Source organism: Algoriphagus algorifonticola (assembly GCF_007655305.1).
In the GTDB taxonomy this organism is placed as follows: Bacteria; Bacteroidota; Bacteroidia; order Cytophagales; family Cyclobacteriaceae; genus Algoriphagus; species Algoriphagus algorifonticola.
In genome coordinates this window covers 43005-100675 of the sequence record NZ_VLOG01000017.1, presented here as the reverse complement: position 1 = coordinate 100675, position 57671 = coordinate 43005, and the positions used below count along the sequence as shown (strand labels likewise).

The following is a 57671-nucleotide window of genomic DNA, read 5'->3' as shown; positions in this document are numbered from 1 at the left end:
CATAGCCTTGCTTGAAAAAAACATTAGAAAGATTATTGACTGTTCAAGCATTACCAATGATACTTGGATAAGAGCTGTCACAGAAATTGAGAATGGAAAATTATTAATCGGTACGGATGCTGGAGAAATTCACCAATGGGAAAACGGATCTTTCACTGAACTTGAAATTTGGAAATCTGAATTTCCATTAGAAATATATAGTTTTTTCCAAATTGATTCATACAAACTCCTTGTCGGAACTACTAGGGGGCTATACGAGCTAAACATGAAATCTAATACAAAAAAATTGATTTCAGCAGACAGCTTTGAAGCCTTTAAAATTTTTGGTACTCCCAAAGAAATCTACATCTTTTCGCCTGACCAAGGTATTTTTCGAATGAACAAAGGCTATGAAATGGAAAACATAATTCCAATTAGCCAAATTAAAGACATAAACCTTAGCAGCCTGATAGTTGACTCAGATAATAGAATTTGGGCAGGATCTTTAGAGCAGGGATTACTGGTTATCGAACAGGGGCAAGTAAGCAGATTCACGTATCCAGAGCTTAGAAACTACACAGTTAGAAAAATTATTAAGGAAGAAAACAAGCTTTTTCTAGGCACTTTGGGCAAAGGACTGCTATTGATTAAACCGGCAAAGGTAAACCAGCCAGACTATAATGAATTAAAAAACAAAAATATCAAGGCCATCTATCAAAGTGAGGACAGTAGTGTTTGGATTGGAACAAAGGCAAATGGACTCCATCAAATTGATAGAAATAAAGTTAAAATCTGGAGTCAAAAAGACGGCTTGATTCAAGACAATAATACCAGCCTTGCATCCAGAAATGGTATCCTTTACTATGGTTCTTCTTCTGGAATCTCTCTGTTGGACCTGAAGAGAGGAGAAATCATAGGTCAAATAACCGAGGAGGATGGGCTTAGCAGCAATTACGTCCACGCGCTATTTAGAGATTCCCAAAATCGTTTATGGATCCTGACAAGAAAAGGAGGTATTCATTACTTGGAAGAAAATGGTAAGCTTCAAAAGGTACTATTACCGGAGAAATTTGATGCAACTAGATTTGTAAGTGCTTTAGAACTCAAAAATGGTCAATTATTAATTGGTTCTATGAATGAAGGTATTCTTCGATTAGAAGATACCGTCTTCGTTGAAAATAAAAGACTTCCTTTGGCTCCTGGTGAAGATGTGATATACAGCATGTATGAGGATGCTGAAAATGACCTTTGGTTCGGTACACACGGAGGGCTTGTATTACTGAAAGAAGATCAAATCAAAATTTTAGGAAAGATCAATGGTTTGAAGTCTAAAACTGTATACAGCATTACGGACGATGGACAGCGTGGAATTTGGATCAGTAATAATTTTGGGGTTCAATATTTTTCTTACTCTGAAATAAAAAAGTTCAAAGAAAGTGAGAATGAAAATGTATTGATAAGTTCAACTTTATACGATAAAAGATTGGGCTTGCCTAACTCTGAAACTAATGGTTTGATTTTTCCTGCTGCCATACAAGATTTTAAAGGAAAAATCTGGATCCCAACAGTTGAGGGAGTTGGGATAATCAACCCAAATACCATTTCAAACAGTCCTAATGATTCAATTAGTTTTTTTTGGGATGAACTCAGAATAGGAGAGCAAAAATCTGACATTCATAGCCAAATCCTAATTCCTGAAGGAGTTAGGATGTTTCAGGTTTCTTTTAATCTCATTGATTTTGAGAATCCTGCCCAATATTCCTTATTTTATAGAATAGACGATGAAAATGACAATTGGCTACCTATTAAGGATCATAGGCAGTTATATTTTAATGGACTAAAACCAGGGGACTATACTTTAGAAATTAAAGTCCTCAGATACGGTGAAGAAGATCAAGTTTATTCTCTTCCCATTAAGGTTTCGGCTTTGTTTTTCGAAACTTTAACCTTTAAAATAATAATTGGAATTGTCGCAATTCTTCTTCTTTATTTCATTCTACAATCTTATTTCAATAAGAAATTAAAGAAAGATTTGGAAGAGAAAGTCATTCAGAGAACTTCTGATCTTAGCCAAGCAAATGAAAAATTAACGGAGGCCCTAGAAGAAATAGAAAACCAAAATATAATCATGAAACAGCTTACTTGGAATCATTCACATCTGCTAAGGGCTCCGCTGACTAGGGCGATGGGGATCAATCACCTATTGATCAATTATTCCAAGTATGAGGGGATAGAAAAAAGCAAAGAAGAATTAGAAAAAGAACTTCTGGAATCATTGAAACAAGTAGATGAGATTATTAAGGACACTCATACAAAATCTGAAAATCTCACAAAGTAATGAATACCTTTCTTCCAAATGTGTTGGTAATAGATGATGATCCGGGAATACTTTTCTTACATAAAATTATCATAAAGGGAGAGGGATTACATCCAAACCCAATTACTTTTTTTGATCCTGAAGAAGCATTAAATCACATTCTGGAAAATGACATACCTGATAAAGGCATTTTAATCTTTTTGGATATAAATATGCCTAGAATGAGCGGATGGGAATTACTCAATCATTTAGAAAAGAAACTTCGCCATGTGAAAGTCAAAGTGGTGATGGTCACCTCCTCTTTAGATCGATCCGATAAAGAAAAAGCCCAAAAAAGTCCTTTTGTTATGGATTTTTGGGAAAAACCACTCAATGAAAATCAAATTGCTTTTGTTGCCAAACAAATCCCTATCTGGTTTGAATTGTAAAATACTTTAATCTTACAATGCCTTTCTTGCATCCTAAATTGAATCAAAGACTTTCAATCTTTTAATTAATTATTTTTCAGGAATACACACTTTTTTTCAAGGAATAGACAGCCTCTTTCCAAACAATCACTTGATTACCATAAACTTCTATTTGATTTTTATAAGGATACTTGGTCAGAAAATAGCTAAATTGAACTTTAAAATTAACAGTTATGGCTCAATATAATCTCAATATTAACGGAAAGAACCTTCAAGTCGATGTAGACGCTAATACCCCTATGCTTTGGGTTTTAAGAGATCATCTGGATATGGTGGGCACCAAGTTCGGGTGTGGTATCGCTCAATGTGGAGCCTGCACTATTCATTTAGACGGAAATGCAGTGAGATCTTGTCAACTTCCTATATCGGCAGTAGAAGATTCAAAAATCACAACCATTGAAGGGCTTTCCGAAAAAGGAGACCATCCTGTTCAGCAGGCTTGGATGGAACATGACGTACCTCAATGCGGCTATTGCCAAGCAGGTCAAATAATGACTGCTGCAGCTCTCTTACAGCAAAACCCTAGTCCGAGTGATGAGGAAATTGAAAATGCCATGAATGGGAATATTTGCCGTTGTGGAACTTACCTGCGAATAAAGGCTGCAGTCAAAACAGCATCTCAAAAACTTTAAAATCCTGAAATTATGACCATTGTAAATACAAAATTGAACAGAAGATCATTTTTGAAAGTATCCGCCCTTGCGGGAGGCGGCATGGTATTAAGTTTCAGTTGGCTAGCAGGCTGTAAGCCTACATCCAAAGAAATGCTGGAGATGCCCAAAGAGTGGTTTGAACTCAATAACTTCATCAAAATTGGTGAAAATGGAGCAGTCACTCTTTATTCTCCAAACCCAGAATTCGGTTCAAATGTAAAAACATCCATGCCGATGATCTTGGCAGAGGAATTGGACACAGACTGGAAAAATGTTTTTGTAGAGCAGGCTGATTTTTATCCAGAGAGATTTGACCGACAATTCACAGGAGGAAGCCAGGGAATTAGACAGGGTTGGACTCCTTTAAGAACTGCCGGTGCCACAGCTAGAGCCATGCTTGTGGCAGCAGCAGCTCAAGGCTGGAATGTACCTGCTTCCGAAATCACTACAGCTGCAGGTCAAATAGAACACAAATCCAGTGGAAAAAAAGCACATTATGGAGAAATGGCTTCCTTGGCCGCTACAATGGAAGTGCCGGAAGAAGTTCAGTTAAAAGAAATAAAGGATTTTAAGATCATAGGAAACTCGAAAAAGAACGTAGACGGGGTCAAAATCCTAACCGGTAAACCACTTTTTTCCTTAGATCATAAAGTGGAGGGGATGAAGTATGCGGCAATTGTCCACCCTCCTGCCTTTGGAATGAAATTGAAATCATTTGATAAAAATTCAGTTTCTGATATGCCGGGCATTCTGGACGTCTTTTCTATTTCTTTATTCAAAGATGACTACCAGAGAAATTTCTTTGATACCACGACTTTCCCTGAGATCATTGCAATTGTGGGTAATTCCACTTGGGAAGTCATGCAGGCGAAAAAGACTTTGAAGGTGGAATGGGAAAAAGCCCCTGAATCCACTTTCCCAATGGCCGGAAGAGGTGGTGTTACTGTGACTGCCACAGTTCCGGCAGGATTGGAGAATACCAGCAGTCATAAAGAAAGAATGGCTGAATTCACGGCAAAACAAGGAAACATCCTGAGAAAAGACGGGGATCCCGAAGGTGAGTTTAATAAAGCTGCTAAAATTATTGAAAGAACCTACACCGCTCCTTTTTTGGCTCATAATACCATGGAGCCGATGAATTGTTTTGCAGATGTGAAAGGGGATAAGGCTGTAATCTATGGCCCCACTCAGGCTCCTGAATTTATCATGGGAACTTTGGCTCAAGCCTTAGAAATACCTAGAGAAAATATCCAAATCAATCTTTCAAGAATGGGTGGAGGATTTGGCAGGCGGGCTTATAGTCACCATATGGTAGAAGCTGCTCTCATTTCCCAGAAAGTTCAAGCCCCTGTAAAGATGGTCTATACCAGGGAAGATGATATGACTGCAGGTGTGTATAGACCCACTTATACAGCAACCTATAGAGCTGCGCTGGATGAAAACAACAATTTGACAGCCTTACATGTCAAAGCAGGAGGAATCCCGGAGACCCCTATTCATCCCAATAGATTCCCGGCTGGAGCCCTGGACAATTATCTGGCAGAAGGATGGGACATTCCTTCCAACATTACTATTGGCGCATTTCGTGCACCGAGATCCAACTTTATCGCCGGAGCAGAACAAAGCTTCCTAGATGAATTAGCCGAAGAGATGGGTAAAGACCCAATTGATTTCCGTTTGGAATTATTAAAAAGAGCGGAAACCAACCCTGTAGGAAGCAACAACGACTACGACCCTAAGCGCTATGCAGGTGTTTTGGAACTGGTCAAAGAAAAGTCAAATTGGAACAGCCCTAAAGACAATGTGCATCGTGGCGTATCTGCTTATTTCTGTCATAACTCTTATGTTGCAGAAGTAGTGGATACCGTCATCAAAGACAACAAACCGGTAGTAGAGAATGTCTATGCAGCCGTTGACTGCGGAGTAGTCGTCAATCCTGATGCCGCAGCCAATATGGGAGAAGGGGCAATTGTAGATGGTATTGGAAATGCCTTCTTTGGAGAATTAGCCTTTGAAAATGGGGTTCCCACCAAAAGCAATTTTGATAAGTACAGAATGATCAGGCAAAAAGAGTCTCCTAAAAAAATCGAGGTTCATTTTGTTCAGAATAACGAAGACCCAACAGGCTTGGGAGAACCACTCTTCCCACCTGTCTTTGCAGCTTTGGCCAATTCCTTATATAAAGCAACTGGAAAACGTTATTACGAACAACCATTTGCACCACAGCTCGAAATGCAAAATTTGAAGATGTAAATAACTTTAAATCAAGATTATGGCCTGAATCAATTATTTTCAGGCCATTTTTTTTGTGCTAAATGAAGCGAATTGATAAATGGAATCGTCTAGAGAAGGAATTTAAAAACATTCAAACACTATGATTAAAAGTTTCATTTCTTCACCCAGGTTCAAATCTAAATGGTCGTTGGTTGCCACTTTAATTGGTTTACCCCTACTGGTCAGTGGATGTCTTAATAATTTTGACACTCCGCCCGTTCAGCCGGCAGCATACATTTCCATTTATCAGGGATCACCTGATGCACCTGCAATGGATATTTTTGCAAATCAAAACCGGGTGAATAACCAGCCCTTAAATTTCGCAGAGGTTCTTGCTTATAGCCCATTTTATGTGGGAGAAAGATCCTTCCGATTTTCCTCTTTTAATTCTACTACTACTCTGCTTCAAAAAGATTTCACAATAGAGCAAGATGCGATTTACTCTATGTTCCTTTTGGATAGAGTTGCTGATTTGGATGCTATCCTGATTGAAGACGAATGGACCTTGCCAACAGCGGATTCTGCACAGGTAAGGATGGTGCATTTGTCACCTGACACGGGAGAAGTTTTTCTACAATTTTCTAATCTGAGCACTCCTGTAACCAATAATATGAGCTTCGGAGATGACTCCAATTTCACCATGGTGAAGAAAAACACCTATAATGTTCAGATCAAATCTGTAGCCACCGGGGATGTACTCCTAACCGCCAATGATGTACAAATCAATGGAAACCGTGTCTATACTTTTGTATTGAGAGGATTAGCTGAAACTACCAATCAAAACCAAAAAATGGATTTGCAACTCATTACCAACTATGTAAATTTTTAACTACCTCAAGATGTAAAATCCCGGGCCTTTCGGTTCGGGATTTTTTTTTGCATATTCTAGTACTTTTTAACCCGAAATATGCAGTAGACTTCTTATTACGAGTCCAAACCGCTTCAAAATCAATCGCTTTGCTGTATTTAGCTCAATCACCGTAGCGGTGCTATGCTTCATTTGCTAAATACTTGATTTTATTGCGGTTTGACCTCTCACTACAGATTCTAATGCATAATCCGGGTTTAAAGAATATAGACCTCAATCCTAAGACTAACTATCCATTGTTTGGTCACTTTAGGTCTCCATTTGTTAAGATGATATCCACTACCCCTTAAGCTCAAGCAAATAAAAAGTACCCTTCCTTACTATCCATCAAATCACTTCTAGCCAAGCTAGAGTTTAATATTCACCCTTTTAAACCCCTCATTTAATCCTTAATAAATAGACATCCATTTAAGCCTAAATCTTCAATTCTAGCATCATAGCTTTCAAATTATCTTAACGAGATCTAGCAAAGTCTTTGGATCAAAAAAAACCAACTCAATTAGAGTTGGCCTTTCTGATGTAATCAAACCCCTAAATTATTATTCTTTTCCTCCTCCGAAATTCACTTTGAAAGAAGCGCCAAAAAAGCCCGGATTATCTCCAAATCCTGTAAACTGTCGTAAAGGATAATTGTAAAATGGCATCAATACATAGCTGCTTTTTTCAGCCTGTAGCAGCCTGATATTCAATCCAAAATTCATTGTGGCTAAAGGGTAAAATCTACTATCTACCGATTCCAATGTTCTGGTCTGAACCACATCTTCATTCAAAGTGCGGAATGAATTTACTGCTGAAGCATCTGCCACAGTTACTTGTCTGGTAAATGAAGTCTCTAACTCTGCCTGCTGATTGAATGCGTAGAAATTGGAGAATCCTGCTTGAACAGACAGGGAGTTAGACCTAGTAATGGGATACTTCAGATAAATTGGAATTTCAACCTGAGTCTGTCTTACAATTATTGTTTCTGTACTTGGAGCTATATTCATAGCTAAGCCAACAGTTGGCCTATTGGAAACATCGCTTTGCTGATTCAGCAAGTTCAAGCCTAAGCCTGATCCCAAAGTCAATTTCCCGGGAAGATCCAAATTCACCATTACCCCCATAGCTAAAGTATTTCCTGAAATTGATTCTCCATTTTGCCTAGCAGAACCAAAACCTGGTGCCACCCCTAATCCATAGGATATTGAAGATTTTTCTTTAGGAATAGGATCAAATTCAGGCTCTTCTTTGATAGCTATTAGCGGCTTGCCTTGTTCAACTTTACTTTCAGACATCAAAGACTCTTTAGCAATCAGGCCACTTGTAGTAGAAATCTCTGATTGGTTCTCTGACTTAATTTCCTCAATATTTTCAGCTTGGGCTATCACTTTTTGAGTGACTTGGGTTTCTTTTGATTTCAAATCACTGATTAGCTCCTTGGATTCTTCTTCCTCTTTAATTGGCTGTTTTGCAGGGGTTTTGGATGCAATGAGAGATTGATTGCTTTGCTTTTCTTTTAGGCCATTTGACTGTTTGGTATTCTTAGATTTTCCTTCTGGGATAACTTCTTGAATACCCTGCAGTTCTCTCTCCGTCTCCACTGAGGAAGGGGTTTTAGAGCCTTCTACACGAGCTTCTTCAATTCTGTTTTCTTCTACGACTTTTTCCGTTCCCTGAGAATCTTCTGCTAATAGGGGACTTTCCAGTTCTGAGTTTGGAAGCAAGAAATAAAAAGTCGCTATCAATAGTAAGCTTGCTGCCACCCCTCCGATCCACCAGAAGAATGGTTTAATTTTAGAAGCTCCCCGCATTTTCTCAAAGCTCTCCCAGGCTCCTATTTCGTAGGGCTGATTGCCTTTTTCCTGATACTTTTTCAGGGAGTCAGCTATCTGTTTGCTCAGCTTATCTTCCTGCATATTCTTTTAGATGTGTGTGAACTAGCTCCCGTAGTTTGGCTTTGGCACGAGCTAGATATACCCTGGAAGAACTTTCGGTGATTTGGAGTCTCCCAGCTATTTCTTTATGACTATATCCCTCCACTTCGTAAAGGTTGAATACCAACTTCTGATCATCCGGAAGTTGATTTAATAAGGCAATCAGGTCTTCATAGGCCAAATTACCAATGGCATTTACTTCGTGAAAAACCTCCGTCTGTTCATTGATTTCCAGTTGCTCTCGTATTTTTTTGTTTTTTCTATAGAAATCAATCGAGGTATTCACGGTGATTCGTCTCAGCCAGGATTTCACAGACTGAAACTCATCAAAATTTTTAATCGAACCGAAAAACTTCAGAAAAGAGTCATTGACTATCTCCTTAGCCAAATCCCGATCTTTGGCATAGGAAAGACTTATACCCATGACATAGCCATAGTATTTCTTAAAAAAAAATTCCTCATGTTTTGCTGAGCGCCGTTTGCAACCGGCAATCAACTCCTCGTCAGACCAATTCAATACAAAAGACTTAAAATCCGGGCTTGTCCTTATTCAAACGCTTCTTGTCCTGAAGCAGGTTTCGGTTTATTTTCCTTTTCTGTTATGAGATTGTTTCTAATAGCAGAAGTTTCAATTTCTGGCTTGATAGCAATTTCTTTGATTTCCAATTGATCCGAACCAACTGGAAAAGAAAAGCTACAAAAGAGTAGAAAGACCCCTACTTTCAAAAACAATTTCATATCCTTTTTTTTAGGATACGAATACTAATTATCCAACGCTACACTGATACCATCAAAATGATAAAAAAACTCATTCTCATCAAAAAATATCGCTAATTTCCTACCTGTTTCAGCGTCATAATAAACTGATTTAGAGGACTGAATACCATTTTTATTTTCCTTCATGATCTGAGTAAAAACCCATACAAAAGAATTAGATCTAGCAAAGTATTGAAAATCTGAGTTAGATTTTTCAAGATCAATTTCTCCATCCAATTCGACTTTTTTCTTTAATTCTGAAAAATCAAGAAGATCTATACCTTTTGAAAAAGATGGCCGCAAGTTAATATTTGGAAAGTTGGGTAGCTTTGAAATATGCCCACTAGAGTTAACATAAAAATCAGAGGAGTATTGAGATATTCCTGCTTTTGGATTAGAGTAAGAAAGACAGATTCTATATCCTACTTCACCAGGCTGATAAACTATCCTTCCCTCGGCTTGATTCATTTCATCCGCAACAAATCTATAAATAGAAGAAAGGTACAGCTGCTTTAATAAACCCGGCCCAAATGCATCAAGTAGTTTTGTCTCTACTTTTTCAAGCAGTTCTTTTGGGAGATCCTCCCACTCGCGAAAGGGTCTTGGGTAATATTTTTTATAGATTGGCTCACCACAATTCTGGTAGATGGCTTCTTTACCAAGTCCATTTTGTTTTGAATCAGGCCTGAGTAATACTGTCAGCGTGTCAGATTTCATTAAATCGACCTCTATCCATTCTGGAAGATATTTTGAATGATTGATGCTTAAGAAAAACTGATGATTGGACTTCTCTAAAGGTTGGTCAGACCAGGGTGTATAAGAAAACACCTCTTTTGAACTACGTAAAGAGATGCCAGCAAAGTTGATAAATCCATCTTGTACTAATTCTGCATTGGGATAATTGATGGTCGCACCACTTTCTTTATCCAATATTTTAAAAAATGATTGAGCCTCGACAGAGTTGGAAATTATCATTAGCCAAGCCAATGAAACGAAGATTCTAACATTTTGCATAAGGAAAATTAACTAATCATATTTTCCACTCCAACTAATGGGTTTTGAAAATGGGTCCAGAATTTCATCTAAAATAACTGAAACCTCTCTCCTATTGAGGATTTTATCTGTCCGAAAATCACCTTCCAAGCCCTTCCTTTTCCAAACCTGAGCGATCTCAAGAAAGGGAGTATTCTCTTTTATCATTTCCAAAAAGGCTTGAAACCTTTCTCCCGTCAAGTAATCCCCGGATGCTCCCCAATATTCATTCAAGTGTGGATATACCTCTTTTAATCCTGACATCAATTCGTATTCCGCAACAGGCCTTTCCGGATAAAACCAAGTTTGATTAGCCCATAAATATGGAACCCCTACTCCTTTAAAAATTCCTGTTGCACCTATTTTCTGCATCGCCCTAAAGTGTGGGTCTCTTGGATTCATATCCAAAAACGGCATGATATAGGCACCTTGATTCAATAGCCCCCACTGTACTTGCCTAATAGATGTTTCGTCTAACTTTTTTGAGTTTGTAGAAGCAATACTTGCCAAGACTCCAGCCGCATGCCCTATCCCCAATACCACCGGCTGAAGCCTGGATGCGCCATTGACAATATTGGAAACAGAAATACTTTTTTCTGCTAAAATTAGAGCGGGATGATTTTTAGGAATCAGAGCACCTAATGGTACATTATAGCTTGGAACTCTAATTTTGATAAAATCGATCTCTGGAGCATTCAAATTCTTTTTATGATGGTGATCTATCGTATAGTCTCCTACTGCCACGCCTGTTCTGTACAAGGCATTAGGAGCAGCATAAGGACTTTTTAGATAGGGCAGGGTAAAATCTACCAAGCCATAATATCTTCTAGACTCCCTGTGATAAGGAATCATTGGCAAGTTATCCTCTGTTGGATACTCATCCTCCACAATTCCCAAATGCTTATATCCGAGTTCATTTTGGATATAATAAACAAATCGTAAACTTGTCTGTTTGGCTTTTTCCAGTTCCATTTTTCGTTCCTCGTCACTCAACTCCACTAAATTCACATAGTGATCATTTCCGCAATTCGGCCAATTGATCATGTACTTTCCATTCGGAAGTTTTCCATAAGCCAGCATTTTATCACAGTCTAAAGTTGGGGCGTTATCTGTGATGGGATCAGCATGGGCACAGGCGCAGGCGAACTCATCCGGATCATAATTGTTTGGCTTAGGAATAGTTTGATCACTTCCTTTCCCATAGTCCTGAAGCGTCACTACATAGGTCAGGTCCTGAACAATATCATTCCCATTCTCGGGCGCAAACTCCTCTCCTATTTCAGCCCTGGAATCCATGCCCAATCGGTAAGGTAATCCTAAAGATGCTGCCACATCCCCCAGCTCCGTTGCATCTATCAAAATGGGAGCATTAGCCTTTCGAGTTTGACCATCCCTTTCGTAAACCAAAGTCCATCGATTGTCTTCATATTGGGCTGACTTCCATTCGCTTTGAAATGAAACTCTAAGATTTGGTTCCGAAGCTGCAATTCGTTGAAAAATCTCATTCCCCACTTTAGGCTCAAAAAGTGTATTGGAAACCCAGCCCGTGGAAAGGGCTTGTTGAGAACCATAATAAGCAATTAAACTATCTCTAAATTCACCCCAAATGCCTGAAGGCAGCCTGTGATTCCCGTCAATTGCTGAAACACCCGCAGATGTGAGCATTCCTCCTAACCAAGTGGTAGGCTCCACGATTAGAGTTTTACTTCCCATTCTTGCTGCAGCAATACCAGCAGCTGTCCCACTTGCTCCCCCTCCCACAATCAATACATCATATTTTTCCTGAGCAAAAAGAAGGTTTAAAAAGCCAAAAAACAGAAGGCTCAAACAAGTTATCTTTTTCATAATTCAGTTACTATTCATCTGTTTATATTTTGATTTTTAGAGGTCAGATGGAATCTTCGCATTGATTCCCCGATACATCGGGGCGTCTCTCTGTGTGTCGCTTACGTCGTGCTCGATTTCATCTGTTTATAAATTGTTTTTTAGATATCAGATAGCTTGTCCCGAACTTGATTCGGGAGAATCTCACTCATTTTCCCATATACATCGGGGCGTCTCTCTGTGTGTCGCTTGCGTCGTGCTCGATTTCATGTTAGATTCATAAAAATGGTTGAGCGGCACCAATCAGGGTCGCATTTTCGCCTAATTCCGATTTTTGACAAGACACTTCCAACCCCATTCTTTGCAAATAGGATTGGGTAAAAGGCAGGAAAAATTTCGATGCATTGGATATTTTTCCTCCAACTATGACGGATTCAGTATGTAATCGAGAAACATAAGGGAATAAAAACTCTCCCAATGAATTCCCAAATTTTTGAAAAATAGATCCTGAAATTTCAGAATTCACCTCGGGCATCAACAAGTCCTTTACTCCTTCTATTTCCAATCCATATTGTTTTTTTACTTCTCCAATGAACCAAGCCGTTCCCAAATAGTCTTCTGCTATTCCATCCCTAAAAGGAGCTGTCCAAAGCTTTGCATCCTTTACTACCTCTTCCACTTGAATAGCTGAGCCTAGGCCGGTTCCTAATGTTAGCCCCATTAAATTATTATACTTTTTCCCCGCGCCTACCATACTTTCCCCTCTCAGAAAAGCCTCTGCATCATTCATAAATAAGATGAATTCCGAGTCAATGGAAATGGATTGAGCTAATAAGTCTTTCACAGACATTCCAAAAAGACTTTTCAACTTACCTTGGTCCTGAATCAAAGAAATTCCTTGCTCATAATCAAAAGGCCCTGGCATGGCGATACCTAGTTGAATTACCTGTTTCCCATTAGCTGCTTTCTTAATCACTTTAGACCAAGAATCAATTATTTCATCAACTGAGCCAGAAGTATCTACATCTGCTTCAAAGAAGTTGGAAACTTGTGTGTTCCCTGAATTCCAGTTTATCTGCGCAGCAGAAATATGACTCCCTCCAATATCGACTCCGATTATTGTCCTCATTCCAAGATTGATTAATTAGTATCGGCAGGATTCAAAGATTTATAAAGAGTAGTAAGTAAAGTTCCTGTGTTATCCTCAGAAAGTTCCCAAAACATGGCCCCTGCCAGTTGATTTTCTTTGACAAATTTCATTTTTGCTTTGATTGATTCTTCATCCTCGAAAGTAATCCAGGTAGAATCCAATGGTGAAAACAGGTAGGGAGCAGAGGCTTTCGTATCCCAAAATCTGCTGTAAGAGGAGTTTTTTGAAAGTGCGTTGATTTGATGATAAGGAAGCCCCATTTCAAAATTTCCAGCTTGAAAAAGACCATTTTCAGCAGAATCTACCCCTTTCCACATCCGTCCATAAAATGGAACTCCCAAAACTAGTTTTTCAGCAGGTATTCCAAATTCGATATGCTCCTTTACTGCTGTTTGGGCTGACCTTTCTTTACTTCCATTGGGATATAGATTTGCATGATGCCCCGTAGTTTGATCTCCGGCAGTATAAAAATCATAAGCCATTATGTTGATGAAATCCAAATACTGTTGAGCTTCTGCCATATTATTGACTTCCAGATATTTTCTAAATCCTCCCGAAGCAATAGTCATCAAATAGTGTCTATTGTCCAATGCTCCAAGAGAGTCCAAAGCTGAACGAAAACTCTTGAGCATGGCTACAAAATTGTCTCTATCTTCTGCTCGGTAAGGGTTATTATCACCGGGCAAACCTGGATATTCCCAGTCGAAATCTAATCCATCCAATTGGTATTTTTTTAAAAATTCAACTCCTGAATCTGTCAATTTCTCTATTCCTTCTGCAGTCAAAACCGCATCAGAAAAGCCTTTGGATCTTGTCCAACCTCCAATTGAAATAAGAATTTTTAAATCAGGATTAATAAGTTTAAGGGATTGTAAAGCAGCTAAATTGGTGCTGTCTTTAGTCTTTCTGTCATCAATATGGGTGACTATCCCATCTTTCACATCTGCAAATGCATAGTTGATATGTGTTAACTTATCTGCAGGGATTTTTTTTGGATTGATATTTTTCCATCCTGCCACATAGCCTACTATGTGGTAATCTTTTTCCGGATAGTCTTGTACTTCTTCTTTGGGAGCACAACTGAAAATCAAAATAGCTAGGAAGATGAAAGATAGTCTCATAGAGATTCAATTTAGGATTAAAAAAACAGAGGCTTTGAAATTCATCAAAACCTCTGTCAAAATTAAGAAAGATGAGGATTAATTTCCTCCGTCCCACCAAACTCTGGTAGCAAATAAATCACCACCCATTCTTGAAGTGGCCGCTTGATAGTTTTCAGGATTAGAGCCGATCTCTGATTCCCAATATCTCAACCTTCTTGGGATAAAATTCCCTTCAAATGCATTAGGATCTTGTGTAGGCGTCAAAGTTGGATAACCCGTCCTTCTCCAGTTAGACCAAGACTCAATGTCGTTCAAAAAGGTAGCTGCCCAATATTCTTCACCTATCAAACGTAACTTATCCTGATTTGATGCCGCTGCAAATCCTCTTCCAGCGATATAGGCAGAAACTTCATTAGCAGGCACTGAGAAGTCAGGATCAAAATATACCCATGAATTGATTGCTGCTGCCACTCCTGCTGAGAAATGAGATTCAGCGCTGGTATTGATCCAGCCTTTTAATGCTGCTTCAGCTTTCATCAGCTCAACTTCAGCATAAGAAATCAAGTAATAAGGGTCTTCCCAATCCAAATATTTCAAATTCAACATAGAGAAGTTTTGCTGAACAATCGTAAAACGATCCAAAGTTCCAGGAGCAACAACATCTCTAATATTAGTAGAATTGTATCCGTTTGGCATCCCTATCTGTTCTTCAGGAGCAGTTATCCAAGTGGATGCATTTTCCGGATTCCCTATTCCACCTGTAATGATCATTTTTCTTGGATCATTATTGGCATTCATCCAGTCCATGAATGTTTTGGAAATCTTACAGTCTCTAGAGTACTTGTAGGTATTCCAATACCCGTCATTTAAACCGTTTCTATTAACCCCTTGAGGCCCTGGTGCATAATGGATAAAAGCAATATCGTCATTGCTGGTAAATGCACCGCTACTATTTGCTTCAGTGAAAACTTCCTGAGCTTTAGTTGGATCTACATTGCTCATTCTCATTGCCATTCTCATCAATAGAGAATTAGCAAACTTTTTCCACTTGGTGATATCTCCACCATAAATAAAATCCTGAACTCCTAAAGGTCTTGCAGAAGAAGAAAATTTATCCCTAGCGGCCTTAAGGTCATCGATCATTTTGTAATAAACTTCCTTTTGTGGCTCATACGCTGGAAACCAGTTTTGCTCACCTTCCAAACCATAACCTGCCTGCGTGTAAGGAATATCTCCATACATATCGGTCATTCTTAATAGGTCAAAAGTTCGAAGTATAGTTGCCGCAGCATTTACATTTGCCTCATTTGGCTTATCCTTGGTTTTTCGGATTACTTCGGAAAAGAGACGGATCACATCGGTGAAATGTCTTTCCATATATGCACCGGAATACTGGGCAGAATAGAAATACTTATCTCCGCTGAAATAGCCCGCAGTAGAAGCTGTATGCTGTATCATAGTCGCTGCATACAACATATTGGCACGGGTATTTTCATATTCCCCTCCGATTCTCAAAGTCGCCAAAGAAAAGAGGTATTGCATGTCGATATCCTCGACTGCATTTTGATTCACGTTTAGGTCAAGTAAGTCCTGTTCGCTACAAGAAGTAGCAAAAAGCAAGGAAGCCAACACCAGACCGGTCATTTTATTTAAAATTCTCATTGTTTCAATAGTTTAGGGTTGAACCGACTTAGAAGTTAGCAGATAGATTAAATCCAAAGCTTCTGTTTGCTGGTACAGAGAAAAACTCCAAACCTTGGGCATTTCCAGAAGTAGTGTAAGCTGCTTCAGGGTCTATGTTAGGAGTGTTTTTCCAAAGAATAGCCAAGTTTCTTCCCACCAAAGACAGTGACAATGACTGAAATGGAGTGCGTTCGATGAATGCTCTCGGGAAGGTATATCCAAAAGAGAATTCTCTCAGTTTGGCAAATGAAGCATCATAGACAATATTCTCAGTCACCTGGGCATATCGCTGCCAATAATTGTCAATCAGGTACTTGGTAGGATCGGAAGGGTCTGCAGGAATTGTCCAGCTTTTAGGAGTTCCTTCAGGAGTCACTCCGGTCACTGTCAAGTTTCCATCACGCCCATTCAGTGTATTTTGATGTAATCCATATTGATAGGCGAAATAGTCTGTTCCTGACATAATTGAACCGCCTTGTCTAAAGTCAATCAAGGCCATTAATCGGAATCCTTTATAAGAGAAAGTATTGGTAATACCTCCGGAAATTGGATGACGACCCTCAGCAATAGTTTCATAGCCATTAGTTGTTACGGGGAATCCATTAGCATCGTAAACTTTTTGCCCGTTGATTTCCAAATGCTTAAAACCCGATATCATACCCAAAGGCTGACCAACAATGTGTCTGATTCTTTCTCTTCTCGTTCTGGCTTCATCCAAGTTGATAAACTCGATTGGGTCTCCAGCTGCATTCGTTCCCAAACTCAATACTTCAGATTGATTATTGGCAAAGTTGAATGAGATATCCCATCTAAATGCTCCCATAACTGGAGTCGCATTAACCAAGAGTTCAATACCTCTATTCTCCAGCTCACCAATATTAACAGTGGTGGATCCAAAGCCGGAAGTAGCCGAGATTCCAGTGGCAAGGATATCGTCAGAGGTTCTCCTTTTGTAGTAAGCGACATCGATACCCAAACGATTATCCATAAATCGGATATCAGCTCCAATTTCGTATTCAGTAGACGTATATGGTGCTAGGTTTGCGTTTGGAATTGAGCCATTGTTAATCTGCCCTAAATTAGCCCCCAAGTGTCCTGCTCCAACTAGTCCATAAGTCAAGTTCAATGCATAAGGATTCGGGGCTCCACCACCAACTTGTCCCCAGTTACCTCTCAATTTTGCGAAAGTGACAAAATTTGGCATTTCAAGCATGTCAGAAATTACTGCGGAAAGGCCTACTGAAGGGTAAAACAACTTACTATTTGCCGGAGAAAGAGTAGAAAACTGATCCTGTCGTCCTGTTAAATTCAAGAAGATCATGTTTTTATAGCCCACATTTGCTGCAGCGAAATATGAATTGATTCCCAATTCAGAAAAACCGTACCCGAAAGTCGGAGCAGCTACGTTCGTCACAGAGTGGAAGAAAGGAACAACAAGATCATTCCCACCACCTCTTTGATTTTCTATGGTTCTTCTCATGATGTTAGAACCTACAAAACCATCTACATCAAAATCTCCAAAAGATTTATCGAAACCAATTAATAGGTCTGCATTATTTTCTCGAATAGTAGTCATGGTAGTGTTATAACTACCTCTTGGTTTAAATGCGGTCCCATATGCTTCAAAAGCATATTCATCTCTAACTTGGAAGTCCGTACCAAATCTACCCTGAGCATACAACCAATCCGTGAAATCATATTTCAAAGACATATTGCCCAATACTCGATCAGTTACGTCTTCTCTTCCCCATTGGTAAACAGCCCAATATGGGTTGGTTTGGAAAACATTGGACTGATATCTCAATTCAGTTCCGTCAGGCAAAGCTCCAGGCTTATTTGGATCCCCTTTGATCACGTCCAAAGGAATATTACCCGGCTTTACAACCATTGAGAAGTTGGCATTTCCTGGCGAATCAGAAAGTCTAGGTCTATTTTCAGCATTTTGCTTAGAGTATTGTCCAGTTACGGCCAATGTGAATTTTCCCTGCTTGCTATTCACATTGATATTGGCAACATTTCTGGTGAAGCCAGCATTTGGAACTACATCTCTGTTGTCCAAATTGGAAAATGAGAAACGATAAGTGGTATTTTCATTTCCACCAAAAAGAGCAATGGAGTTATTCCAAGTTTTACCCATGTTGTAGAAATCAGTAAAATCTTCACCTAAATAAGAATAAGGTCTTTGCTGTCCATCAAATTGAATTGTCTGGGAACCATCGTATCTGCTTCCCCAGCCATTATTTGCAGTATTGATTGCTTCATCCTGAGTCAATGGCTTTCTGCCATCCTGACCAGGGCCATAAATTCTCTGGAAATTGGTTTGGTCCACTACACTTTCTACAGTGAAATTGGAGTTGAAAGAGACCCCCACACCTTTTCTGGCGCGACCAGCCTTGGTTGTAATCAAGATTACACCATTAGCAGCTCTGGCACCATACAATGCAGCGGCTGTATTCCCTTTTAATACAGAAAGACTCTCAATATCATCTGGATTAATCGCTGCTAATCCATCACCTGCATCATTTCCACCCCAAAGGCCTGCTGAGCCTAAGTTGCCTGATTCAATAGGAACGCCATTCACTACATATAAAGGCTGATCATTTCCTGTTAGAGAAGATCCACCCCGAATTACAACACGAGTTGAACCTGCCGCTCCTGTTGCCGGAGGAGTAACATTTACCCCTGCTACTTTTCCTGTAAGAGCATTTCCTAAGTTGATAGCCCTAGATTCTGTGAACTTGTCTCCAGATAATTGAGTGACTGAGTATCCTAATGCTTTTTTGTCACGCTCCATACCAAATGAAGTCACAACAAATTCACTTAGGTCAGAAACGTCCTCAGAAAGTGTAACATTTAAAACAGACTGATTGCCAACAGTAAATTCCTTAGTCGCATAACCTATAAAAGAAAAGACTAAAACTGAATTCGAATTGACACTGATAGAGTACTTGCCGTCCACATCTGTGGTCGTCCCGGTCTGGTTAGTCTTATCTAAGACTGTCACCCCAGGGATGGGCAAACCATCCGTCTCACCCACGACAGTGCCTGTCAGGATGCGATTCTGGGCATATGCCTGCAAACTCAAAAAGAGCAAAAAGGCTAGCCCATACGAGATCGATAAAATTTTTCTCATAGCTGGTAATAAAGGGTTAGAAATAAATTGAATTGGAATTCCGGTTCCCCGGGTTTTTGTGAAATAAAATTGGCAGCCTACCGATTTTCATAAAATTTGGCTTTTATAAATTTTTACAATCAAAACATTTGATAAAAAACTGATACACCATGCCTTATCTTGTATATCAGACCTTAAACGCAACTCTATTGGGTAAAGCTAAAAATTAATAAAAATATTAAAAACAATTCTATGATTTTTTTTATCAAAATTGTATTTCTTCTTTAATTTTTTTTTAAAAGTGTCCGTTTTTGAAATTTTATTTTTCTTTAAGAGTAGATTCTTATTAAACAAATAAATCCCTAGTAGGGATCAGTATTAAAATTATCTGCTCAGTATTCAAACTTCATTAATTTAAATTTAAAAATTCAAAAAATAGTTTAATGAAAAATTAGAAAAGTGAAAATTATAACTAAGAATTTTTTTTAACGCCTTTCAGAATGGGATTTAAAAGTTCCATAAACAAAAAAAGCCACCCAGAAGGTGGCTTTCTTAAATTATATTTCTCTCTTATCTGATAAAGAGCATTTCTCTATACTTCACTAATGGCCAAGACTCATCGTCTACCAAAAGCTCCAGTTTATCGACAGCGTATCGGATTTTCTCGAAGTATGCTTCTTTTACGTCTGTTTGATATCCTTTGGCTCTCTTTACGATATCATCTTCCTTATTCAGCTGCTTTCTAGCCTCAGTCATTGCAGTCACATTAGACTTCAATGATTCGATGTGCTTGGAAACCTCTTTGATTGTTTCTACAGCTGCTGAATGATCTAAGCCTAGACCTTTCAAACCGTTTGCATTTTCTATCAATTTGTTTTGATAAAGAATAGCAGTTGGGATCACATGATTCAAAGCAAGATCACCCATTACACGGCTTTCAATTTGAACCTTCTTGATGAAGTTTTCCAACATGATTTCATGACGGGCATGAACTTCCAGGTCATTCATCACATTGTGTTTTGCAAATAGCTCCTTGGTGGATTTTTTGCTATAAACATCCAAAGCTTCAGGAGTAGACTTCAAGTTAGAAAGACCTCTCCTAGCAGCTTCTTTCTCCCATTCTTCAGAGTATCCATCTCCTTCAAATCTTACTTTCTTGGATTCCTTGATGTATTTTCTCAATACATTAACAATCGCCAATTTCTTCTCTTTGCCAGACTCGATTTCTTTTTCGATGTCCTTGGCCATTGTCTTCAATGCTTCAGCCACGATGACATTCAAAGTAGCCATTGGTCCTGCACAGTTTGCACTTGACCCTACAGCACGGAATTCAAATTTATTTCCGGTGAATGCAAATGGAGAAGTTCTGTTTCTATCAGTGTTATCCAAGATGATTTCAGGAATCTTAGAGATACCCAATTTCATATACATGTTATCACCTTTTTCAATCTTGATATTTCCGTTTTTCTCCAACTCATCCAAGATAGCTGTCAAGGTTTCCCCTAGGAATACAGAGATAATTGCCGGAGGAGCTTCGTTTGCACCCAATCGGAAATCATTTCCTGCAGAAGCAATACTAGCTCTCAAAAGATCTGAATTGTCATAAACAGCTTTCACTGTAGCTACCAAGAAAGTCAAGAACTGCAAGTTTTCACGGGCAGAGTTGCTTGGCTGGAACAAGTTGATTCCAGTATCTGTAATCAAAGACCAGTTGTTATGCTTGCCTGATCCATTTACACCAGCAAATGGCTTTTCGTGGAATAGAACTTTCAAACCATGCTTCTCAGCTACTTTCTCCATCATATCCATCAATAATTGGTTGTGATCAACCGCCTTATTGATTTCTTCGAATACCGGCGCAACTTCAAATTGACCTGGAGCTACTTCATTGTGACGGGTAGAAACCGGAATACCCAGCTTATGAGCTTCGATTTCAAAATCCATCATGAAATCTTTCACTCTGGTAGGAATAGAACCAAAGTAATGATCTTCTAATTGCTGACCTCTGGCAGGATTGTGTCCAAATACAGAACGTCCAGCCATGACCAAGTCAGGTCTAGCAGAGTAAAGTGCTTTATCGATCACAAAATACTCCTGCTCAACACCTAGAGATGGAGATACTTTGCGAACGTTTCTATCAAACAACTGACAAATCTGTACAGCTGCATCATTGATTGCTTCTAATGACTTCAACAAAGGTGTTTTGTAATCCAATGCCTCTCCTGTGTAAGAAACGAAGATGGTAGGAATACAAAGCGTCTTGTCGAAAATGAAAATTGGAGAAGAAGGATCCCAAGCAGTGTATCCTCTAGCCTCGAAAGTAGATCTAATACCTCCGTTAGGGAAAGAAGATGCATCCGGCTCTTGCTGAACTAGAGCAGAACCTTTGAACTTTTCCAAACCTGCATGAGCATCGAAAAATGAATCGTGCTTTTCAGCAGTTGAGCCAGTAAGTGGCTGAAACCAGTGAGTGTAGTGTGTAACACCTTTGGACAATGCCCAAGTTTTAACAGCAGATGCTACTTCTTCTGCGGTTGCTACATCGATTTTGCTTCCTTTGTCTACAGCTTCCATTACTTTTTTGAAAACTGAAGGAGCTAAAGACTGCTTCATTTGGCTAATGCCGAAGACATTTGTACCGAAGAAGTCTGAAATTTTTGGGGCCGGCGGGGTTACTTGTACCCGCGGTCTGCCTTGAACCATTGTCAAGGCCTGCTGTCTTAGTGTTGCCATATCTACATTTGTGGTTTAAAATTGTACCAGCAAAAATAGAAAAATATGTGTTCCAAAATGCTTTTGCCTCATTTTTGAATCATTTTTTTCAAAAATTTACACTTTTTTCAATAAAACATGGTGTTTTAGGAGGCATCCACCCGATTTTAACCACTTTTTAGTCTCATTATTGGAAAATTGAAAACAAGACAAGAATGTTTACCTTTGCAAACTCATAATCAGGAGGAAATTTGTGAAAAAGGTAGCCTTTTATACTTTGGGATGTAAACTGAATTTCTCAGAAACGTCCACTATCAGTAGACAATTCGAAGACAAGGGATTCGAAAAAGTGGAATTTCAGGATTCTCCTGATATTTTCATCATCAATACCTGCTCTGTCACCGAGAATGCCGACAAGAAGTGTAAAAAGATAGTAAAGGAGGCTAAAAAGATATCTCCTAATTCTTATGTAGCCATTATCGGATGCTATGCTCAATTAAAACCCAGAGAAATTTCTGAAATCCAAGGAGTGGATGCCGTATTGGGCGCAGCTGAAAAATTCCGATTAATCGAACTTTTAGGTGATTTCGCCAAAGAACAGGAAGCGAAAGTCCTAGCGAGTGAAATTACAGAAGCAAAATCTTTCAATAATGCTTACTCTATCAATGACCGTACGAGAACCTTTCTAAAAGTTCAGGACGGATGTAATTATGGTTGTGCTTTCTGTACCATTCCCTTAGCAAGAGGAAAAAGCCGAAGTAATACTATTGCCTCTGTTTTAGAAGCGGCTGGAGAAATAGCAGCAACTGATGTGAAAGAGGTGGTACTTACAGGTGTGAATATCGGCGATTTTGGAATCGTTGATGGCAAAAGAAATGAGCGTTTCGGCGACTTAGTAGAGGCTTTGGATGAAGTAGAAGGAATAGACAGATTTCGAATTTCATCCATTGAGCCCAATTTGTTGACAAACGAGATCATTTCATTTGTCTCTCAGTCCCAGCGCTTCGTTCCTCACTTCCATATTCCGCTTCAATCCGGTTCTAACACCATATTGCGAAGTATGGGAAGGAGATATTTGAGGGAATTATATGAGGACCGCGTTTCAAAAATCAAAAGTTTGATGCCTCAGGCATGCATTGGGGTAGATGTGATTGTAGGATTCCCTGGAGAAACAGATGAGCTGTTTTTGGAAACTTATAATTTCCTAAACGAGCTGGATATTTCTTACCTACATGTTTTCACTTATTCTGAAAGAGCCAATACCCGGGCAGCTGAAATGGATGGAGTGGTTCCTATGAAAAAGCGGAATGAGCGCTCTAAGATGCTGAGAATTTTATCTGAGAAAAAAAGAAGGAAATTTTACGAGGAGAATTTAGGGAAATCCTTCACGGTATTATTTGAAGAGGATATCGAAGATGGAAAAATGCATGGATTTACAGAGAACTATATCCGTGTGGCCGCAAAATATGATCCTATGCTGATCAATGAAACGAAACTCGTGACTTTAGATCACATCAATGAATCAGGAAATGTGGAGGTGCTAGAACCTGAGTTTGTTTACGAAAAGCATTAATTCTAAAAGCTGCCCTTGAGCAGCTTTTTTTATTTGAGCTGGGGGAAAGTTTCATTCCTCCTATTTTTTCCTAAATTCAGCTCAGGTAAATCTAATTTTTCGTGAATTCAAACAATACACCACAGCTTATTCAGGATGAACCTTGGTTGGAAACTTTTGAAACGCAAGTTCAAAAGAGAATAGACCGGTTTAACAGTGCAAAATTCCATATTGAAAATGAGTTTGGAAGCATTTTGGAATTTGCCAATTTACATCAGTATTACGGAATACATTTTGAACCCATCCGAAAGGGATGGATTTACAGGGAATGGGCTCCTGCCGCCAAGCAACTTTTCTTAATGGGGGATTTTAACAACTGGGATAGGTATAATCATCCTATGCGTAGAAATCACAGAGGAGATTGGGAAATTTTCCTACCCTATCAAGAATATAAAGACAAATTTGTTCACGAGAGTAAAATCAAAACACATGTCATTGGAGCAAATGACGTGGCCCTAGATAGAATTCCTGCCTTTATAAGAAGAGTGGTGCAGGATGAAAGAAGCCATGACTTTGCCGGTCAATTATGGTTTCCTGAGAAATCCTTCGAATGGACTGATTCAGCATTTCAACTTCAAGCGATTCACCAGATGCCCCTCATCTATGAATGTCATGTGGGAATGGCCCAGGAAAAATTAGGAGTAGGCACTTACAAGGAATTTGAAGAAAATATTTTGCCCCGAATTAAAGCGGGTGGTTACAATGCCATTCAAATGATGGCTGTCATGGAACACCCCTACTACGGCTCTTTTGGTTATCATGTATCCAACTTTTTTGCGCCATCCTCCAGATTCGGCACACCTGAAGAATTAAAATCCCTGATCAATACAGCCCACAATATGGGTATAGCAGTGATTATGGATATTGTACATTCACATGCAGTTAAGAATGTGAATGAAGGATTAAATGAATTTGACGGCACGGATCATCAATACTTTCATCCCGGAATGAGAGGCTATCACGAAGGCTGGGATTCCAAGCTATTTGATTATGGAAAATGGGAGGTTCAGCAGTTTTTGCTTTCCAACATTCGATACTGGATGGAGGAATTTCACTTCGACGGTTTCCGATTCGACGGTGCTACATCCATGCTTTATCATCACCATGGTCATACCTCATTTGACTCTGCAGACAAATATTTTGACTTGGGGGTAGATGAGGATGCCTTGCTGTATTTCCAATTGGCAAATGAAGTAATCCATCAACTCAACCCTCATGCTATAGCGATTGCTGAGGAGGTTAGCGGAATGCCCGGATTATGCAGGCAGGTGGCAGATGGAGGAATAGGTTTTGACTTCAGGTTAGCGATGGGAATTCCTGATTTTTGGATCAAAACGCTGAAGCACAAGCAAGATGAGCAATGGGATATGTTTGAGCTTTGGCATGAACTAACTAACAGACCCAAGAAGGAAAAATCCATCGCTTATGCAGAAAGCCATGATCAGGCTCTGGTAGGTGATAAATCTATTGCCTTTTGGCTTATGGATAAGGAAATGTACTTTTCCATGTCGGTTTTAAATCAAAATCTGGTTATTGACCGAGGTATTGCTCTCCATAAAATGATCCGAATGATCACGCTTTCATTGGGAGGAGAAGGTTATCTCAACTTCATTGGTAATGAATTCGGGCATCCTGAATGGGTAGATTTTCCAAGAGAAGGCAATAATTGGAGCTATCAATATGCCCGAAGACAATGGTCATTAGTAGACACTGAGCATCTTCGATACTCTCAGTTGGATGCTTGGGATAAATCCATGATTCAATTGGCAAAAAACCATGACTTATTGTCCTCTGGCAGTGCAGAGCAACTCTATCTGGATCCTGACAAGAAAATCATTGCCTACCATAGAGGACAATTAATATTTGTTTTCTCTTTTCATCCTACAGAATCCTATTTTGGATACCCTGTCCCAATGCCCGAAAAAGGAAAATATCAAATAGCTCTCCATTCAGATGAAAAGAAATATGGAGGCTTCGAAAGAGTGGATAAGTCAGTGAAGTATGAGACAGACAAGGACCAAATGGTGCATTTATATGTTCCCAACAGGACTGTACTAATTATTAAAAAGCTCTAAACCGAAATTAAAACTGCTACACTACAATTTTTAATTCTCAGGTAATCTGTCTGGATTTTGGTAACTTATACTTGATCAACACTCAAGTTATGAAGGTTCCAAAAACGATTGACCTTAAATCATGGATCCGGTTTCATGCAAAAATTGGAGTAATACTCGGCTTCTTTTGTGGGATTATTTACTCCATTGGAGGGTTAGTGGTTGACTCTTTAGTTACCTTAGGGCTTGCATCAGGTGAGGTTTGGGAAACTCCTGGACTTTCTTTAGGAACATTACTTGCAATGGGAGCTTTGATTGGAATGCCTGTTATTTTCGGCTTCTTACTAATCTGTGCAGCATGCCTAGAAGCATTGATCTGTTATATTTTCCCGAATTGGTTTTCTGATTTCAATTTCAATAAAAATTCGTAAAACCTTATTTTTAAACTCCATTTACAATATGAAATCAAATCATTTTAAGCCAATTATTGTATCTGAAACTTTTCATCAGGACGTAAAGACCCTATGGAAATATTTGGTAGAAATCCAGCATATGCATCAATGGTATTTTGAAAATCTTCCAGATTTCAAAGCTGAAGAAGGGTTTGAAACCTCATTCTCCGTAAGTTCGGAGCAGAGGACTTTTACCCATATTTGGAAAGTTTTTGAGGTAATCCCTTTTGAAAAAATCAAATTGAGTTGGACTTATAAAGAATATTCAGGTGAGGGGTTTGTTACTTTTCAATTGGAGGAAAAAAACGGCGGAACAAAACTTACAGTCATTACAGAGGGCTTAGAAACCTTCCCTCAGAATATCCCTGAATTCCAAAGAGAAAGCTGCGAGGGAGGTTGGCATTATTTTATCAAAGACAGATTAAAAAGTTACGCCACCAAATAATGATTGGATCCAATCAAAGATTTTAAGGGTTTCAAAGGCATAATTTCCAATTCTTACTGATATTTGGATAGAATAAATTCAACAATATGCCCCGTTGCGCTTTTCTTTCCATTTCCAATACCGAAGGCTGGTTTATTGACGATGATTTGGTTCATCCGTTCCTGCATGAATTAGGCTGGGAAGTAAAAAATATTCCTTGGAATGAGAAAACCGATTGGAATAAATGGGATTTGGTCATCATCAGAAGCCCTTGGGATTATCAACAGCATTTGGAAGAGTTCATGGAAGTCCTTCAAAAAATAGAGGATTCCACGGCAATTCTTTTAAATCCTTTAGATATCGTAAAACAGAACATTCACAAAGGATACCTTTTTGAATTGGCAGAAAAAGGAATTGAACTGGTTCCTACTCAGAAATTTTCAAGCTTGGATGAAAGCCTCATCACCGAATCTTTTGAAAAATTTAAAAGTAATCAGTTAGTAATCAAACCTCTTGTAGGTGCAAATGCAGACGATACTTTTTGGATCAATATTTCCCATCCGCTAGACTGGGAGAAGCCTCTGGAAGTCTTTCAGGAAAAAGAAGGTATGATACAGCCTTTCATGAGTGGCATTGTCAAAGAGGGTGAGTTCTCTTTGATTTACTTGAATGGGGAGCTTAGCCACACCATTCTAAAGACCGTAGGAATCGGAGACTTTAGAGTTCAGGAAGAACATGGAGGCGGGGTAATAGCTATTCCAAACCCAGAACCAGAACTTGTGAAAGCAGCAGGTAAAGCAATGAAGGCTTTATCATCAACTCCTTTCTATGCCAGAGTTGATCTGGTTCGAACCCGTCAGGGAAGCTTTGCCTTGATGGAATTGGAATTGATTGAGCCTTGCCTTTATTTCCGATTTGATCCGAATTCGCCAAAGAAATTTGCAGCCTTGATCCATGATTATTATTCAAATCTTTCCAACTAAGAAAAGGTAAGGCCATTAATAATTATCCAAAATTCAGCGAATAGTTCCCCCCTTTCCTGAAGGCCTGAAGATTGAATTTTGGCATGGTGCGATTGGAGAAATATTTCTTTTTAGAGGTGTAAAAAAGTTGGTGAATCATTTCAGCGAGTATTCCTTCTCCTTTCATTCTTCTTCCAAATTCTACATCTTTAACGGATCCCCCATGAAGCTCGGCGATTTGACCCATGACTTTTTGAAATCTATCCGGATAATTTCTCTTTAACCAATCACTAAAAATCTCCTCCAATTTTCCATTCAAACGAACCACGGTCATCCCTGCAGACCTAGCTCCTTTTTCAGCGCTTGCTTTCAAAATTTCTGGAATTTCTTGGTCATTCAATCCCGGAATAATGGGGGCATTCATTACTGCGACCGGAACACCAACATTGCTCAACTTTTCAATTATTTGAAGCCGCTTAGAAGCACTGGCAGTTCTGGGTTCCATTTTCCTTCTCAATTCTTCATTCAAAGAGGTAATCGATATATAGACTTGCACCAAATCCTCCTTCGCTAAGTCTTGCAAAATATCAATATCCCTTTCTATCAGTGAATTTTTGGTGATAATCCCTACCGGATGCCGATAGCGGGCAAATACTTCTAACAATTGCCTGGTAATTCCCATTTTCTTCTCAATAGGCTGATAACAATCCGTATTTCCTGAAAGTGAAATTGGAGCTACCTTCCAGTTTGAACTCAGGATCTGCTTTTCCAACAATCTTGGAGCATCTGGTTTTGCCATCAATTGGGTTTCAAAATCTAAACCTGCCGAAAAGCCATAATATTCATGGGAATTTCTTGCATAGCAATAGCTACATCCATGTTCACATCCTTGATAAGGATTCAATGAAAAGCTCAAACCTATATCTGGGCTTTTGACTGGATTGATGATAGTTTTTGGATGCTCCAATCGGATATTGGTTTTTGGAGACAAAATCAACTCCTCATCCAAACCTTCCGAATGCTCAGTCACTAAATGCTGTGAGGAAAATCGGTTACCCGTTTGTAGCTGGGCTCCCCTACCTTTCCAATGATCTTTTTCCATGTCAATATTTTTGTCAAAGGCCTAGTTACAGTTTAAGCAAGCAAAAGGAGATTTAAAATTTATTGGCAATAATTGACAGAACTAGAATTGAATAAATTTTTTATCAATAATTATTTATTGTTTTTCAATAAATTTTTATTGTATATTTCGAAAAAATAAAAAACATACCATGAGGGCATCACAATCACTTTCCATCCTACAGGTGATCTTTTGGATCATCTTTATTGGCTTAGCAATAAAAACTGGAACCCTAATCATTTCTTATGGAGTAAGCATTTTTGTCAATCCAGAAGGAGCAAATGATCTTTATCTGGGATTATCACTTAAAAGTCTGATGGTTCAAAGTCCCATTTCCTATCATTTATTAGTGATCGGATTGATTACGATTTTCATTATCAAAACCAACCTTCTCTATCAGGTAGTTCAGCTATTTCAGAAGCTAAAACTCGTTGAGCCTTTTACAAATGAAGTTTATCATCACCTGACCAAAATGACAGGCATCACATTTCTAATAGGTATTTTAACTTATGTAGTTTTTGCCTATGCTAAATTTTTGAATGGCAAAAATTACGAGGTATCAGAAGCTTGGGAGCATTTGGAAGGAAGGCTGGAATTTATTTTCATGGGCATGTTACTCCTAGTGGTTTCTCAGATTTTTAAAAGAGGAATTGAAATTCAACAAGATAACGAACTAACCATCTAAGCTATGCCTATACAAGTCAATTTGGATGTCATGATGGCTAAAAGAAAAATTTCTTTGAATGAGCTTTCAGAAAAAGTTGAATTAACCTTATCCAATCTTTCCATTCTTAAAACAGGGAAAGCAAAAGCAATCAGATTCAGTACCTTGGAAGCAATTTGTAAAGCCTTGGATTGTCAACCTGGCGATATACTAGAATACATTGAATAGGCTTCCTAGCGCGAAAGGATCTGTTGAAACAAAACAATTAGCTATTTAATGTGTTAATTAGGTATGAAATCTATTTTAAAACCTACTGGACGAATTACACGAAGAAAGTATTTAACACTCTTCATGTTTTTTTATTTCGTCAACATTTTATGCTTAATGAAAGCTTGGGAAGCCTACCAAATCGAAGCTTGGCCTGCCTTTTTCTCTTTCAGCATTATCTTGATTGCCTCGATAGTTTTATTGCTGATACAGGCGATAAGACGTTTACACGATATTGGGATGGATTGGAAATATGCCCTTTACCTATTAATTCCGCCACCCATTAATTTTATTGGATTTGTATGGCTAGCATATAAAGAAGGTCAAGATGGTCCAAACAAATATGGACCTGATCCCAGAAAAACAGATATTGTATAAAAAAAGGAGCTCGAGGCTCCTTTTCTTATTTTTTGGCCTGGGCAGCCATCCATTCCATGATGGTAACAGGCCTTCCTCCCACTAAAACAGGAGATCCATCCAAACCTGTCCTAGCTTGATTGGCATGAACATAAATCCAAGACCAATGTCCATTGTAATGATAATTATCTCCCCCATAGAATCCGGTAATATCAGTTACATGATCATAAAATGTAAAATGTACATTTTTAGCTCCAGCCTTCTTTAATCTATCATAAAGTGGAACCACGGTAGATTCTGGTTTGGTTACTCCATCATCTTTGGAATGAACAAACCACATGGGAACCTGCTTGATTTTTTGAATATCCTGTTCAGTCACGTACTGAGCGTCATAAGCAAGAGCGCTGATATAACCCGCAGCAAAATAGTCAGGGTGCTCAAGGATCAACTTTAGAGACATGTATCCTCCATTTGAGCAACCTCCAACGTAAATCCTTTTGGGGTCAATTCCAGGATTGGACTTTACGTAATCTTGAATTAAGGCAAACAATGCCTCATTATAAATATCATTCGTTTGACCACGGGTCATACCCTCGGCAGCCTGCATCCAGAATGTTGGACTTTGAGGCACCAAAACATAAGCACCGGCATCACCAAACAAAGTTTGAATTTCAGGGGAGGCATAATTGGCCGCTCGGTTTCCCAAAAGAGCTATGGTAGGATCCATCCCTCCTTCACCTCCGCCATGCAGCCAAATTATCAAAGGAGCTTTTTTCCCTTTTGTTTCAGGGCTAAATGAGGCATAGGACATGGTCAAATTACCGTACTGAAATTTCCCCTTCAAATCGTATTCATCTACTAAAGGCATGATTTTTCCAGCTGCCTGATTCCAAACTTGATTGGTCTTCGAATTAATAATTGTCAGTGAATAATCAATCCAAAAGTTACCACCTCGGTTTCCAACTCTCATATATTGGATTGGAGAGCCTATAGGTTGAGTTGGGCTCACCTCCAATACCAAAGTGATATGTTTCCCAGATGCTACCCGATTCCCATTTTCATCGGAAACAAAGGCAAAAACCACATCTCTTTCTCCTGATTTTTGGGATTCCGGAATATCACCCTGAGAGCTTTCTCTTTTTGCAAAAACTTTAAATTCTGCAGGATTTGCATCAGACACTTCATTCTCTAAAGTGATAATCACCTGATTGACGGCAGGTCCCCAATCGAACCCTTCAACTACTAGCTTGTAGCTGCCCTCAGAGGACTTTATTTCAGAATTAGGATTGCCATAAATCCAATTGCTGAAGAGTAAACAAATAATTAAAAGGCTATTTTTCATGGTTTATATAGGTTTTGGGTGTAATACTCCCAACTATTTAACCAATTCCTGAAAAACTTCCCTTTAAAATTATATCAGTGGAAAATTTGAATGCAATATCAATTCTTGGCTGATAGCTTACAGATAAGGAAAAGGAATTAAGATAAATTTCCTTTCTTCAGTTCTTTTACAGCATAATCTACTGCTCGGGCTGTGAGTGCCATATAGGTTATGGAAGGATTTTGAGTGCCTGTGGAGGTCATACAGGCTCCATCAGTTACGAAGACGTTAGGCGCATGGTGCATTTGATTAAATCCATTGAGCAAAGAAGTTTGGGGGTCTCGTCCCATTCGCACTCCTCCCATCTCATGTATATCCAAACCAGGAGCTTGCTTGCTATCAGATTTTCTAATATTCACACAGCCTGCCTTTTCCAGCATTTCCTCTCCCTGCTGATGAAAATCCTGTAGAATTTTCTCATCATTTTCATCATAATCCACACTAACCTGTAGCAATGGTATACCCCATTCGTCTTTTTGATCCTTACTCAAGCTCACTTGATTACTTTCCTTTGGAATAGTTTCTCCCTGCATCATCATAAAAACATTCCAAGGACCAGGTTGAGTATTGGCTTTTTTAAATTCGGTGCCAAATCCTCCCACATCTGCATGACCAAAACCAGAACGGCCGGCAGAGTAAAAAGTCATATATCCTCTAAGGAAATCCATTTCCTGCTTTTTCACATTTCTAAAATTAGGCATCATGACCGCGGTTGGTCTTCTACCAAAATAGTATTGATCTTCAAAGCCTTCATACTTAGCTGAGATGGTTCCTCTATAGTTATGAAACGCAATGTATTTCCCCAAAACCCCATTTTCATTGCCCAATCCTTCTGGAAACCTTCTGGAAGTGCTATTCAATAAAATCAAATTGGTATTCAAAGCCGATGCATTCAAAAAAATGATTTTGGCAAAATAATCTTTCTCCTCCTTTGTTATCCTGTCAATCACTTTGACTCCAACCGCTTTTCCTTTTTCCTCATCCCAAATCACAGAATGAACCACTGAGTCAGGTCTTAAAGTCAAATTACCGGTTTTTGCTGCCCAAGGTAAAGTAGAAGAATTACTGCTAAAATATCCTCCAAAAGGACAGCCTCTGTAGCACTGATTTCTTGCCATACATTGCCCCCTCCCTTGAGCTAGGTGTTGGTCTTTGGGTTGTGTCAGATGCGCGCACCTACCTTTGATGAATTTTCTATCTTGATAGGATTGATTAACCCGCTGTTGAATCTCTTTTTCCACACAATTCATCTCCCAAGCTGGCAAAAACTCTCCATCCGGTAAGGTATCTAATCCTTCATAACTTCCGGAAATACCGACAAATCGCTCCACATAGCTGTACCAAGGTGCCACATCTTCGTAACGAATGGGCCAATCAACTGCAAAACCATCCCTGCCTGGCCCTTCAAAGTCATATGCACTCCAACGTTGAGTCTGTCTAGCCCAAATCAAAGATTTACCACCCACTTGATAGCCTCGAATCCAATCGAAGGGCTTTTCCTGGACATAAGGATGATCTGAATCTTTGACAAAAAAGTGCTCCGTATCCTCTTTGTAAGCATAGCAACGGTTCACCACAGGATTTTTCATCTTATCCTCCCTGGGAATCTGATTTCTGTGAGGCATGTCCCACACTGATGCTGTCATGGTCGGATAGTCCTTTAGGTGCTGAACATCCCTTCCTCTTTCCAAGACCAAGGTTTTCAATCCCTTTTCGCAAAGTTCTTTAGCTGCCCATCCTCCGGATATCCCAGAACCAACTACTATAGCATCAAATTCATTACTTTTCATAATCGAAAAATAATGATTTCTATTTCATCTTTTATAAATTTTTTAAAAAACTATACTTATGATTGGAGATTCAAAAAATAAAAAAGTCCCATCTCCTAAGGCTTAGGAAATGGGACTTGAAAGAACAAATTCGACTATTCGTATCTCAAGGATTCGATAGGGTCAAGTTTACTTGCTTTGAAAGCTGGGAAGTAACCAGACAATAAGCCAACGATGATACAAATAATAAAAGCGATAAACATCCACAGCCAAGGAACCAAGAAACCTCCAGGTCCAATCGCATTAGCAATGACATTTCCGATTGCTATTCCGAGAATTACCCCGAAAATTCCACCTAGCACGCAAATCATAATTGCTTCTATCAAAAATTGCTGACGGATCCTCAGTGGAGTAGCTCCTAAAGCTTTTCTAATACCTATCTCACGGGTCCTCTCTGTAACAGAAACCAGCATGATATTCATCAGTCCGATGGAGGCTCCCAAAAGAGTAATGAACCCAATACCAAAACCTCCTATTCTCAGATACCCGGCAACTTCCTCTAGACTTTCCGCTACCGATTGACTTTTTGTAAGATCAAAGGAGTTCTCAGCAGTTACTCTATCCTGACGGATTTTTCTCATCATCCCAATTGCCTGACCCATTTCGTAATCGATACGCTCAGGGCCGGAAGCAACAGCTGTAACATTGTAATTGAAAACACCTCTTTGGTCAAGTCTTGCAGCATTCTCTATAGGAATTAAAACCTGTCTGTCTGCTCCTTGATCCTGCCCTACTCCACCTTGCTTTTCCAATACTCCTACAATGGTGTAAGGCTTTCCGAAAAAGCTGATTTTTTGATTGATAGGATCTTCATTGGATTCAAAAAGAGTTTCCTGAATTTCTTTTCCTATGATGCATACGTTATTTCCGTATCGTATTTCAAGATTGGAAAAATTTCTACCTTCTTCGAGTTTGATTGCTTTTATGCTCAGGTAATTTTCATCCACGCCTCTAATTCTCGAATTTGGATTGGTGGTTTCGGAACCTCTTTTTATCTCAGCGGCTCGACTGACTGTAGTTTCCACCGTAGATATTCCGATAGAACTATATTCCTGCTTGAAATCCTGCACTTCTCGGAAAGACAATTTAGGATAGGTCTTCTCCTCTTTTCCATCTTGAATAGCTCGTCCCCCACTGAAACCTTTGTTTCTTACATCAAAAGTATTAGCTCCCAAACCAGAAAAGCTTTCTGCAATTTGAGACTTTATTCCATCGATGGCAGTCAACATCCCTACAAGAGAGGAAATACCAATTGCTATAATTGCACCGGTCAGGATAGTCCTTAGAATATTAACTTGAACAGACTTTAGGGCTTCCCTTATATTTTCGATCAAATTCATGTATTGTTCGAATTAGAACAGATTTTTAGAAAAAACTCATTTATGATTCTTAATAATAAGCAATTCGCTTTTAAAAAAAATTTGAGACTCAAATTATTGAATTTCAACTTTCAGTTACACTTTAATTCAATGCATCCTATCCCCTCTCAACTCCATTTCTTTTAGGATACTTGCTTCATAATCCAGCCATTCTTGCCATCGCTGATTGACATATTCGGGATCATGAAATTTTCTGGCTAATTCAATAAAAGTGACATAATGCCCAGCCTCAGAAATCATCAACTCGTAGTAAAACTTTTTGAGCTCCTCATCCTGAATATGTTTGGATAAAAGTTTGAAGCGCTCACAACTCCTGGCTTCGATCAAAGCATTCAATAATAAATGCTCCGTCAACTGTTGTTTCCTACTTCCACCTTTTTTGACAAAACCATTGAGTTTGATGACATATTCATCCTTTCTAGGAAAACCAAACTTCATATTTCTCTTTCGTAGCTGCTCCATCACCCGCTCAAAATGTCCCCATTCTTCTGCGACTATGGGAGTCAGGGTATCCACCAACTCGTCCAAATCAGGGTATCTCAAAATCAAACTGATACAGGAAGAGGCTGCCTTTTGCTCACAATAAGCATGATCCACCAAAATATCCTCGATCTGCATTTCTGCAATCCCAACCCACCTTGGATCTGTGGGTAACTTGAGATGCAACATTTTCTGTCTTGTACTTTCTTCCCAGCTCATATCAGTCAAATAAATACCAGGTAATTCCCAGGTCAATAAATGATTTGTAGCCGGTGTAGTCAGGTGTGACAAAATATCCTTCCCGATTCATCAAACCGGCATTCAAATGATTGTATTTTAATAGAACTCTTGTTCTGTTGATTCTGAAATTCAGGAAAATATCGGCCACTGGGTAAGCAAATACTTCGAAGCTATTTTGCAGGTGAAATTGCTGATGAGCAGTAAAATAAGCATTTGCAAAGTAGCTGGACTTGTATCTCACATCCACACCAAATTGGATGAAAATATTTTCATCAAATGCAGGACTGTCAAAGTAAAAACGAGTATTTCCGAATACTTCAGGGATTCTAAAAGCATCAGATGCCTCTCCTGTAACAGACGTGATAATAACCTCTGTATCCCATTTAAATTTCTTCCCTATTTGTATAGAGGATTGAATACCGGGCATCAAAATAAAAGCTTCACCTCCTGCCTGCTCGGGAACTCTCTGCTCGTTGAAAAAGACGTAATTATTGATCCTGCTAATGGTTAATGAAGGCCTGATTTTGACTTTTTCCAAATCAACTTTCAAGGTTCCCTTCACTTGATCTACACCAGTGTTGGAAAAATCATTATTCCAGGCATAATGATTTCCCGCATAAACCTGCTGAAGCGAGGTGGGCTTATAAAGTGCTTTGGTATACTCCAGATCCAAGTAGGGGGATTTAAATACCCCATGCAGCCTGAATGCTCCCGGGATAAGGTATTCACCATCAGCGCTCACACTCCATTTCTCAGAAATTTTTCCAATCAATTCCCCTCCTATGTATAATTCATTAAAGGTGTTAGGAGAATTAAAAAACGGACTTCTCATCCTACCATTCCTCAATCTGGTAAATGCATTGTAATAAAAGCCTCCAAAGGTCCCTTTGAAGCCAAACTCATTTCTCCACTCGGCAAAATCATTAAAATTTCTTGTGGTATCCTGTCCATTCAGTCTGGTGCTGGGATAATACAGGGAATCACTGTTAGTCAAAGGAGCATCAAAAACCAGATCCTGCTTTCTCCTGTCAAAAATATGATAGATCTGAAGTCCGTCTTTCACTTTGTATTCATGATAAAAGTGATAGTCCTGCCTCAAATCTCTGGCTTGGGAGGTTCTCAGCCAAACTTTCGCATCCTCATAGGTGAAATAAACCGAGGTAGAATCCACTTCAGGAGGTATAATCCCTCCGATCTCATTGACCACATGCCGCATTCGGGAGAAATTCCCTAAGAACCAATATTTCCCATCTTCAGACCTGTAATTGGTATGGATAGAATAAGTGGTTTGATCCACCATGTTATCATCTCTAGCTGTAGGATTGAGGGTTTTCCTTACCCGCATGGTGTGAAAATCAAAACCTATATTCCATCTAGGATTGACATTTCTGGCAAATTTGATATCCAGCATATTTCGGTTTCCGCCCCCAAAAAAAGCTGACATCTCAGTAAATGGAGATTTGGTATCGAAATAGCGATTGTTAGAAGGGTCAGTATAATAGATATCGTAGGCATGAAAACCAGAAGTAGTACCGATTAAATCTGGAACCTGATAAAAAACCGGGGTTGCCGCACTGCCTATATTGCCCAAATCCTGATACTTCCAGCCACTTTTAGCTACCGGATCATAATTGTGAAAATTGGTTAATGAAGTATCCTGAGGGTATAAGGTTAGGCTATTTCGCTTGATGTCTTTTTCGAAATAAAATAAGGCTGTGGTTGGACCGAAAACCATCTTAGTACTATCATCCAACAGGGTTCTTCGGCCATTTTCTTCTTCTTGATTTTCTCCCTCTTGTACAGTCCTCTGGTTGACCCGCTGATTGGGATTTTGAACTTGCCTCCCATTGGTTGGAATAGGGCGTTGTGCCTGAGCAGAGCCAGCCACGAGAATCACCCAAAAAAAGCATATTCCTAACAGAAATTTATTCACCGAGCTTTGTCCGTTCCAAAGACTTTTTGTTGTACCAGTTTAATCAATTTTTGCTCATCCTCTTCCTCTAACAGGACCTGAATGGGCAGCACAAAAATCGGAATTTCTCTTAGAAATCCTTTGGGAAGTAAAGATTTTACTTTCACCCCATCTTTTTCTGTTGTGAGAATAACGGGATTTTCATTTGCATGTTTGGCTACAAGCAAGCCTATCTTTTCCAAATCAGCCTGATCATAATGATGATGATCCGAAAATTTCACAGCCTCCAACACTTCATATTGACTTTTACAATAATCTATAAACTGCTGATTATTAGCTATTCCACTAAATAAAATTACTCGTTTTCTGAACTGAGAATTTTCTGCAAGTGCTTGTGGTTCCCCATAGCCAACTTTTGTGAACATGACAGGCTTAGAGCCGGCATATTTCCTAATATTTTCCTGAAATTCTGAGGCCTCCTGATCGGACTTAGACAAGGGGCTTTTGGTAACAATAATCAAATCGGCTCTTTTTGCTCCATTTCTACTTTCTCTAAGCCTTCCCATTGGCAATAAAAAGTCCTGAAAAAAAGGCTCTTCCCAAGTAGTCAATAAAATCGAAAAATCTGCTTGAAATGATCGATGCTGAAAGGCATCGTCCAAGATAAGCAGGTCCAACCCTTCTTCTTCCTTTGCTATTCTTACCGCTGCATTCACCCGATCTTCTCCCACAAAAACACGGATTTCGTCTCCAAATTTTTGATATATCTGATAGGGTTCATCCCCGATTCCTTCAGGACTACTGACAGAAGTGGCTTTAATAAAACCCTCAGTTTTTCTTCCATACCCTCTGGACAGGGTGGCTAAGCGATAATCTTGTTTGAATGTTCTTATAAGGTATTCCACCATGGGGGTTTTCCCTGTTCCGCCAACCCTTAAATTACCCACCAGAATAGCGGGAATTGGAGATGGTGTGGTTTTGAATACTCCAGAGTTATAGAGCCAGTTTCTGACTCGAGTGATCAAATCAAATAGGACTGTAAAAGGATAAAGAAGAAAAGCAAGGCGCCTCATTCCTAAGAATTCGTATTTTTGATCAAATAAACCAAAAATTTATGGGATACAAGATCGGGGAAGTAATTTCATTTTTAGAAAAGCTGGCTCCCCCCGCCTATCAGGAGTCATACGACAATGCTACGCTGATAACAGGAAACAGAAACTGGGACTTAACCGGAATCATCTGTTCTTTGGACTGCACTGAGGAAGTCATTCAAGAAGCCATATCAGCAGGAGCCAATATGGTGGTGGCACATCACCCCATAGTTTTTAAGGGATTGAAAAGCCTGACCGGCAAAAATTATGTCGAAAGAACTGTCATCAAAGCTATCAAACATGATATTGCCATTTATGCTATCCACACTAACCTAGACCATGTCGCTCACGGTGTTAATAAAAGAATCAGCGATAGACTTGGCCTTTTGAATACTAAGATCTTACAGCCTAAAAAACAGTTGCTCAACAAGTTGGTATTTTTTGTACCGGAGGAACATAAAAACAAGGTTTTGGATGCTGTCTATGAAGCCGGAGCAGGGCAAATTGGGGAGTATAAAGATTGTTCTTTTCAAGTGAATGGTATGGGCACCTTTACTCCATCTGAAGATGCAAATCCTTTTTTAGGCCAAAGAGGAGCTCCACAATACGAGGCCGAAATCCGTGCTGAGGTCATTCTTCCAGCTTTTTTAAGCAATAAGATAATTTCTGCCATGAAAAAAGCCCATCCATACGAGGAGGTTGCTTTTTACCTGAGTGCCTTGGAAAATGAGAATCAGGAAGTCGGCGCTGGAATGGTTGGAGAGTTGGAAGATCCAATGACTGCGGAGGAATTTCTAGATTATCTCAAAGAGAAAATGAATCTGAAAATAGTAAAGCATACCGCATTAGTTAAGGAAAAAATTAAGAAAGTAGCTGTTTGTGGTGGTGCCGGAATATTTTTATTGGGAGATGCCAAAAGAAAGGAGGCGGACGTTTTTATCACCGCTGACGTCAAGTATCATGAGTTTTTTGATGCTGATGGATCCTTAATTCTTTGTGATATCGGCCATTATGAAAGTGAAATTTTCACAAAAGAATTATTGGGAGAACTTTTGTCACAAAATTTTCCTAATATTGCACTCTATTTGACAAAAGTAGTTACCAATCCCACATCCTACCGATAGTACATGGAAAGTACAGTAGCACAAAAACTCGAGGCAATTCACAACCTTCAATTAATAGATTCTAAACTAGACGCAATCATCAAAGTTCGCGGCGCACTTCCAGAAGAGGTGCAAGATTTGGAAGATGAAATCGCCGGCTACGAAACTAGACTTGACAAGTTCAATAACGAGATCCAATCTTACGAAGATGAGATCAAGTCTTTGAAAGAAAGCATCAAGGAATCTGAAAAACTGATCAAAAAGTATCAGGAGCAGCAGATGAACGTACGAAACAACCGTGAGTACGATGCCATCACCAAAGAATTAGAACTTCAGGATCTTGAAATCCAAGTTGCTAAGAAAAAAATTGCTGAAGCTGGCGCTAAAATCGATCAGAAAAAGCACGATTTAGATGAGTTGACTGCTGTTATGAAAGACAGACAGAAAGACTTGGATCTAAAGAAAGATGAGCTTTCTACGATTGTTGCTGAAAGTGAAAACGAAGAAGCAAAATTGAATACTGATCGTGAAAAGGCTGTTAAGAAAATCGAAGATAGACTTCTAAAATCTTACGAGAAGATCAGAACAAATGCCAAGAATGGTTTGGCTGTAGTAATGGTCAAGAGAGGAGCTTGCGGCGGTTGCTTTAATACCGTTCCACCTCAAAGACAGGCTGATATTCGTGAAAAGAAAAAACTAATCGTCTGCGAACACTGCGGAAGAATTTTAGCAGGTGTAGAAGATGAAGTAGTAGAAGAAACTCCAACCAAGAAAAAGAGAACTTCTAGATCTTAAGAAGTTTTGAAATAAACCAACGGAAAGCCCTGAAATTCTTCGGGGCTTTTTTTGTGATTATCCGTATATTTTTTCTCAGTGGAGCTAATTCAATCTGATTTCCCATTTACCCCGTACCTAATTAAAAGCCTATTCAAAAATTGAATTAAGAAAAGGCTTGAAAAAAGGAACAAATCATGAATCGATAAAATCGAGTATTCTGAAACATTCTTGCTCTCAAGTCGATTAAATCCGTATATTAGAAGCTATGCGAAAGTTAGTACCACTCATTTTAATCTTGTTTATGTCTCTTTCAGCTCTTGCCAAAGACGCTGAGACCAAAACATTTTTGGTACTATTCAAATCCAAAGAATTAAAAGCTCATCAAACCTCTTTAAAGGCCATTGAATCACAATTTTCTTCTTTCAACACTAAAACCTATTCTGGAAATTCTGAACTGGCTTTGCTGATAGAAATCCCATCTTGTGATTTCGACGAATGCTTTCTGGGAGACTTTTTGGTAACAACAGGCGATCAAGATATCAAACTTCAAGAAATCGCCTTTAGACTATTTGATATGACCGAGAATAAGAGAAATCTTCAGCTTTTACTCAGTGCTTATCAGAACAATCCTGATAAAAAGAAAATAGCCAAAGCAGACAAGCCTAGTAACCCGCGGCCTTAAGATGCTCTCTGTCATTCCCTTTCCTTAATACAAAAGTCCCATCACTCAATTGCTCAAAAAGATATAGGCATAAATTGCTATGTTCGAACTGATCCATATAGCGGAGATCGTAATTAAAAATCAAGCTTAGAAAAATCCTCATTGCTCTGCCATGCATGCAGACTAGAATAGTTTCTCCGGGGCCGTCCAAAATTTTCTGAATTCCTTTTCGCATTCTTTCAGCCACCACGTTTGGGCTTTCCCCTCCGGCTATCGCATAGTCAAGGTTTCCCATTTGCCACTGATGGAGCATATGCTTGTAGTATTCCCCTTCTTCCGGCGTCATAGGTGTGCCTTCATAATCTCCCCAAGAAATCTCATTCAATTCGGGAAGAGCGGTGGTCGGTATTCCCTTCGAAATAAATGACTCAATAGACTGCCTGGTTCGAATGAGGGCAGTATGGTAAACCTGATCAAAGGTTATATTTTGATAGGCTTCAAAAAATGCTTTTGCCTGAGCCCTCCCAGTCTCATTTATAGGAGCATCAATCCCACTTCCCTGCACTACTCCTCTAAGGTTAAAATCAGTCTGACCGTGGCGAACTAAGTAAATTTTTTTTCGATTCAAGATTCTCTATTTTTGTCCCAAGCCCAAAGAAAAACAAATCCCTTCAAAATACATGGTGTTTATTTCAAAGCCTAGTCTGGACCAACTCAATAACCCGAGAATTCACACGATGGTTGATCACATTGGTATTGAATTTACCGCCATTGGGGATGATTTTTTGGAAGCTTCAATGCCTGTAGATCATCGAACCAAACAACCTATGGGCTTGTTACATGGAGGAGCAAACGTAGTCCTTGCTGAAACGCTGGGTTCTGTAGCTTCTTCCTTGACAATTGATTTGAAAAAACAAAGCTGTGTTGGCTTAGAAATAAATGCTAACCACCTCAAATCGGTCAAAGAAGGAAAAGTGATCGGTATAGCAAAACCGATTCATCTAGGCAGAACAACACAGGTTTGGGAGATAAAAATCCATAATGAAGCGGGAGCACTTTGCTGCATCAGCCGCATTACCATGGCTATTTTGGATAAGAAATGATCGAAACTGTTACCACTACTTCATTTTCTGTTGCCGAAGCTTTGGCAGCCTTCCTTCATACAGGCTTTCAGTCCGGAGGCTCATTTGCCTTATGGAGAAAACCTAAATCTTCAAAACTTGAATTCGTCCTGGATGAGTTGGACGGAGTAAGAAAAGTAGGAATGAACCTGGAAGAATTACCGGCAGGATTCATCATCCACCCATTTGAAGATCAGGAAAATAAGCAGGCCTATTTTATCAATGCTTCCAATTACTTGAGCATTGATTTAACCAGTGATCTTAAAGAGGCAGATTTACCTCAGTGGATCCAAGCTCCGAAAAATATTGAGTATAAAAGTTTGCTAAAAAAGGCAGGACCTGAGCAAAACTCCGAGGACATCTCTCAAAAAATTCATGATGGAGACTCCAGGGAGCATTTCCTAGCCTTAGTAGAGCAAAGTATTTCTGAAATCGAGAAAGGGAATTTGGAGAAAGTAGTTCCTGCGCGAACCAAGCACTTAGACCTTCCTGAGGAATTTGACCTGGCAAAAGCGATCAAAAGTATGTTGGAGTCCTACCCCAACTCCTTTGTCAACTTTTTCCATATTCCACAAGTGGGCACCTGGATGGGAGCTAGTCCTGAAGTATTGATAGAAACTCAGGGAGATTATTTTCATACCATGTCGCTTGCAGGAACACAGGCAGCTAAAGGAGATAACCCTTTGAAATCTGTAGCATGGACTCAAAAGGAAATCGAAGAGCAAGCATTGGTCAGTAGGTATATTGTGGATTGCTTTAAAAAAATCCGTCTGAGAGAGTATGAGGAGCATGGGCCTAAAACTGTCATGGCTGGCAATCTATTGCATTTGCGCTCAGATTTCAAGGTAAATATGAAGGCAACAAACTTCCCTCAATTGGGATCTGTGATGCTGGATTTATTACACCCTACCTCAGCAGTTTGTGGAATGCCAAGAAAAGAAGCACATGAATTTCTAAAAGCCAATGAAGGCTTTGACAGATCTTTTTTTGCCGGTTTTTTGGGACCAGTCAATATAGACAATACTACCTCGATTTATGTCAATTTGCGTACGGCTTCTTTTCAAGAGGGAAAAGTGACCCTTTATGCAGGGGCAGGAGTAACAGAAGACTCCGATCCGGAAAAAGAATGGGAAGAAACAGAGATGAAGTGCGAGATCATAGGTAAGTTCATTCAAAAATCAATCGCTTGATTATTCAGTCTATTTTAGAATTGGTGGCCATTTGTGCCAAAAAAGGAGTTAAAAATGTCATTTTATCTCCAGGCTCGCGATGCGCTCCGCTTACACTGGCTTTTGCAAGACATCCTGAGATTCATACAAGAACAATCTCTGATGAAAGATCTGCAGCCTTCATAGCTCTAGGAATGGCCCAACAGCTGAATCAACCTGTGGCTTTGGTATGCACCTCTGGCTCTGCCGCCCTAAACTACTATCCAGCAATTGCTGAGGCTTTTTTTCAGCAAATCCCTCTCCTTGTATTAACAGCTGATCGCCCACCTGAATGGATAGATCAGTGGGATGGACAGACCATTTTTCAGCAGGAAGTCTATGGGAAACATATTAAAAAGAGCTTCCAATTTCCTGACTCATTCGGGGATAAAGAACAATCCTGGTACGCAGCAAGGATGGTAAATGAAGCAATTAATACTGCCAATCATTTCCCAAAGGGTCCTGTTCACATCAACATTCCCCTTAGAGAACCTTTCTATCCTTCAGAAAATGAATCCTTTGACTTTCCAGAGCATCCTTATCAAACAGAGATCAGTAAAGGCACTTTGCATTTGGGAGAAGAAAGCCTTAAAAAGATAAACTCCAAGCTCCAGTCAATACGGAAAATTTTGATTGTTCCCGGCCAACAAAAACCGGATGAAAAAATCGGAGAACTTTTGAAATCACTTTCCAAAAGTAAGAAGGCGATTATTGTCACAGACACTATCTCCAACCTACAATCTGAGGAAAGTATCAATTTTCATGACCATTGGATTGGAAATCAGGGTGTGGCCAAAGAACTGGAACCTGACTTAATTTTAAGCTTCGGCAAATCAATAATTTCTAAATCTTTGAAGTTATTCCTGAGAAATTCAAAGGCCGAGCACTGGCATATCCAAGAAAATGCAGAAGCCAAAGACACCTTTCAAAGTCTAAGAAAAATATTGGCCTGTTCTCCTATGTTCTTTTTGAATTGGCTCAACTCCAACCTCCCTGTTCAGGATGAAACTTATTACAATAGCTGGAGGGGCTTAGAAAATAGTCTTCTTGAAAATCTTGACGATATTCTAGACCAAAGTCAATTTGGAGAGTACAAAGCCTTACATCAGGTTTTGAAATATGTGCCTAACCTTTCGAAAGTTCACGTTGCCAACTCTATGGCTGTTCGATATGTGAATTTTCTAGGGAAAAGAGAACAGGAAATAATCTGTAATCGAGGTACCAGTGGCATAGATGGATCCTCCAGTACAGCAGTTGGATGCACATTTACGACCAAACTTCCTGTCACTTTGATTACGGGAGACTTAGCGTTTTTCTATGATAGAAATGCTTTTTGGCACAATTACTCCATGGCTAATTTAAGAATTATCCTCCTTAATAATCACGCGGGGGGAATTTTCAGATTAATTGAAGGACCCGCTAATCAACCAGAATTACAGGAGTACTTTGAAACCAAGCAAAAGTTGAATGCAAAAAGCCTTGCCAATGAGTTTGGTTTCACTTATTTCTCAGCCAAAAATGAAGCAGAACTGGATTTTGCTCTCAAAGAATTTTATGATTCTGGGGTCCATCCAAAAATCTTGGAAATTGAGAGTCAAAGTCCTCTAAATGCCGAAATCCTAAAAAGTATCAAGGAGAAAGTGAAGTCTATACTTCCTTCAGCTTAAAAGCCATCATGATTGCAAACAGCAATAAGCCTGCAAAAACCAGCAACATCCCGTCAGGGCCTAGAAAAGCCGATAATGAACCCAATCCGGCCGCGATTAAAGTGGCAATTCCAATCAGGGTATTAGACAAGGAAACGTAAAGAGGACGCTCTTCTTTGGGTGCAAAATCTACCAAATAGGTTTTTCGACTAAGTCTAGCTCCGCCGTAAATCATCACATGAAGCAAAAATAAAACTGCAAATGTATAAATCGATTGATACTCATCCGGCCAATACTGGAAACTCACCATTGCCAAAATATTCAGCATAGCTAAAAAGGCTACCAGCATCATCATTTTTCTACTTGACTTGTCTGCAAACCTTCCCCAAAAAGGAGAGGAAATAATTGCCCCAATTCCAGCAGCTAATACCATGAACCCTAAGTTTTTTACTTCAGGTCCCAATTCTTTCTGGGCAATGACTACAAAAAATGGCTGAGCTAAAGGAACCGCCATTAATAAGCCACGTGCAATGATAAAATTTAGTAAGTTTTTATCCTCAGATAAGATGCTCCAGCCTTTTTTCAATTCTTTGATAGGAGTTCTACCTCCCTCTGTTGCTCCTTTTTCTTCATAAATCCCGGCAAAGAATCCAGCTGAAATAAACCAGAAGCAGCCCCCAGCCAAAACCAGCCAAAATAGGTAATCAATAGATTTGTTTTCACCATTTTGAAAATAAAGAAACAAACCACACGCTGCTGTAAAAACACCACCCATACTGGCTCTGTAAGCCAATAACTGTCCTCGTTTACCTTTATCAATGGTTTTGGCCAGAACATCTTTGAAACTGATACTGGCGATTCCACTGGCGAAACTGAAAAGGGTCAATAAGGATAAAATCCACACTCCCGCTGCTAACCCTTCAGTTGATTGGACCACCCAAGCCATCGCCAAAAGACAAAGCCCTTGAAAAAAGGCAGGAATTGCCCAAAACCATTTTCTTCTGGAAAAGGCACGGATTTTGGCAGAAACAAAAAGTTGAGGCAAAAGAGAACCTGCATCCTTGATGGGTACCAATGCTCCTACCAAAGCAGGCGGAACAGATAAGGAGGAAAATATCCAAGGAAGTGTAGTGCCTGGAGAAACCAATTGGTTGGCTAATTTGGAAAAGCCTCCACTCGCAACATTCTTTAAAAAATTTCCAGGAACCTCCTTACAGGCTTTTTCAGAGATCGTTTCGCAGGCTCGTTCTTCTCCTTCATCTGTAATGAAACTATATACCTTTTCTGAGATTTCCTGAGCCATAAAAATTAAGTTACTATTAAATAAAGAGAAAAACTCGGCTATTGTTTGCTCTCAGCAAAGGAAAGTGGACCGGGAGTCTTGCTTCCCCCGATCTTTTGAATCCAATAAATCATTAATCCTAATTGCCCTATTTCAGCCAAGGTCAAAGGAATCAGCCCTAAGAATGCACCTATGCCTGAGAAAATCAGGATTCCCGCGACCAAAGTAAGTGCACCTATTAAGACAGGAATATTTGAATATTGGTTTTTATAAGCCAAATAGCCAATCCCCATAAAAGAGTAGCAAAAACCAAAGGAACTTACTTTCACGATATAGTAATCAGCAATTTCAAAAAGTGATGTAAATAAAGCCAGTAAATCCGCGATAAACCAAAGTCCAGAAACAGCCAACATGGTCCATAAAGCAAAATTCAGGAAATCATTTTTATAGAAATTGAGGAGCCTAATCCAGCCATAAATAAATAGTGCATAGCCTATAAAACTGATGGATTTTGCGAGGACAAAGCCAATCATTTTGAAGGAATAATTACCCGTGACATATTCCCCTTCCATACTTATCTCGAAAATAGATGCAAAGAAGTATAAAATTCCAGCCGCAAAACCTGCGTAGAGAATCCATGGAGTTTTGCTCTCATTAAAGGACTCCGAAATAGCACTTATTTCGAAATCAAGTGCTTCAAATAAAGCTTTGATCGTATATGATCTTGGAGTGACTTCACCCGCTTCTATTCTCTGAATGGTTCGCACATTCAGATTACATTTCTCGACCAACTCTTCCTGAGTTAATCCTTTTGCCTTTCTCAACTGGGAGATTTTCTTGCCTAATTCTGGTTGCTTCATTGTGAATTGTATTTTTGATTGAACCATGGCAATTTCTACAGTTGAGGGTTAAAAGAGGACGAAATAAACTCGGATTTCAGCCGACATTTACCCGACATTTATCATTTTAGATCTAAAATAGCTGATTTAGGAATTTTTCAATTCAAAGCAAAGGCAAAATTCTACCCAAAGCAGGATTTCGATTTTCTGGCTTCCAAATCACTGATAGCTCCGTGAATTGCGAAATATTCGGGATTTCCATAAATCTAACTTTCAACTCATACCCTGCTTTCAGGGAAGTGGGAACGATCGCTATCCCTAGTCCATTTTCAACCAGTTTAAATATGGTCAAAGCATGGACGGACTTATGCCTGATTTTTGGGAAAAAGCCAGCATCTCTACAAATCCCCATGATTTGATCATAGTAATAGCGACTGTAATCACTGGAGAATAGGATAAAAGGCTCATCAGAAAACTGAGCCAAAGACAAGAAATCAGAATTATGAATAGCATGACTTTCCGGGACAACAAGTGAAAAAGAATCCCTTAGAATGACCTTTTTTTCCAACCCATCAGGTACTGATTCAATTCTGACAAAACCCAGGTCCAATCGATCCCGCTCTACCATTTCCACTTGAACCCCATTGCTCAACTCTTCCAAACTCGTGGTGATTCCAGGCTCTTTTTTATTTAGCTTTTGCAATAATTCCGGTAAAACCTGATTGGATGCAGACCCTAAGAAGCCTATCCTCAACTCCCCTATTTTCCCAGATGAAATTGCTTTCATTTGAGTCTGTGTGGTTTGTAAATGGTTGAGAATAAAATCCACTTCACTTTTAAAATATTCACCGGCGGCTGTCAATGCTACATGCTTCTGGTCTCGCTCAAATAATTGAACTTCCAATAACTCTTCCAATTGCTTGATCTGTCTACTCAAACCGGGTTGAGATATAAATAGTCTAGAAGCTGCTTTTCTATAATTCAGCTCCTCCGCAACTGCCTGAAAATAGTGCAAATGTCTTAATTCCATTGATGCTTATAAGTTATCACTTGTTGATAATAATAGTATCAAAAAGCATCAATAAAACCAAGTACCTTTGGTAAAGAATTAAACCCAGCACTATGAGAAGCTTCAATTACGGAAAAGATCATTTAACAGCCTCCATAGCATTAGGACTTGCTAGAAAAGAGATCAAAGGTCAATTTTTGCCTGAGGTTAAGCATAAAATAGAAGAATCTGCATCAGCAGTATCAAAAATTGCTCAAGGTGAAAAGGCAGTATATGGGATCAACACAGGTTTTGGTCCACTTTGCACCAGTAAAATTTCTTCTCAGGACACGACAACCTTACAGGAAAATCTATTAAAAAGCCATGCTGTTGGCCTTGGAAAGCCCGTAGATTTAGAAATTTCCAAGCTAATGACGGTTTTGAAAATTCATGCATTAGCGCAGGGATTCTCAGGTATTAGATGGGAAACCATAGAAAGGATTTACTGGATGCTGGAACAGGAAATTATCCCCTTGGTTCCTATTCAGGGTTCAGTTGGAGCATCTGGAGATTTAGCACCACTGTCACATTTGTTTCTCCCACTTTTAGGATTAGGAAAAGTATCATACAGAGGAGAAATAATTTCTTCAGAAGAGGCACTCAAGTTATTTGGAAAAAGGCCTTTGAAACTAGGACCCAAAGAAGGCCTAGCTTTAATCAATGGAACACAGTTTATGGCTGCTCATGGAGTAAAAATTGTTGAAAGGCTTCATAATTTATTAACTCATGCTAGTATCACAGGGGCCATGATGGTAGAAGGCCTGATGGGATCCATCAAACCTTTTTCACCAGAACTCCACAGTTTAAGACCTTTTGCAGGAAATCAACATGTGGCAGCCACGATTTTAAACCTGCTTCGAGACTCGGAAATCGTCAGTTCACATACAGATTGTGCGAGAGTACAAGATCCCTATTCCTTGCGATGCATGCCCCAAGTGCATGGAGCGAGTTGGAATGCATGGCTTCATGTCAAAGAAACGTTGGAAATAGAAATTAATTCAGTTACAGACAATCCCATTGTTTTTGATGAGAACCATACGATTTCAGGCGGTAATTTTCATGGCCAACCCATTGCATTGGCCTTGGATTATGCCTGTTTAGCAGCTTCTGAACTAGGAAACATAGCTGACAGAAGAATTTACCTATCCATTGAAGGAGATACCCCGGGGGTTCCAAAGCTATTGTTGAAAGAAACAGGTCTGAATTCCGGATTGATGATACCTCAATACACCACAGCAGCTTTGGCCTCCGAAAATAAGGGCTTATGTTTTCCTGCATCAGCAGATTCTATTCCCACCTCTTTGGGACAGGAAGATCATGTAAGCATGGGAAGTATAGGAGGAAGAAAAGCTATCAGAGTCATTGAGAACGTTGAAAAAATTATCGGAATTGAGCTTTTTTATGCTGCTCAGGCGATGGATTATCATGCGCCTTTGCAATCTGGCAAGATAATGACTGCCATCTATAATCATGTCAGAAGCAAAATAGAACCAGTTGTTCAAGACCGAATTCTTTACGAAGATATGGAAGAGGCAATTCGACTGATTCAAAGCGGGGAATTGCTTAAATTGGCTTATTCGACCGCAAGCCACGAAGGCTTGGAGTTCGACACCCAGTGGAGTTATCTATTCACTTTCTAGAAACCAAGCACTATGAAAGACAAGAAATTAATAGGCCCTATTACCCAGCTCCTGAGCATGGATCAACTTCCCTTGAAAGGAGCTCTTAAAGATTCCCAATTATCCACGCTCAAGCATGCCGGGATTTTAGTAGACGGAGATAAAATCGTAGAGATTGGCGATTTTGAGGTTCTCAGAAAAAAAATCGATCTCCAGGAGGTTCGAAGAATTGACCTGTCAGAAAATTATGTGGCTCTTCCCGGAATGATAGATTGTCATACCCACATTTGCTTTGCAGGATCAAGAGCTAAAGATTTTGCTTTAAGAAATTCTGGTAAAAGTTATCTGGAAATAGCAGAAGCTGGTGGTGGCATTTGGGACACGGTAACCCAAACCAGAAAAATGTCTGGTAGTGAACTTGCAAAAATTACTGCCGCAAGAGCTGACCAATTACTTGAAAATGGAATCACTACGATTGAGGTAAAAAGTGGCTATGGACTTTCGGTTTTGGAAGAAATCAAAATTTTAACGTCCATCCATAATGCAAATAGAAAGACAAAAGCAGACCTCATTGCCACCTGTCTTGCCGCACATCTTCTACCAAAGGATTTTGAAGGAGATGAAACTGCTTACCTGGATTGGATGATCCAAAAATTACTACCGATTATTTACAAGGAAGGCTTAAGCAAGCGAGTGGATATTTTTATCGAAAAGTCTGCTTTTTCAAAGGAACAAGCTCTTGTTTATTTAAAAAAGTCCAGGGAAATAGGATTTCAAATTACAGTTCATGCCGATCAATTTACTTCAGGAGGCTCAGAAGTAGCGGTAAAAATGCAAGCTCTTTCGGCTGATCATCTAGAAGCCTCCTCGGAAGAAGATTTGAAAAGACTAGCCAAATCCGATACGATTGGAGTTGCCTTACCCGGAGCATCTATTGGACTGGGCTGTCCTTTCACACCTGCCAGAAAATTACTAGACATGGGAGGTTCCTTAGCAATAGCCTCTGATTGGAATCCAGGTTCAGCACCCATGGGTGATTTGCTTACTCAAGCCTCAATTTTAGCCACTTTTGAAAAGTTAAGCACAGCCGAAGTGTTCGCTGGAATCACTTTCAGAGCTGCCGCAGCCCTAGGTTTATCAGACAGAGGTAAACTTGCTTCAAATCATATGGCTGATTTCGTTCTTTTTCCAACAAATGATTACCGAGATATTTTGTATCAACAAGGAACCTTAAAACCTGCTCAAGTGTGGAAATCAGGTATCAAAGTATTTGATATTAAAAAGAAGTATAAGGGTTAGTGTTAATTGGTTATTTGTCACTTCGCTATTCGACATTCATGATTCGGTGTTTAATATTATTTGGTATTTAAGTAATTGAACATTGGTAAAATTCTACCCTTCGAATTTCTAAAATCGTAAATCGTAAATCGAACATGTCTTTCAAAGATCAAATCATACAAGGAATCCCAGCATCTCTTCCCCCGAAAAATCTAAGGAACCCGGAAATTTCGCATGCTCCCAAACGTAAAGAAATTCTTTCTCCCGAAGAAAAGAAATTGGCTCTCATCAATGCGCTTCGCTACTTCCCAAAGGCATGGCATCGAGAATTAGCAGAGGAGTTTGCAGAAGAATTGACCAAGTATGGTCGGATTTATATGTATCGATTTATGCCGGAATATAGAATGTATGCGAGGGCTATTTCTGAATACCCGGGCAAATCCGAAAAGGCCAAAGCAATCATGCTGATGATTCAAAACAATTTGGACCCTGCGGTTGCACAGCACCCTGAAGAATTGATTACATACGGAGGAAATGGTGCAGTTTTCCAAAACTGGGCACAGTACCTATTGACCATGAAGTACCTTGCTGAAATGACTGAGGAACAGACACTGCATATGTATTCCGGCCACCCCATGGGACTGTTTCCTTCCTCCCCCCAAGCACCAAGAGTAATTGTCACAAACGGGATGATGATACCCAATTATTCTAAACCAGATGATTGGGAAAAACACAATGCCCTGGGAGTGACTCAATATGGACAGATGACAGCAGGATCTTACATGTATATCGGGCCACAGGGCATCGTTCATGGTACCACCATCACGGTCATGAATGCTTTTCGGAAGAAACTGGGTAGCAGTATCAGTCCCAAAGGAAAAATATTTTTGACAGCTGGTTTGGGAGGAATGAGTGGAGCACAACCCAAAGCAGGAAATATTGCAGGCTGTATCACTATTTGTGCTGAGATAAACCCTTCTGCTGCAAAAAAAAGGCATGAACAAGGTTGGGTGGACGAGTTGATTACTGACATGGATCAATTGATCCAACGCGTGCAAAAGGCCAAAAAACAGGAAGAGGTGGTTTCTATTGCCTTCTTGGGAAATATCGTGGATGTATGGGAAAGATTTGATGAAGAAAACATTTTTGTGGAATTGGGCTCTGATCAGACATCCTTGCACAACCCTTGGGCAGGTGGATACTATCCAGTCGGGCTCAGTTTCGATGAGTCCAACCTACTGATGGCTGAAAACCCTGAAGCTTTTAAAGAAAAAGTTCAAGAGTCACTGCGGAGACAGGCCGCGGCGATCAATCGACATACTGCTAAAGGAACTTACTTTTTTGATTATGGGAATGCTTTTTTATTGGAAGCCTCCAGAGCTGGAGCAGCTGTCATGGCAGAAAATGAAATTGACTTTCGCTACCCAAGTTATGTTCAGGACATTTTAGGCCCTATGTGTTTTGATTATGGCTTTGGTCCATTTAGATGGGTTTGTACTTCAGGCAAGCCGGAAGACTTAAGAAAAACAGATCAAATCGCTGCACAAGTATTGAAAGAAATTATGAAAGGGTCTCCCGCTTCTATTCAGCAACAAATGCAGGATAACATCACCTGGATAGAAGAGGCTGAAAAGAACAGGCTGGTAGTGGGGTCTCAGGCTAGAATTTTATATGCCGATGCGGAAGGAAGAGCCAAAATTGCAGCCGCATTCAATGATGCAATTGCAAATGGTGAAATTTCTGCTCCCATTGTGCTGGGCAGAGACCATCATGATGTGAGCGGTACAGATTCTCCTTACAGAGAAACAAGCAATATCTACGATGGAAGCAAGTTTACTTCAGATATGGCGATTCATAATGTGATAGGAGACAGTTTTAGGGGTGCTACTTGGGTGTCTATCCATAATGGTGGTGGTGTAGGCTGGGGAGAAGTGATGAATGGAGGTTTTGGGATGGTTTTGGATGGAAGCAAGCAGGCTGAAATAAATTTGAAATCTATGCTATTCTACGATGTCAACAATGGAATTGCAAGAAGAGCCTGGGCTAGGAATAGTGGTTCTTTGGAGGCTATCCAACGAGAAATGGATAGAACCCCGAATTTAAAAGTGACTTTGCCAAATTTGGTGGATGAAGATATACTGAAAGGCTTGAGCTAAATAGACATGAGTTTTCTCAAAGGCTGACACCAATCAGTCTTCTTCAAATACCTCTTCTAATTTCAATTCGAATCCCGGTAAAACAGTAGAAGTAACCTTCTGCCCTGAGGTATAAAGTCGGGAGGGCTGATAGCTTCCATTGACCAATACATTGATTTGGAGGGTATTTTCCGATGGATGAATGATCCAATATTCTTTGACCCCAAACTCCTGGTAAAGTTCGTACTTATTTTGGAGTTCTACCTTGCTATTTCTTGGAGAAAGAATTTCCACGATCAAGTCAGGGGCTCCAAAACATCCCTTGTCATCCAACTTGGAAGGATCACAAATAACAGAGATATCCGGTTGGATTACCGAGTCAATTTTATTGTAATCTGGATCCTTTGACAACCTGACATCAAAAGGTGCCGCGTAAACTTTGCACTGATGTCCTTTTAAAAATTCGTGCAATGCGACCGAAACCTTCATCGAAACAGCTTGATGCCTTCTGTTTGGAGCTGCAGCTTTGGAAAAGATTTTACCCTTGATCAACTCCACTATTTCCTCATAATCCCATTTAAGATAATCGGCATAGGTATAGCCTGAAAAAGAGGCATCTGGCTCTTTGAATGAAGCCAAGTCAATATTTTCTTTTTGAGGAATTCTATATTCTTTCATCGGTTTATATTTTGATTTTTAGAGGTCAGATAGCTTGTCCCGAACTTGATTCGGGAGAATCTTCGCATTGATTCCCCGATACATCGGGGCGTCTCTCTGTGTGTCGCTTGCGTCGTGCTCGATTTCATCTTTTCGGACTCGCTTTAGCTTAAAAATTATACCTAATTTAGTAAAAACCTGCTAAAATTCTATGAGCCTACACCTGAACCCGAACCCGGAAAATTGGACTGGAAGAAAATCTGATGTGCCTGAATATTGGCATCAAAACGTCCAATGCATTCCAAACCTTCACTATTCTGAGGAGGAAGGAAGAAAAGTTGGAATTCTCGGCTATCCCGGAGAGGAAGGGGTCAAACGGAATCAGGGCCGACCAGGAACGAAAGAAGCTCCGGATCATATTCGAAAGTATTTGGGAGGGATTGCCTATCACTTACCGGATTCATGCAAAATTTACGATTATGGTGATATCCAAACTCGTGGAACTGACTTAGAGAGTACTCAAACCAAAATTTCAGAAACTATTCAGGCATTATTGAGAAACAAACATCTTCCCGTCCTTTTGGGAGGAGGTCATGATTTAGCATTTGCCCATGGGATGGGTATTTTGAATCATTTACAACTCAAAGGAGAGAAATTAGGAATTATCAACTTGGACGCACATTTTGATCTCAGACCATTAGCAAATGGAAAAGGACACTCTGGCTCTCCATTTTATCAATTGGCTCAGGAATTTCCTATGAATTTTCATTATCTGGCACTCGGAATTCAAAGAGCAGCCAATCCTAAGTCTCTCTTCGAACAAGCTCAAAAACTAGACACTAAATACATTGTAATGGAGCAGTTTAGGCTTCGCAACTGGGAATATATCCAAGAGCAGATATTATGGTTTTTGGATTCAGTTAACAAAGTTTATTTAACCATTGACTTGGATGGCTTCTCCTCCGCATTTGCACCTGGTGTTTCTGCTCCTTCACCCATGGGATTTAGTCCTCAGATTGCTTTCCGGGTTTTTGAATTAATCGCCATGAGTAAGAAACTTCTAGCTATGGATGTGGTGGAGCTAAATCCCAGGTTTGATCAGGATCATGCAACAACCCGACTTGCCGCACGATGTATAGAGTATGTATTGAGGAAAAACTTTGAGAAATAGTAGTGGGAAATAAAACTAATGCTGAGCCAAATCCAATCATAGAGGATTTTCCCAAAGACACTTATGCGGCTAGCTTAGTATCATCAAACTGTATGTAGAAGGTAGTTCCCTTTGAACTTTTCACTTTCATTTCACCATTGATTTGTCTGGTTAATGTTCGGACTAACCTCAAACCTAATGTAGGGGATTTTTCAATATTTAAGTCTTTTTTGAGCCCAACTCCGGTATCACTGACTATCAGTTCATATTTGCCTGAACTCAGGTGCTTGAGCTTAATTTCAATGATCCCGCTATCTAAATTTGTAAAGGCATATTTCAAGGCATTACTCAGGAGTTCATTTGTAATCAGGCCCAAGGGCACTGCTGTATCAATATCCAGATCAATATTTTCGCTGACTATAATCACTTCAATTCTTTTTTCAGAGCGGTAAGTTTGTGTTAAAAAGTCGCTTAATTGCCTGAAATATTCCTTCATATTGATCGCTGAGAGACTATCATATTGATAGAGCTTTTCATGGATCAGAGCCATTGTTTTAACCCTACTTTGACTTTCCTTCATGGCATCTATCATTTTATGATCACTCATGCCTCTGCTTTGCATATTGAGCAAACTTGAAATGATTTGTAAATTATTTTTTACACGGTGATGTATTTCTTTGAGGAGTAACTCCCTTTCCTCACTTTGCTGTTTGATTTTTTCATTTTTCACCATCAAAAGCTCATTGGATTTTTGCTTGGATCTTGCCCTATAATAGAAAATAAAAGCCACTAAAAGTATAATTCCCACTCCACCCAAAGCCAAATAAATCTGTGCCTGCTGACGCTCAGATTTGAGATTCTGGATCTCTCTTTCTTGTTGCAAAACTTCTATTTCCTGATCTTTTTGCTCAGTATCAAATGCTGTTTGAATTTCTGCAAGTTGTCTAATCCTTGTTTCATTTAACAAACTATCATTGAATATTGAGTAATTCACATGAGCTTCATAAGCCTTTTTAAAATCACCTTTTTTCTCGTAAAGGTTAGATAAAGCATAATATACGGCCCTCAACCCACTTGGCTGCCCAAAACTTTTTCTCAGATCCAATGCCAGATTCAGGTATTTCTCTCCTAACTCAAACTCACCTTCTTTGGCATAGGAAGTTCCCAGGTTATGATAGATTGTAGCCCTTTCACGACTTTCTTCGGATTTCATTTCCTTAAGTGCCATTTCGAAATCCCGAATAGCTTCCCGATATTTTTCTTGTCGAAAATTAGATCGCCCTTTTAAAATCAATCCTCTTGTTAGTCCTTCTGAGCTTTGGTTCTTCCTGAAATATTCAAGCCCTTTATCAGCATAAAAACTCACCGAGTCAAACTGGGAAATATCTAAAAAATAATCAGCCATCTCATAGTCAAACTCAGCCACATACAGCAAATTATTGGTCTCTTCGGCTAGCTTCCTTCCTCTGTTTACAGCAATTCTCCAATTATTCCAGTCATTTGACCTTTCATAAATGTGGGCTAAATACAAGAGTCCTGCATTGATTTGCTTATGATTTTCCGACCTCTCTGATATCCTGATTCCTTTTAACACGTTGTTCAAAGCGCTATCCAGATTCCCAAGATTCATATGAATATTTCCCCGGTTATAATGCAAGTTAGTCCACCTATCTGCTGTCTCGGGAGTATTCGTTTTCAAAACTGAATCAGCCTGATTCAAAAAATTAAGCGCTTGTGAATAATCGCCCTTATAGCTGTAAGCCAGGCCCAAATTTTCAAGAGCTACAGCAACTCCAGATGTATCCCCCAATTGATTAAACATAGGAATCGCCTCCAAATAACTTGAAATGGCACCCGCATAATCGTTCTGCCGTTCCTTTATAATCCCCAAATTCATCGCCATACCTACAGCATCCTTTTCCTTGCCGGAAAGAGAATAGTTGGATAAAGCAATTTCAAAACCTTTTTTCGCCGCTTCTAAATCACCCCGATAAAATTCAAGGTTTCCTAAGTAATGATGTAAAGGTCCTAAATACATTGGCTCAGATTTGACCTCTGAGTGATTGCTCAAATCATAGAAAAAAGAAAAAATAGAATTGGATAGAGTCTTGGAACCCTTTTGGTACAAAATCCTAATTAAAGTCAGGGCGTCTTTGGATTTTTCCTCCTGAATTGAGGAGACAATGGCTTCAGTATAAATATTAAGGGAGTCCCTCTCCCATCTTTCCACCTCCTCTTGTGCTAGTAGAGAGGAATATGAAATAAAAAAAATACTGATGAAAAATAGTAGACAGCGATACATCTTAAAACTAAATCCTATTGGAATTTAAACACCATCTAACTTAATAAATAATTTAAAACAAGTAAAATAAAAATGCAGTCATTCACCATTTGACCTTGTTGTTATCTCAACTTGAAATGGATGGGAAGTTGAAAATTAACCCCAACAGGTATCCCGTTTTGAGAAGCAGGTATCCAGTTAGGCATTTTTTTCACTAATCTGATTGCTTCTTTTTCTAATGAAGTAAAGTTCGCATTCTTAACTTTTGGATTATGAATTTCCCCCTCCTCATCAATGTAGAATTCTACCAGAACCACGCCCTCTTTTCCCATTCTTTTTGCAGTTTTAGGATAAACCAAGTTCATCTTCAAAAATTCTCTTAAACTTTCATTCCCTCCATCATAGGTAGGGATGCTTTCTGTCATTTTTATCATGACTATGGTTTCTTCCGAATCATTGAGTGCTAAAACCTCCTGAGCTTGAAGAGTTTGCGTCACAAAAAAAAGAAGGGCTCCAGCGGATAGAAATTTAAAGGTTTTCATGTTGCAGTTAAGTTTTATTTAAATGAAACTAGCTAGAAACCTATTGCAATCTCCCGGCACTGGGAGCAAAAGACAAGAAATGTTGATAAACGAACCTAAATCGTAAAAGTCCGAGAAGCTTTATCTGCATGGATAAAATTTCATATCGATGCGGAATGTTAAACGAAGACGAAAAGAATAATAGGAATTTGTAATTTAAACCCGGATTATGCATTAGAATCTGTAGTGAGAGGTCAAACCGCAATAAAATCAAGTAT

Annotated in this window: 47 protein-coding genes (1 of these 47 only partly in view); 23 read left to right on the top strand and 24 right to left on the bottom strand. The window is 39.4% G+C overall.

Annotated elements, in window-relative coordinates:
• The 5 genes from FL972_RS03235 to FL972_RS03215 all read left to right on the top strand — a co-directional run.
• A protein-coding gene (locus FL972_RS03235; RefSeq protein ID WP_222116001.1) for a ligand-binding sensor domain-containing protein crosses the window boundary here: on the top strand, window positions 1-2317 show its 3' portion. It extends 227 nt beyond the left edge of the window; only the last 2317 of its 2544 coding nucleotides appear in the window; its start codon lies off the left edge, out of view; its stop codon occupies window positions 2315-2317.
• Complete coding sequence (locus FL972_RS03230) at window positions 2317-2724, top strand: response regulator (protein WP_144603524.1); 408 nt, start codon at window positions 2317-2319, stop codon at window positions 2722-2724. Before FL972_RS03235 ends, FL972_RS03230 begins: the two co-directional genes overlap by 1 nt.
• Window positions 2725-2936: 212 nt before the next feature.
• Window positions 2937-3395 carry a (2Fe-2S)-binding protein gene (locus FL972_RS03225; RefSeq protein WP_144603522.1) on the top strand — a complete coding sequence of 153 codons (459 nt, stop codon included), beginning with the start codon at window positions 2937-2939 and terminating at the stop codon, window positions 3393-3395.
• A gap of 12 nt (window positions 3396-3407) precedes the next feature.
• Complete coding sequence (locus FL972_RS03220; RefSeq protein ID WP_144603520.1) at window positions 3408-5669, top strand: xanthine dehydrogenase family protein molybdopterin-binding subunit; 2262 nt, start codon at window positions 3408-3410, stop codon at window positions 5667-5669.
• Window positions 5670-5790: 121 nt separating this feature from the next.
• Window positions 5791-6519, top strand: a complete 729-nt coding sequence (locus FL972_RS03215; protein ID WP_144603517.1) for a DUF4397 domain-containing protein — start codon at window positions 5791-5793, stop codon at window positions 6517-6519.
• A 578-nt stretch (window positions 6520-7097) separates the two neighbouring features.
• Here the strand turns inward: FL972_RS03215 and FL972_RS03210 are convergent.
• From FL972_RS03210 to FL972_RS03165, 10 genes are all read right to left on the bottom strand, one after another.
• The gene (locus FL972_RS03210; protein WP_144603515.1) at window positions 7098-8453 is read right to left on the bottom strand and encodes a hypothetical protein; all 1356 of its coding nucleotides are present in this window, start codon (window positions 8451-8453) and stop codon (window positions 7098-7100) included.
• Entirely contained in the window at window positions 8440-8988 is a 549-nt protein-coding gene (locus FL972_RS03205; RefSeq protein ID WP_245756441.1) for an RNA polymerase sigma factor, read from the bottom strand. The genes FL972_RS03210 and FL972_RS03205 overlap by 14 nt, the downstream gene beginning before the upstream one ends.
• A 29-nt stretch (window positions 8989-9017) precedes the next feature.
• The gene (locus FL972_RS03200; RefSeq protein ID WP_144603512.1) at window positions 9018-9209 is read right to left on the bottom strand and encodes a hypothetical protein; all 192 of its coding nucleotides are present in this window, start codon (window positions 9207-9209) and stop codon (window positions 9018-9020) included.
• 24 nt (window positions 9210-9233) lie between these two features.
• Window positions 9234-10241 carry a hypothetical protein gene (locus tag FL972_RS03195; protein ID WP_144603510.1) on the bottom strand — a complete coding sequence of 336 codons (1008 nt, stop codon included), beginning with the start codon at window positions 10239-10241 and terminating at the stop codon, window positions 9234-9236.
• Window positions 10242-10253: 12 nt separating this feature from the next.
• A complete protein-coding gene (locus tag FL972_RS03190) occupies window positions 10254-12104 on the bottom strand; it encodes an FAD-dependent oxidoreductase (RefSeq protein WP_144603508.1) in 1851 nt (616 codons plus the stop codon).
• A 256-nt stretch (window positions 12105-12360) separates the two neighbouring features.
• Window positions 12361-13212 (bottom strand): ROK family protein, encoded by an 852-nt coding sequence (locus FL972_RS03185; protein WP_144603506.1) that lies wholly within the window; start codon window positions 13210-13212, stop codon window positions 12361-12363.
• 11 nt (window positions 13213-13223) lie between these two features.
• The gene (locus FL972_RS03180) at window positions 13224-14354 is read right to left on the bottom strand and encodes a glycoside hydrolase family 18 protein (protein WP_144603504.1); all 1131 of its coding nucleotides are present in this window, start codon (window positions 14352-14354) and stop codon (window positions 13224-13226) included.
• A 78-nt stretch (window positions 14355-14432) separates the two neighbouring features.
• A complete protein-coding gene (locus FL972_RS03175) occupies window positions 14433-15998 on the bottom strand; it encodes a SusD/RagB family nutrient-binding outer membrane lipoprotein (protein ID WP_144603501.1) in 1566 nt (521 codons plus the stop codon).
• A 28-nt stretch (window positions 15999-16026) separates the two neighbouring features.
• Complete coding sequence (locus FL972_RS03170; RefSeq protein WP_144603498.1) at window positions 16027-19152, bottom strand: SusC/RagA family TonB-linked outer membrane protein; 3126 nt, start codon at window positions 19150-19152, stop codon at window positions 16027-16029.
• Between the two features lie 549 nt (window positions 19153-19701).
• A complete protein-coding gene (locus FL972_RS03165) occupies window positions 19702-21864 on the bottom strand; it encodes a glutamine synthetase III family protein (RefSeq protein WP_144603495.1) in 2163 nt (720 codons plus the stop codon).
• 232 nt (window positions 21865-22096) lie between these two features.
• Here FL972_RS03165 and mtaB point away from each other — a divergent pair, with 232 nt between their 5' ends.
• From mtaB to FL972_RS03140, 5 genes are all read left to right on the top strand, one after another.
• Window positions 22097-23416, top strand: coding sequence for a tRNA (N(6)-L-threonylcarbamoyladenosine(37)-C(2))-methylthiotransferase MtaB (gene mtaB, locus FL972_RS03160; RefSeq protein WP_144603492.1), 1320 nt, complete (start codon window positions 22097-22099; stop codon window positions 23414-23416).
• A gap of 101 nt (window positions 23417-23517) precedes the next feature.
• Window positions 23518-25530: an alpha amylase C-terminal domain-containing protein gene (locus FL972_RS03155; protein WP_144603490.1), complete on the top strand. Its 2013-nt coding sequence runs from the start codon at window positions 23518-23520 to the stop codon at window positions 25528-25530.
• A gap of 89 nt (window positions 25531-25619) precedes the next feature.
• Window positions 25620-25940 (top strand): hypothetical protein, encoded by a 321-nt coding sequence (locus tag FL972_RS03150; RefSeq protein ID WP_144603488.1) that lies wholly within the window; start codon window positions 25620-25622, stop codon window positions 25938-25940.
• A 28-nt stretch (window positions 25941-25968) separates the two neighbouring features.
• On the top strand, window positions 25969-26406 hold the full coding sequence (locus FL972_RS03145; RefSeq protein ID WP_144603486.1) for an SRPBCC family protein: 438 nt from the start codon (window positions 25969-25971) through the stop codon (window positions 26404-26406).
• Window positions 26407-26492: 86 nt separating this feature from the next.
• Window positions 26493-27368, top strand: coding sequence for an ATP-grasp domain-containing protein (locus FL972_RS03140; RefSeq protein WP_144603483.1), 876 nt, complete (start codon window positions 26493-26495; stop codon window positions 27366-27368).
• Window positions 27369-27390: 22 nt separating this feature from the next.
• Here the strand turns inward: FL972_RS03140 and FL972_RS03135 are convergent, their stop codons facing one another.
• Window positions 27391-28449: a PA0069 family radical SAM protein gene (locus tag FL972_RS03135; RefSeq protein ID WP_144603480.1), complete on the bottom strand. Its 1059-nt coding sequence runs from the start codon at window positions 28447-28449 to the stop codon at window positions 27391-27393.
• 169 nt (window positions 28450-28618) lie between these two features.
• Between FL972_RS03135 and FL972_RS03130 the strand changes: the two genes are divergently transcribed.
• From FL972_RS03130 to FL972_RS03120, 3 genes are all read left to right on the top strand, one after another.
• A complete protein-coding gene (locus FL972_RS03130; protein WP_144603478.1) occupies window positions 28619-29152 on the top strand; it encodes a DUF2975 domain-containing protein in 534 nt (177 codons plus the stop codon).
• A 3-nt stretch (window positions 29153-29155) separates the two neighbouring features.
• Window positions 29156-29359: a helix-turn-helix domain-containing protein gene (locus FL972_RS03125; RefSeq protein WP_091655348.1), complete on the top strand. Its 204-nt coding sequence runs from the start codon at window positions 29156-29158 to the stop codon at window positions 29357-29359.
• Window positions 29360-29422: 63 nt separating this feature from the next.
• Window positions 29423-29776 (top strand): DUF805 domain-containing protein, encoded by a 354-nt coding sequence (locus FL972_RS03120; RefSeq protein ID WP_091655349.1) that lies wholly within the window; start codon window positions 29423-29425, stop codon window positions 29774-29776.
• Between the two features lie 25 nt (window positions 29777-29801).
• Here FL972_RS03120 and FL972_RS03115 read toward each other — a convergent pair whose 3' ends face one another.
• The 6 genes from FL972_RS03115 to lpxK form a co-directional block, all read right to left on the bottom strand.
• On the bottom strand, window positions 29802-31097 hold the full coding sequence (locus tag FL972_RS03115; protein ID WP_144603476.1) for a prolyl oligopeptidase family serine peptidase: 1296 nt from the start codon (window positions 31095-31097) through the stop codon (window positions 29802-29804).
• Between the two features lie 137 nt (window positions 31098-31234).
• Complete coding sequence (locus FL972_RS03110; RefSeq protein ID WP_144603474.1) at window positions 31235-32926, bottom strand: GMC oxidoreductase; 1692 nt, start codon at window positions 32924-32926, stop codon at window positions 31235-31237.
• 134 nt (window positions 32927-33060) lie between these two features.
• Window positions 33061-34305, bottom strand: a complete 1245-nt coding sequence (locus FL972_RS03105; protein ID WP_144603471.1) for an ABC transporter permease — start codon at window positions 34303-34305, stop codon at window positions 33061-33063.
• A gap of 126 nt (window positions 34306-34431) precedes the next feature.
• On the bottom strand, window positions 34432-35043 hold the full coding sequence (gene miaE / locus FL972_RS03100) for a tRNA-(ms[2]io[6]A)-hydroxylase (protein ID WP_186299978.1): 612 nt from the start codon (window positions 35041-35043) through the stop codon (window positions 34432-34434).
• A gap of 1 nt (window position 35044) precedes the next feature.
• Complete coding sequence (locus FL972_RS03095) at window positions 35045-36997, bottom strand: putative porin (RefSeq protein WP_250161271.1); 1953 nt, start codon at window positions 36995-36997, stop codon at window positions 35045-35047.
• Window positions 36994-38049, bottom strand: a complete 1056-nt coding sequence (lpxK, locus tag FL972_RS03090; RefSeq protein ID WP_144603469.1) for a tetraacyldisaccharide 4'-kinase — start codon at window positions 38047-38049, stop codon at window positions 36994-36996. The genes FL972_RS03095 and lpxK overlap by 4 nt, the downstream gene beginning before the upstream one ends.
• 41 nt (window positions 38050-38090) lie before the next feature.
• On the opposite strand from lpxK, the gene FL972_RS03085 reads away from it, so the two are divergent.
• The 3 genes from FL972_RS03085 (at window position 38091) to FL972_RS03075 (ending at window position 40629) form a co-directional block, all read left to right on the top strand.
• Complete coding sequence (locus FL972_RS03085) at window positions 38091-39191, top strand: Nif3-like dinuclear metal center hexameric protein (protein ID WP_144603466.1); 1101 nt, start codon at window positions 38091-38093, stop codon at window positions 39189-39191.
• Window positions 39192-39194: 3 nt separating this feature from the next.
• The gene (locus FL972_RS03080; protein ID WP_091655355.1) at window positions 39195-39965 is read left to right on the top strand and encodes a zinc ribbon domain-containing protein; all 771 of its coding nucleotides are present in this window, start codon (window positions 39195-39197) and stop codon (window positions 39963-39965) included.
• Between the two features lie 283 nt (window positions 39966-40248).
• The gene (locus FL972_RS03075) at window positions 40249-40629 is read left to right on the top strand and encodes a hypothetical protein (RefSeq protein WP_144603464.1); all 381 of its coding nucleotides are present in this window, start codon (window positions 40249-40251) and stop codon (window positions 40627-40629) included.
• Here the strand turns inward: FL972_RS03075 and FL972_RS03070 are convergent.
• Entirely contained in the window at window positions 40610-41236 is a 627-nt protein-coding gene (locus tag FL972_RS03070; RefSeq protein ID WP_144603461.1) for a histidine phosphatase family protein, read from the bottom strand. The two genes, FL972_RS03075 and FL972_RS03070, sit on opposite strands and share 20 nt — an antisense overlap.
• A gap of 52 nt (window positions 41237-41288) precedes the next feature.
• On the opposite strand from FL972_RS03070, the gene FL972_RS03065 reads away from it, so the two are divergent.
• Genes FL972_RS03065 through menD form a run of 3 tightly spaced genes read left to right on the top strand, consistent with a single transcriptional unit; the run spans window position 41289 to window position 44604 of the window.
• Window positions 41289-41711 carry a hotdog fold thioesterase gene (locus FL972_RS03065; RefSeq protein WP_144603459.1) on the top strand — a complete coding sequence of 141 codons (423 nt, stop codon included), beginning with the start codon at window positions 41289-41291 and terminating at the stop codon, window positions 41709-41711.
• Window positions 41708-42919, top strand: a complete 1212-nt coding sequence (locus FL972_RS03060; RefSeq protein ID WP_144603457.1) for a chorismate-binding protein — start codon at window positions 41708-41710, stop codon at window positions 42917-42919. Before FL972_RS03065 ends, FL972_RS03060 begins: the two co-directional genes overlap by 4 nt.
• Window positions 42916-44604 (top strand): 2-succinyl-5-enolpyruvyl-6-hydroxy-3-cyclohexene-1-carboxylic-acid synthase, encoded by a 1689-nt coding sequence (gene menD / locus FL972_RS03055; RefSeq protein WP_144603455.1) that lies wholly within the window; start codon window positions 42916-42918, stop codon window positions 44602-44604. Before FL972_RS03060 ends, menD begins: the two co-directional genes overlap by 4 nt.
• Here menD and FL972_RS03050 read toward each other — a convergent pair.
• The 3 genes from FL972_RS03050 to FL972_RS03040 all read right to left on the bottom strand — a co-directional run bounded on the left by FL972_RS03050 (window position 44585) and on the right by FL972_RS03040 (window position 47734).
• A complete protein-coding gene (locus FL972_RS03050; RefSeq protein ID WP_144603453.1) occupies window positions 44585-45886 on the bottom strand; it encodes an MFS transporter in 1302 nt (433 codons plus the stop codon). The genes menD and FL972_RS03050 overlap by 20 nt on opposite strands.
• Window positions 45887-45924: 38 nt before the next feature.
• Window positions 45925-46725, bottom strand: coding sequence for a helix-turn-helix domain-containing protein (locus FL972_RS03045; RefSeq protein WP_144603450.1), 801 nt, complete (start codon window positions 46723-46725; stop codon window positions 45925-45927).
• Between the two features lie 142 nt (window positions 46726-46867).
• Window positions 46868-47734: a LysR family transcriptional regulator gene (locus FL972_RS03040; RefSeq protein WP_144603448.1), complete on the bottom strand. Its 867-nt coding sequence runs from the start codon at window positions 47732-47734 to the stop codon at window positions 46868-46870.
• A gap of 92 nt (window positions 47735-47826) precedes the next feature.
• Between FL972_RS03040 and hutH the strand changes: the two genes are divergently transcribed.
• The 3 genes from hutH to FL972_RS03025 all read left to right on the top strand — a co-directional run bounded on the left by hutH (window position 47827) and on the right by FL972_RS03025 (window position 52805).
• Window positions 47827-49392, top strand: a complete 1566-nt coding sequence (gene hutH, locus FL972_RS03035; protein ID WP_144603446.1) for a histidine ammonia-lyase — start codon at window positions 47827-47829, stop codon at window positions 49390-49392.
• 12 nt (window positions 49393-49404) lie between these two features.
• Entirely contained in the window at window positions 49405-50670 is a 1266-nt protein-coding gene (gene hutI / locus FL972_RS03030) for an imidazolonepropionase (protein ID WP_144603444.1), read from the top strand.
• A 134-nt stretch (window positions 50671-50804) separates the two neighbouring features.
• Window positions 50805-52805, top strand: a complete 2001-nt coding sequence (locus FL972_RS03025; protein ID WP_144603441.1) for a urocanate hydratase — start codon at window positions 50805-50807, stop codon at window positions 52803-52805.
• A gap of 33 nt (window positions 52806-52838) precedes the next feature.
• Here the strand turns inward: FL972_RS03025 and FL972_RS03020 are convergent, their stop codons facing one another.
• Window positions 52839-53462 carry a Uma2 family endonuclease gene (locus FL972_RS03020; RefSeq protein WP_144603440.1) on the bottom strand — a complete coding sequence of 208 codons (624 nt, stop codon included), beginning with the start codon at window positions 53460-53462 and terminating at the stop codon, window positions 52839-52841.
• A 190-nt stretch (window positions 53463-53652) separates the two neighbouring features.
• Between FL972_RS03020 and hutG the strand changes: the two genes are divergently transcribed.
• Complete coding sequence (gene hutG / locus FL972_RS03015; protein ID WP_144603438.1) at window positions 53653-54612, top strand: formimidoylglutamase; 960 nt, start codon at window positions 53653-53655, stop codon at window positions 54610-54612.
• 61 nt (window positions 54613-54673) lie between these two features.
• On the opposite strand, the gene FL972_RS03010 is transcribed toward hutG, so the two are convergent.
• Both FL972_RS03010 and FL972_RS03005 read right to left on the bottom strand, forming a co-directional pair.
• Complete coding sequence (locus tag FL972_RS03010) at window positions 54674-56629, bottom strand: tetratricopeptide repeat-containing sensor histidine kinase (protein ID WP_186299976.1); 1956 nt, start codon at window positions 56627-56629, stop codon at window positions 54674-54676.
• Window positions 56630-56994: 365 nt separating this feature from the next.
• Complete coding sequence (locus FL972_RS03005) at window positions 56995-57414, bottom strand: energy transducer TonB (protein ID WP_144603433.1); 420 nt, start codon at window positions 57412-57414, stop codon at window positions 56995-56997.
• Window positions 57415-57671: the final 257 nt, after the last annotated feature.

What these genes read in the sequence shown, in the direction of transcription:
- FL972_RS03230 (WP_144603524.1), top strand. Translation starts at nt 2,317, where the DNA reads ATGAATACCTTTCTTCCAAATGTGTTGGTAATAGATGATGATCCGGGA.
- FL972_RS03225 (WP_144603522.1), top strand. Translation starts at nt 2,937, where the DNA reads ATGGCTCAATATAATCTCAATATTAACGGAAAGAACCTTCAAGTCGAT.
- FL972_RS03220 (WP_144603520.1), top strand. Translation starts at nt 3,408, where the DNA reads ATGACCATTGTAAATACAAAATTGAACAGAAGATCATTTTTGAAAGTA.
- FL972_RS03215 (WP_144603517.1), top strand. Translation starts at nt 5,791, where the DNA reads ATGATTAAAAGTTTCATTTCTTCACCCAGGTTCAAATCTAAATGGTCG.
- FL972_RS03210 (WP_144603515.1), bottom strand. Translation starts at nt 8,453, where the DNA reads ATGCAGGAAGATAAGCTGAGCAAACAGATAGCTGACTCCCTGAAAAAG.
- FL972_RS03200 (WP_144603512.1), bottom strand. Translation starts at nt 9,209, where the DNA reads ATGAAATTGTTTTTGAAAGTAGGGGTCTTTCTACTCTTTTGTAGCTTT.
- FL972_RS03195 (WP_144603510.1), bottom strand. Translation starts at nt 10,241, where the DNA reads ATGCAAAATGTTAGAATCTTCGTTTCATTGGCTTGGCTAATGATAATT.
- FL972_RS03190 (WP_144603508.1), bottom strand. Translation starts at nt 12,104, where the DNA reads ATGAAAAAGATAACTTGTTTGAGCCTTCTGTTTTTTGGCTTTTTAAAC.
- FL972_RS03185 (WP_144603506.1), bottom strand. Translation starts at nt 13,212, where the DNA reads ATGAGGACAATAATCGGAGTCGATATTGGAGGGAGTCATATTTCTGCT.
- FL972_RS03180 (WP_144603504.1), bottom strand. Translation starts at nt 14,354, where the DNA reads ATGAGACTATCTTTCATCTTCCTAGCTATTTTGATTTTCAGTTGTGCT.
- FL972_RS03175 (WP_144603501.1), bottom strand. Translation starts at nt 15,998, where the DNA reads ATGAGAATTTTAAATAAAATGACCGGTCTGGTGTTGGCTTCCTTGCTT.
- FL972_RS03170 (WP_144603498.1), bottom strand. Translation starts at nt 19,152, where the DNA reads ATGAGAAAAATTTTATCGATCTCGTATGGGCTAGCCTTTTTGCTCTTT.
- FL972_RS03165 (WP_144603495.1), bottom strand. Translation starts at nt 21,864, where the DNA reads ATGGCAACACTAAGACAGCAGGCCTTGACAATGGTTCAAGGCAGACCG.
- FL972_RS03150 (WP_144603488.1), top strand. Translation starts at nt 25,620, where the DNA reads ATGAAGGTTCCAAAAACGATTGACCTTAAATCATGGATCCGGTTTCAT.
- FL972_RS03145 (WP_144603486.1), top strand. Translation starts at nt 25,969, where the DNA reads ATGAAATCAAATCATTTTAAGCCAATTATTGTATCTGAAACTTTTCAT.
- FL972_RS03140 (WP_144603483.1), top strand. Translation starts at nt 26,493, where the DNA reads ATGCCCCGTTGCGCTTTTCTTTCCATTTCCAATACCGAAGGCTGGTTT.
- FL972_RS03135 (WP_144603480.1), bottom strand. Translation starts at nt 28,449, where the DNA reads ATGGAAAAAGATCATTGGAAAGGTAGGGGAGCCCAGCTACAAACGGGT.
- FL972_RS03130 (WP_144603478.1), top strand. Translation starts at nt 28,619, where the DNA reads ATGAGGGCATCACAATCACTTTCCATCCTACAGGTGATCTTTTGGATC.
- FL972_RS03125 (WP_091655348.1), top strand. Translation starts at nt 29,156, where the DNA reads ATGCCTATACAAGTCAATTTGGATGTCATGATGGCTAAAAGAAAAATT.
- FL972_RS03120 (WP_091655349.1), top strand. Translation starts at nt 29,423, where the DNA reads ATGAAATCTATTTTAAAACCTACTGGACGAATTACACGAAGAAAGTAT.
- FL972_RS03115 (WP_144603476.1), bottom strand. Translation starts at nt 31,097, where the DNA reads ATGAAAAATAGCCTTTTAATTATTTGTTTACTCTTCAGCAATTGGATT.
- FL972_RS03110 (WP_144603474.1), bottom strand. Translation starts at nt 32,926, where the DNA reads ATGAAAAGTAATGAATTTGATGCTATAGTAGTTGGTTCTGGGATATCC.
- FL972_RS03105 (WP_144603471.1), bottom strand. Translation starts at nt 34,305, where the DNA reads ATGAATTTGATCGAAAATATAAGGGAAGCCCTAAAGTCTGTTCAAGTT.
- miaE (WP_186299978.1), bottom strand. Translation starts at nt 35,043, where the DNA reads ATGAGCTGGGAAGAAAGTACAAGACAGAAAATGTTGCATCTCAAGTTA.
- lpxK (WP_144603469.1), bottom strand. Translation starts at nt 38,049, where the DNA reads ATGAGGCGCCTTGCTTTTCTTCTTTATCCTTTTACAGTCCTATTTGAT.
- FL972_RS03085 (WP_144603466.1), top strand. Translation starts at nt 38,091, where the DNA reads ATGGGATACAAGATCGGGGAAGTAATTTCATTTTTAGAAAAGCTGGCT.
- FL972_RS03080 (WP_091655355.1), top strand. Translation starts at nt 39,195, where the DNA reads ATGGAAAGTACAGTAGCACAAAAACTCGAGGCAATTCACAACCTTCAA.
- FL972_RS03075 (WP_144603464.1), top strand. Translation starts at nt 40,249, where the DNA reads ATGTCTCTTTCAGCTCTTGCCAAAGACGCTGAGACCAAAACATTTTTG.
- FL972_RS03065 (WP_144603459.1), top strand. Translation starts at nt 41,289, where the DNA reads ATGGTGTTTATTTCAAAGCCTAGTCTGGACCAACTCAATAACCCGAGA.
- FL972_RS03060 (WP_144603457.1), top strand. Translation starts at nt 41,708, where the DNA reads ATGATCGAAACTGTTACCACTACTTCATTTTCTGTTGCCGAAGCTTTG.
- FL972_RS03050 (WP_144603453.1), bottom strand. Translation starts at nt 45,886, where the DNA reads ATGGCTCAGGAAATCTCAGAAAAGGTATATAGTTTCATTACAGATGAA.
- FL972_RS03045 (WP_144603450.1), bottom strand. Translation starts at nt 46,725, where the DNA reads ATGAAGCAACCAGAATTAGGCAAGAAAATCTCCCAGTTGAGAAAGGCA.
- FL972_RS03040 (WP_144603448.1), bottom strand. Translation starts at nt 47,734, where the DNA reads ATGGAATTAAGACATTTGCACTATTTTCAGGCAGTTGCGGAGGAGCTG.
- hutH (WP_144603446.1), top strand. Translation starts at nt 47,827, where the DNA reads ATGAGAAGCTTCAATTACGGAAAAGATCATTTAACAGCCTCCATAGCA.
- hutI (WP_144603444.1), top strand. Translation starts at nt 49,405, where the DNA reads ATGAAAGACAAGAAATTAATAGGCCCTATTACCCAGCTCCTGAGCATG.
- FL972_RS03025 (WP_144603441.1), top strand. Translation starts at nt 50,805, where the DNA reads ATGTCTTTCAAAGATCAAATCATACAAGGAATCCCAGCATCTCTTCCC.
- FL972_RS03020 (WP_144603440.1), bottom strand. Translation starts at nt 53,462, where the DNA reads ATGAAAGAATATAGAATTCCTCAAAAAGAAAATATTGACTTGGCTTCA.
- hutG (WP_144603438.1), top strand. Translation starts at nt 53,653, where the DNA reads ATGAGCCTACACCTGAACCCGAACCCGGAAAATTGGACTGGAAGAAAA.
- FL972_RS03010 (WP_186299976.1), bottom strand. Translation starts at nt 56,629, where the DNA reads ATGTATTTAGGACCTTTACATCATTACTTAGGAAACCTTGAATTTTAT.
- FL972_RS03005 (WP_144603433.1), bottom strand. Translation starts at nt 57,414, where the DNA reads ATGAAAACCTTTAAATTTCTATCCGCTGGAGCCCTTCTTTTTTTTGTG.